A 57,671-nucleotide genomic window follows, 5' to 3' on the forward strand; every position below is an offset into this window, starting at 1 on the left:
GCTCGCCCTGCGTCGGCGCTCGCCCTGCGTCGGCGCTCGCCCTGCGTCGGCGCTCGCCCTGCGTCGGCGCTCGCCCTGCGTCGGCGCTCGCCCTGCGTCGGCGCTCGCCCTGCCGGCGCTCGCCCTGCGTCGGCGCTCGCCCTGCCTTCGTCTCTGCCCAGGTGCGGCACATGAACCACCGCCGGCCTGGCTGTCCGTCTGGCTGCTTGATCCACTCCAGATCGGCGATGTGGCGGTCTAGGAGCCGCCTCGATGCCGCCACATCGCCGATGCGGAGTGGATCTCGACCGGCGCTCCCCATGAAGTGGCGATGATCATGGGGTTGATGGCGGGCGGAGAGATCAAGAGCGACACCACATCCACTATTGCCAGTCCGGTCCGTGGTGCCGGGCGGGGCGGTCAGGGCTGGGACCAGCGCCAAGTTCTGACCAGGTGCAGGCTGGTCCATGGCCGGGGTCGAGTCCACGGTCAGGTCTGGGCCCAGGTGGGTCCCGCGCCAGGGGTGGGTCCACGGTCAGGTCCGGGGTCCAGGGTCGGGACCGGGGGCAGGGCCAGTCCCGGGACCGAATCCAGGGTCGGGCTGGGTCCAGCCCCAGGTCCAGGTCGAGTCGGGTCCAGGGCCGGGGTCAGGGTGGGGTTGGGATCAAGGGCAGGAGCGGGGCCGGGGTGGGGAGGGTCAGTGGCCGAGGAGGCGGGCGAAGGCGGCGGCGCGGCGGGACGGGCGGCCGGTGCGGCGTTCGGCCTCGTCGGCGGAGAACATCACCCGCAGGCCGGCGTTGACCGCGAGCCAGCGCAGCGGCTCCGGCTCCCAGCGTGGTGAGCGGTGCTGCACCCAGGGCAGCGCGGTCAGTTCGGTGTCCTCGCCCCGGATCAGGTCGGCGAGGGTACGACCGGCCAGGTTGCTCGTACCCACCCCGTCGCCGACGTAGCCGCCCGCCCAGCCCAGCCCGGACGACCGGTGCAACCCGACCGACGCGGACCAGTCCCGGGCCACCCCCAGCGGGCCGCCCCAGGTGTGGGTGACCGGCACCTCGGGCCCGAGCACCGGGAAGAGTTCGCCGAGCACCCGGCGCAGCGCGGCGAAGACCCGCGGCTCCCGGTCGTACCCGGGGGAGATCCGGGAGCCGAAGTGGTACGGGGCACCCCGCCCGCCGAAGGCCAGCCGCCCGTCGGCGGTGCGCTGGCCGTACACGATGACGTGCCGGTAGTCGGAGAAGGTCTCCCGGTCGGCCAGCCCGATCCGCGCCCAGGTCTGTTCGGACAGCGGCTCGGTGGCGACCATCAGCGAGTAGACCGGGGCGACCGTCCGCCGCTGGCCGGGCAGCGCCGGCGTGTACCCCTCGGTGGCCCGGACCACGACCGGGGCCCGTACGGTGCCGGCCGGGGTCACCGCCGCGCCGGCCCGGATCGCGGTCACCGGGGACCGCTCGTGGATCGTCACCCCGCGTCGCTCCACCACCCGGGCCAGGCCACGGACCAGCTTCGCCGGGTGCACGGCGGCGCAGTGCGGGGTGTACGTCCCGCCGCGTACCCCCTCGGCGGCGCACCGGGCGGCGGCCCCGGCGGCGTCGAGCAGCACCAGGTCCCCCGGGTCCAGGCCGTACTCGTGGGCCTCGGCCACCGCCGCCCGGGCCCGGCCGAGCTGGACCTCCGTGCGGGCCAGCAGCACCGTCCCGCCGTGCTGCCAGTCGCAGTCGATCTCCTCGGCGGAGACCACCCGGCCGACCTCGCGGACCGTGTCGTGCATGGCCCGCTGCATGGCCAGCGCCCGGTGCCGGCCGTACCGGCGGGCCAGCGCCGGCAGCGAGGTGGGGAAGAGCGCCGAGCACCAGCCGCCGTTGCGGCCGGACGCGCCGTACCCGGCGACCTCGGCCTCCAGCACGGTGATCCGTAGCGTCGGGTCGGCCACGGCGAGGTAGTACGCCGTCCAGAGACCGGTGTAGCCGGCACCGACGATCACCACGTCGGCGTCGGTGTCGCCGGGCAACGGCGGGCGCGGCGTCAACGACTCGTCCACGGTGGACAGCCAGTACGACAGCTCCTGGTAACGCATCACCACTCCGGTGGGGGCTGGTCGACGCGCAGCCGCGGATCGGGCTGCGGAATGCCGTACGTCTCGACGACCGGCACCACGCCGGCCCAGACCGGCCGGTCGAGGTCGTCCTCGGGGTCGTCGGGCGGGCCGGCGCTGATCTTCACCGAGCACTCGTCCAGCGGCAGGGCGAGCACCAGCGTGGCGGCCAACTCCTTCGCCGACGGCGGCCGGATCACCGCCCACCGGCCGGGCAACAGGTGCTCGGAGAGGCGGGCCAGGGCCGCCGGCTTCGCGTCGCCCGCCACCTCGGTGAGCCGGCCGAGCACCATCGCGCACCGGTAGTTCATCGAGGACTCGAAGGCGCTGCGGGCCAGTACCAGGCCATCGAGCAGGGTGACGGTCAGGCAGGCCGGGGCGCCGGCGGCCAGGTGCCGGAAGAGTCGACTGCCGGTCGAACCGTGCACCAGCACCCGACCGCCGTCGCGGGCGTACGCCACCGGCAGGGCGTACGGCTGGTCGCCGTCGGCGATGGCCAGGTGTCCGACCCGGCCGGCATCCAGGACGGCGTACAACACGGCCCGGTCGGGCACGGCCAGGTCGGGCAGGCGGCGTACCCGGGTCCGGTCGGTCCCGCCGACGGCGCGGGGCCGGTCCCCGGTGCTCCGGGAGCCGGCCCCGTCCGAGCCTGGTCCGCCGGTCAGAGCCGGGCCCATGCCTCGGTCAGTACGGCGCGCAGGATCTGCTCCATCTCGTCGAACTGCTCCTGCTCGGCGATCAGCGGCGGGGCGAGCTGGATCACCGGGTCGCCCCGGTCGTCGGCCCGGCAGTAGAGCCCGGCGGAGAAGAGCGCCGACGACAGGAAGCCGCGCAGCAGCCGCTCCGACTCGGCCTCGTCGAAGGTCGCCCTGGTCGCCTTGTCCTTGACCAGCTCGATGCCGTAGAAGTAGCCGTCGCCCCGGACGTCGCCGACGATCGGCAGGTCGGTGAGCTTCTCCAGGGTGGACCGGAAGGCGTCCTCGTTGGCCCGGACGTGCCCGACCAGGTCCTCCCGGGCGAACACCTCCAGGTTGGCCAGGGCCACCGCGCAGGAGACCGGGTGACCGCCGAAGGTCACCCCGTGGGCGAACATGCCGGTCTCGGTGAGGAACGGCTCCATCAGCCGGTCGCTGGCGATCATCGCGCCGAGCGGGGCGTACCCGGAGGTGATGCCCTTGGCGGTGGTGATGATGTCGGGCTGGTAGCCGTACCGGACGGCACCGAAGTACTCGCCGAGCCGACCCCAGGAGCAAATCACCTCGTCGGAGACGAGCAGCACGTCGTACGCGTCGCAGATCTCGCGGACCCGCGCGAAGTAGCCGGGCGGCGGCGGGAAGCAGCCGCCGGAGTTCTGCACCGGCTCCAGGAAGACGGCGGCGACGGTGTCCGGCCCCTCCCGCTCGATGGCGCGGCCGATCTCCTCGGCGGCCCAGCGGCCGAACGCCTCCGGGGAGTCGCCGTGCTCGGGGGCGCGGTAGAAGTTGGTGTTGGGCACCTTTATGCCGCCCGGCACCAGCGGCTCGAAGTCACTCTTGATGCCGGGCAGGCCGGTGATCGACAGCGCCCCCATCGACGTGCCGTGGTACGCGATGTACCGGCTGACCACCTTGTGCTTGTTCGGCTTGCCGGTGCGCTTGAAGTAGGCCCGGGCCAGCTTCCACGCCGCCTCGACGGCCTCCGAGCCGCCGGTGGTGAAGAAGACCCGGTTCAGGTCGCCCGGGGTCAGCGAGGCGATCTTCTCGGCCAGCTCGATCGCCTTCGGGTGGGCGTACGACCAGAGCGGGAAGTAGGCCAGCTCGCCGGCCTGCTTGGCGGCGGCCTCGGCCAGCTCGGTGCGCCCGTGACCGGCGTTGACGACGAAGAGCCCGGCGAGCCCGTCCAGGTAGCGGCGGCCCTGCGAGTCCCAGACGTACGTGCCCTCGCCGCGCACGATGGTGGGAACCTCGCCGGCGGAGTAGCTGGCCATCCGGGTGAAGTGCATCCAGAGGTGGTCGGTGGCGTTGGCCATGTCAGCCCCATCGGGTCTCGGGCCGGTCAGGGGTGACACCGGCCGCTCTGCCCACGGTTATCCCACAGCAACGCCGCGAAATGCAAGCGCCATTCGCGCTTTGCGCGACGGATTCAGCGCAGGTGTGAACAGCTCGCAACGGAATCCGCACGCCACGGAAGCTGGGCGTGCGCGGCGTCCGGCGAGGTGCGCGCGGGGCGGTGTGTGGGGCGGTGCGTGGGGCGGTGGGGCGGTGCGTGGGGCGGTGGGGCGGTGCGTGGGGCGGTGGGGCGGTGCGTGGGGCGGTGGGGCGGTGCGTGGGGCGGTGGGTCGTGCGCGGCGGTGTGTGGGGCGGTGGGTCGTCGTGCGCGGGGCGGTGTGGCCGGTGGGGCGGTGTGGCCGTGCGCGAGGCGGTGGGACCGTGCGCGGGCCGGTGTGGCCGTGAGCGGGCCGGTGTGGCCGTGCGCGGGACGGTGTGGCCGTGCGCGGGACGGTGGGGCCGTGCGTGAGGCGGTGGGGCGATGCGCGGGGCAGTGGGGTCGTGGACGGCGCGGTGGGACCGTGCGCGGGGCGGTTGGGCCCTGCGTGGGGCGGCGGGGCCCTGCGTGGGGCGGCGGGGCCCTGCGTGGGGCGGCGGGGCCTGTGCGGTGTGTGTTTCCGTGCGGTGGACCTGCGGGGCGGGCGTCGGGACGTGCGTGGGTCGCTGGAGTGTGCGTGAGGCGCGGCGCCGGGCGGCGCGAGGTGGAGCGTGAAGCGCGGCGCATGCCCTGCCCTGCCGCGCGGCGGGCGGGCGCCGTGCCGCGCGGCGAGCAGGCGGCGCGGGGTCGGACTGCCTGGCGGCGTCGCGAGTCCGCACATGATCGACTCCGTTCCCCCGATATGGCGGGATCCAGGGCAGCGGGACACCGCCAAATCGGGGACCTGGAGTGGATCAACCCAATGCGGACGGAGTCGGGGCGTTCCGGTGCGCCCCGGGGCTTCAGGGGGAGGACTTGCCGTAACACGCCCACCACGGGGGCATCGACACGCCGTCGCTGTCGTGCGCCGGGGCGTGAATGTCGGTACTGACAGCAAGGGCCGGGCCGGTGGCACGGTGAGCTTCACCCCGGAGTCCTGGCGCGCCCTCGTCGCCATCCGCGCCCGTCGACCAGACATCGCCGCCCGCGTCCGTCGACCAGACGTCGCCGTCCGCGCCCGTTGACCAGGCGTCGCCGTCCGCGCCCGTCGACCAGACGTCGCCGTCCGCGCCCTGTTCACCGGACGTCGGCCGACCGTGCCGGTTGATCAGGCCGTGCCCCAGCTGTAGGTCTGCTTGCGCAGCTTGAGGTAGACGAACGCCTCGGTGGCGAGCACCCCCTGCACCGAGCGCAGCCGTTGCAGGATCTCCAGCAGGTGGGCGTCGTTGCGGCAGACCACCTCGGCGAGCAGGTCGAACGAGCCCGCCGTGATCACCACGTAGTCGATCTCCTCGAACTCGGCCAGCCGGTCGGCGACCGTCTCCAGGTCCCCGTCGGTGCGCAGGCCGATCATGGCCTGGCGGGGGAAGCCGAGCTGGAGCGGGTCGGTCACCGCGACGATCTGCATCACCCCGGCGTCGAGCAGCCGCTGCACCCGCTGGCGTACCGCTGCCTCGGAGAGCCCGACCGCCTTGCCGATGGTGGCGTACGGCCGGCGGCCGTCCTCCTGCAACTGCTCGATGATCTGCTTCGCCACGTCGTCCAACAGCGCGTGACTGGCGCCGTCACGCACGGCGACGCGTCGCCCGCCGTTGCCGTTCTCCTGCTGCCGGATCGTCATCGACCGCTCCCCATGTCCGTTCCCCGGGCTGAGCCTAGTGCCACCGGCAGTCTGGCGTAATTCGTCGTCCAGAGCTATTCCTGCAACGGAATCCCTTGTGGGGCTGGTCACCTCATGTCAGGATCAGTCGTCCCAGGCACCTGACCCCTCCCGCCGGCGCCGCACCCCCGTCCCCGCCGCCGACGGACGACCCCCTAGGAGTCGTCACATGCGTACTCCCCTCCGGCCCCTCACCCGGCGTGGACTGCTCACCGGCACGCTCGGATCAGCCGCCCTGCTCGCCGCCGGCGGCACGCTCGCCGGATGCGGCACCAAGGCCGCGACCCAGACCGAGGCGGGCTGCAAGAGCGACGACCTCTCCGGCACCGAGAAGACGCTCGCCTTCTCCAACTGGCCGCAGTACATGGACGTGGACGAGAAGGACGAGTCGAAGCGCCCCAGCCTCGACGCGTTCGTCGCCCGGAGCGGCATCAAGGTCACCTACACCGAGGACATCAACGACAACAACGAGTTCTTCGGCAAGGTGCAGAACCAGCTCGCCGGCTGTCAGAGCACCGGGCGGGACGTCGTGGTCCTCACCGACTGGATGGCCGCCCGGATGATCCGGCTCGGCTGGATCCAGAAGCTCGACCCGGCCAGGATCCCGAACGTGGCGGCCAACCTGCTGCCGTCCCTGCGCAACCGTTCGTTCGACCCGGAGAACCGGATCTCCATCCCGTGGCAGTCCGGCCTCGCCGGCCTGGCCTACAACGGCAGCGTCACCGCCGAGATCCGTACCGTCGACGAACTGCTCACCCGCCCCGACCTCAAGGGCAAGGTCACCGCGCTGTCGGAGATGCGGGACACCATGGGCCTGCTGCTCCAGTCGAACGGCCACGACCCGGCGAACTTCACCGCCGCCCAGTTCGACGACGCGCTCAACAAGCTCCGCAAGGCCGTCGAATCCAAGCAGATCCGCAAGTTCACCGGTAACGACTACGCGCCCGACCTGGCCAAGGGCGACATCGCCGCGTGCGTCGGTTGGTCCGGCGACGTGATCCAGCTCGCCGGCGACAACCCCAAGGTCAAGTTCGTCGCCCCGGACTCGGGCGTGATGCTCTTCAGCGACAACATGTTGGTGCCGAACAAGGCCACCCACAGGGGCAACGCCGAAGAGCTGATCAACTACTACTACGAGCCGGCGGTGGCCGCGAAGCTCGCCGCGTACGTCAACTACATCTGCCCGGTCACCGGTGCCCAAGCCGAGATGGAGAAGATCGACCCGGAACTGGCGGCCAACCCGCTGATCTTCCCGGACGACGCCCTGCTGGCGAAGTCCAAGGTCTTCATGGCCCTGGACGAGAAGCAGGAGAAGGAGTACGAGTCCAAGTTCCAGCAGGTTATCGGGGCGTGATCGGGATGGCGAACGAGTCACCGGCCGGCGACCTGAGGCTGGCCAACCTGACCAAGCGGTTCGGTGTCTTCACCGCCGTCGACGACCTCAGCCTGACCGTTCCGCAGGGCTCCTTCTTCGCCCTGCTCGGAGCGTCCGGCTGCGGCAAGACGACCACGCTCCGGATGATCGCCGGCCTGGAGGAGCCCAGCGGCGGGCAGGTGCTGCTCGGCGACCGGGACATCGCCCGGCTGCGGCCGTACAAGCGGCCGGTCAACACGGTGTTCCAGAGCTACGCGCTCTTCCCGCACCTGGACATCGCGGAGAACGTGGCCTTCGGGCTGCGCCGGCGGGGCATCCGCAAGGTCGACGACCAGGTCCAGCGGATGCTGTCGCTGGTGCAGCTCGACGGCTACGGCGGCCGCCGCCCGGCCCAGCTCTCCGGCGGGCAGCAGCAGCGGGTCGCGCTGGCCCGCGCGCTGATCAACCACCCGCAGGTGCTGCTGCTCGACGAGCCGCTCGGCGCGCTCGACCTGAAGCTGCGCCGGCAGATGCAGATCGAGCTGAAGCGGATCCAGACCGAGGTCGGGATCACCTTCGTGCACGTCACCCACGACCAGGAGGAGGCCATGACGATGGCCGACACGGTCGCGGTGATGAACGCCGGGAAGATCGAGCAGCTCGGCGCTCCGGCCGAGCTCTACGAGTACCCGGCCACCGCGTTCGTGGCGAACTTCCTCGGCCAGTCCAACCTGCTCGCCGCGGAGGCCGCCGGCCCGGCCGGGTCCGAGGTCCCGGTCACCGCGCACGGCGCCCGCTTCTCGGTCCCCACCGACCGCGCCCGGTCCGACCGGGGCGCCGTCTACCTGGGGGTACGTCCGGAGAAGCTGCACCTGGTCGGCGGAGCCGACCAGGTGCCCAGCGGTCACCAGCACGTCGAGGGGCTGGTCACCGACGCGTCGTACGTGGGGGTGAGCACCCAGTACCTGGTCCGCACCGGCTGGGGCAGCGAACTCTCCGCGTTCGCGGCGAACAGCGGGCTCGGCGGGCAGCTCCCGGTCGGCGCGTCCGTGGTGGCCCACTGGGATCCCCGGCACGCCTTCCTGCTGCCCCGTGAGCCGGGCCAGGACGACCGCACCAGCCCGCTGCTCGACGAGCCGGTGGGGGCGTCGTCGTGACCGGGTGGAGCGGGGCGGCGTCGTGACGGCGCTGGCACCCGTACCCACCCCGGCGGGGCCGGCGGCGGCACCGCCGGCACCCCGGCGGGGGCGGCACCGGCTGCTGCCGTACCTGCTGCTCCTGCCCGGCGCGGCGTGGCTGTTCGTCTTCTTCGCCCTGCCGCTGCTCCAGCTCGCCGCCGCCAGCCTCTACGACCCGACCGGCTCGCTCTCCACCGGGTACGCGCTGACCTGGGCGTTCGGCAACTACCCGACGGCGTTGCAGGCGTACTGGCCGCAGTTCGCCCGATCCTTCGGCTACGCCGGGATCGCCCTGGTGCTGGGCCTGCTGATGGGTTACCCGCTGGCGTACGCGATCGCGCAGAAGGCCGGCCGGTGGAAGAACCTGCTGCTGGTCTGCGTGGTCGCGCCGATGTTCACCAGCTTCCTGGTGCGCACCCTGGCCTGGAAGACCATCCTGTCGGACAACGGCTGGCTCGTCGGGCTGCTGCGCGACGTGCACCTGCTCGGCCCGGACGGCCGGCTGCTGGCCACCCCGGTCGCGGTGATCCTCGGGCTGACGTACAACTTCCTGCCCTTCCTGGTGCTGCCGCTGTACGCGAGCCTGGAGCGGCTGGACTACCGCCTGCTGGAGGCGGCCAGCGACCTGTACGCCAGCCCGCTGCGCGCCTTCCGGAAGGTCACCCTGCCGCTGTCGATGCCCGGCCTGATCGCCGGCACGCTGCTGTTCTTCATCCCGGCGACCGGTGACTACATCAACGCGGAGCTGCTCGGCACCCCCAACGAGTACATGATCGGCAACGTCATCGACTCGGCCTTCCTGGTCCGGCTGGACTACCCGCAGGGCGCCGCCCTGTCGTTCCTGCTGATGGCGGCGATCCTCGCGGTGGTCTTCGTCTACCTGCGCCGGGCCGGTACGGAGGAGGTGCTGTGAGGCTTTCCCGTTGGCTGGCCGACCGGTGGGTGATGATCGTCGCCCTGCTGGTGCTCGGCTACCTCTCGCTACCGATCGTCGTCGTCGCCGGCCTGTCCTTCAACCGCCCGTCCAGCCGGCTGTCGTACGACTTCAACGAGTTCACCCTGGACAACTGGCGGCAGCCCTGCGCCACCTCGGACATGTGCGACGCGGTGGTGCACAGCGTGCAGATCGGTTTCATCGCCACCGTCGTCGCCACGGTGATCGGCACCCTGATGGCGTTCGCCCTGGTCCGCCACCGGTTCCGGGGCCGGGCCGGGATCAACGTGCTGATCTTCCTGCCGATGGCCACGCCGGAGCTGGTGATGGGCACCTCGCTGCTCGCCCTCTTCGTCTCCGCAGGGGTGCCGCAGGGCTTCTGGACCATCGTCATCGCGCACGTCATGTTCTGCGTGTCGTTCGTGGTGGTGACGGTCAAGGCCCGGCTCGCCGGGATGGACCGGCGGCTGGAGGAGGCCGCGATGGACCTCTACGCCAGCGAGTGGCAGACCTTCCGGCGGATCACCCTGCCGCTGGTGCTCCCCGGCATCGTCGCCGCCGCGCTGCTGGCCTTCTCGCTCAGCTTCGACGACTTCATCATCACGAACTTCAACGCCGGCACCACCGTCACCTTCCCGATGTACGTCTGGGGTGCCGCCCAGCGGGGCATCCCGCCGCAGGTCAACGTGATCGGCACGGCGATGTTCGGGATCGCGGTGCTGCTGGTCGGGCTCAGCTCGCTGCGCGGCCGGCGGTCCCGACGGGCCGGACTCCCGGCCGCCGGCGCGGCCGGCCGACGGGCGAAGAGCCCGTCATGATCCTCCCGCATACCGGCCGGGCGCTCGCCGACGCGGCGCCCGTCCCCTACTGGCTGGACCGCCCGGAACGCCCCGACCCGCTGCCGCCGCTGCACGGTACGCACACCGCCGACCTGCTGGTCGTCGGCGGCGGGTACAGCGGGCTGTGGGCCGCCTTGCTCGCCAAGCGGGCCGCCCCGCAGCGGGACGTGCTGCTGGTCGAGGCGGGCACCTGCGGCTGGGCGGCGTCCGGGCGCAACGGCGGTTTCTGCGCCGCCTCGCTGACCCACGGCCTGGCCAACGGCGTGGACCGGTTCCCCGAGGAGATCGCCGACCTGGAACGTCTCGGCCGGGAGAACCTGGACGCGATCGCCGCCACGGTCGCCGAGTACGACATCGACTGCGACTTCGCCCGTACCGGCGAGCTGGCGGTGGCGGTCGCGCCGTACCAGCTCGCCGGGCTCGCCGAGGACGCGGAACTGGGCCGCCGGTACGGCCACGACGTGCGGCTGCTCGACGCCGACGAGGTGCGCGCCGAGGTGGACTCGCCGACGTACCTCGGTGGGCTGTGGGACCGGGACCGGGTCGCCCTGCTCGACCCGGCGCGGCTGGCCTGGGGCCTGCGCCGCGCCTGCCTGGCCGAGGGGGTGCGGATCCACGAGCACACCCGGGTCACCGGCCTCCGGCGCGACGGGGCCGCCCTACGCGCCGACACCCTCGGGCACGCGGCGTCGCGCCCGGCCGGCAGCGGCCCCGGCGCCGGGCCGACGGATGGCGGCGCGGTGCGGGGCGACGGTCGCCAACCGGGCGGGCCGACGGGGGGCGGTGCGGTGCGGGGCGACGGTCGCCGGCCGGGCGGGACGCCCGGGGTGGTGCGGGCCCGGCAGGTCGTGCTCGCCACCAACGCGTTCCCGCCGCTGCTGCGCCGGCTGCGCGCCTGGACCGTGCCGGTCTACGACTACGCGCTGATGACCGAGCCGCTGACGGCGGCGCAGCGGGACGCGGTCGGCTGGCGCAACCGGCAGGGGCTGGCGGACACCGGCAACCAGTTCCACTACTACCGGATCACCGACGACGGCCGGATCCTCTTCGGCGGCTACGACGCGGTCTACCACTACGGCAACCGGGTCGCCCCGGAGCTGGCCCAGCGGCAGGCCACCTTCGCCGCCCTCGCCGACCACTTCTTCACCACGTTCCCCCAGTTGGAGGGCCTGCGGTTCAGCCACCGCTGGGGCGGGGTGATCGACACCTGCACCCGGTTCTGCCCGTTCTTCGGCACCGCCTACGACGGGCGGCTGGCGTACGCGGCCGGCTACACCGGTCTCGGCGTCGGGGCCACCCGGTTCGGCGCCCGGGTGATGCTCGACCTGCTAAGCGGGGAGCAGACCCCGCTGACCCGGCTCGACCTGGTCCGCCGTACCCCGCTGCCGTTCCCGCCGGAGCCCGTCCGGGCCGCCGGCATCCACCTCACCCGCTGGTCGCTGGCCCGCGCCGACGCGCGCGACGGCCGGCGCAACCTCTGGCTCCGTACGCTCGATCGTCTTGGTTTGGGGTTTGATTCCTGATGCGCATCCTGCTTGTCGGCGCCGGCGGGGTCGGCTCCGCCGCTGTCGCCATCGCCGCCCGTCGTTCCTTCTTCGAGACCGTCGTCGTCGCCGACTACGAGCTCACCCGCGCCGAGCGGGCCGTGGCCGGGCACGGTGCCCGGTTCGTCGCCGCGCGGGTCGACGCCTCCTCGGCGGACGCGGTCGCCGCGCTGTGCCGGGAACACCGGATCACCCACGTGCTCAACGCGGTCGACCCCCGATTCGTCATGCCGATCTTCGACGGCGCGTTCGCCGCCGGGGCCGACTACCTGGACATGGCGATGTCGCTGTCCCACCCGCACCCGTCGCGCGCCCACACGGAGACCGGGGTGAAGCTCGGCGACGAGCAGTTCGCCCTCGCCGACCGCTGGTCCGGTGCCGGCCGGTTGGCGCTGTGCGGCATCGGCATCGAGCCCGGCCTGTCCGACGTGTTCGCCCGGTACGCCGCCGACGAGCTCTTCGCCGACATCGACGAGATCGGGATCCGGGACGGCGCGAACCTGACCGTCGACGGGTATGACTTCGCCCCGTCGTTCTCCATCTGGACCACCATCGAGGAGTGCCTCAACCCGCCGGTGATCTGGGAGGAGGGCCGGGGCTGGTACACCACCGAGCCGTTCAGCGAGCCGGAGGTCTTCGACTTCCCAGCGGGCATCGGCCCGGTCGAGTGCGTCAACGTGGAGCACGAGGAGGTGCTGCTGATCCCGCGCTGGGTGAAGGCCAGGCGGGTCACCTTCAAGTACGGCCTCGGCAACGAGTTCATCGAGGTGCTGAAGTCGCTGCACAAGGTCGGCCTGGACTCCACCACGCCGGTGTCGGTGCGGGGCGTGCGGGTGTCGCCCCGCGACGTCGTCGCCGCGAGCCTGCCCGACCCGGCCACCCTCGGCGACCGGATGCGCGGCAAGACCTGCGCCGGCACGTACGTCACCGGCACCGGCGTCGACGGCCGGCCCCGCCGGGTCTACCTCTACCACGTGGTCGACAACGAGTGGTCCATGCGGGAGTACGGCCACCAGGCGGTGGTCTGGCAGACCGCCGTCAACCCGGTGGTGGCGCTGGAGCTGCTCGCCACCGGCGAGTGGTCCGGCACCGGCGTGCTCGGCCCGGAGGCGCTGCCCCCTCGGCCGTTCCTGGACCTGCTCACCGGCTACGGATCGCCCTGGGGGATGGAGGAGCGGTGACCCGCTACGGCCCGATGTACGGCCCCGACGTCACCTTCCTCGGCGTACCGCCCCGCACGCTCACCGAGCCGGCGACGTATGCGGACGCCGACGTGGTGATCGTCGGGGCGCCGTTCGACGGGGGCACCTCGCACCGGCCGGGCACCCGGTTCGGCCCGTCCGCCATCCGGCAGGCCTGCTACCTGCCGCACGACGGCTCCCGGCCTTCCCTGGCGCTGCGCGTCGACGCGCTGCGCGACCTGCGCGTCTACGACGCCGGCGACGTGGAGATGTTCGCCGGCGACATCGAACGCTCGCTGGCGTCGCTGGAATCCGCGGTGCACGCCGTGGCGCGGGCCGGGGCGATCCCGGTCGTCCTCGGCGGCGACCACTCCATCGCCCTGCCCGACGCCACCGGAGTGGCCCGCCAGCACGGCTTCGGCCGGGTGTCGCTGGTGCACTTCGACGCGCACGCCGACACCGGGGACGTCGAGTTCGGCTCCCTGCACGGGCACGGCCAGCCGATGCGCCGGCTCATCGAATCCGGCGCGGTACGCGGTGACCGGTTCCTCCAGATCGGCCTGCGCGGCTACTGGCCCGGCCCGGAGACCCTGGCGTGGATGGCCGACCAGCGGATGCGCTCGTACGAGATGACCGAGCTGGTCGCCCGGGGGCTGGACCCGTGCCTGTCGGAGGCGTTCGAGATCGCGGTCGACGAGTGCGCGGGCGTCTTCCTCTCCGTCGACGTGGACGTGGTCGACCCCGGCACCGGCACCCCCGAACCGGGTGGGCTCACCTCCCGCCAACTCCTCGACGCCGTCCGTCGGGTCTGCTACGAACTGCCCGTGGTCGGCGTCGACGTGGTCGAGGTGGCCCCGCCGTACGACCACGCCGACATCACCGCGTACCTGGGTAACCGCGTGGTGTTGGAGGCCCTGTCGGCGATCGCCCGCCGCCGCCGGGACGCCCAGGGCGGCCCGCCGTGGGACCCGAGGCAGCCCCTCCTGGACGCCCGCTGACGCCTCCCGGTGCGGTGCGAGGATCCGGGGAGCGGTAGCCCGGACGGCTCGACCAGTCCGGCGCACTGACGTTCCGGTACCACGGGATGCGCCACCGCCCCGGAACTTTCCTGCCCGTCCTGGGGGATGCGGTGCCCGTGGTGTGCCACGACCGGTGGGGCCGTCGGCGGTCAGCCGAAGGCCACGTCCAGGATGTCCATGCCCCGGGCCAGCTCGTCGTCGGAGATCACCAGCGGCGGCAGGAACCGCAGCACGTTGCCGTAGGTGCCACAGGTGAGGGTGAGCAGGCCGGCCGCGTGGCAGGCCGCCGAGACCGCCCCGGCGGCGGCCGGGTCGGGGGTCAGGGTGCCGGGCTGGACCAGTTCCACGGCGAGCATCGCGCCCCGGCCGCGTACCTCGGCGATCCGGGGGTCGCGGGCGGCGATGGCGCGGAGCCGGTCGCCCAGCGCCGACCCGATCCGGCGGGCGGCGGCGGCCAGCTCCAGCTCGTGCATGGTCTCGATGCTCGCCAGGGCCGCCGCGCAGGCGACCGGATTGCCGCCGTACGTGCCGCCGAGGCCGCCGACGTGCACCGCGTCCATCAGCTCCGCCCGGCCGGTCACCGCCGCCAGCGGCAGCCCGCCCGCGATGCCCTTGGCCAGGGTGACCAGGTCCGGCTCGACCCCCTCGTGCTGGCAGGCGAACCAGTCGCCGGTCCGGCAGAAGCCGGTCTGGATCTCGTCGGCGACGAAGACCACCCCGGCCGCCGTCGCCCACTCCCGCAGCGCCGGCAGGAAACCCGGAGCCGGTACGACGAAACCGCCCTCGCCCTGGATCGGCTCGATCAGCAGCGCGGCCACGTTCTCCGCGCCGACCTGCTTCTCCACCAGCTCGACCGCCCGCGCCGCCGCCTCCGCCCCGGACAGCCCGCCGTCCCGCAACGGGTACGACATCGGCACCCGGTAGACCTCCCCGGCGAACGGCCCGAACCGGTGCTTGTACGGCATGTTCTTCGCGGTCAGCGCCATGGTCAGGTTGGTCCGGCCGTGGTAGGCGTGGTCGAAGACCACCACCGCCGGCCGACCGGTGGCGTGCCGGGCGATCTTGACGGCGTTCTCCACCGCCTCGGCGCCCGAGTTGAACAGCGCCGAACGCTTCTCGAACGTGCCCGGGGTCAGCGCGTTGAGCTGCTCGCAGACCGCCACGTACGACTCGTACGGCGCGACCATGAAGCAGGTGTGGGTGAACCGTTCGACCTGCGCCCGGACCGCCTCGACCACCTTCGGCGCGGAGTTGCCGACGTTGGCCACCGCGATGCCGGCGGCGAAGTCGATCCACTGCCGGCCCTCGACGTCGGTGATGGTGCCGCCGCCGGCGTGGTCGACGTATGACGTGATCGTGCTGCCGACGCCCCGGGCCACGGCCGCGCCGCGCCGCTTGTGCAGTTCCTCGCTCGACGCCAAGGCTCAGCCCTCCCTCACCCGCGACCGCGGGCCTCGCCGGACGGGCACACTCCTGGTGCTCACCGCTCGGCTCCCTACCGTTCGTGACCGTGGGGCTCGCCGGGTCGGCGCACTCCTCGTACCCACCGCTCAGCCCTCGATGTGGTGCATGACGTGCTTGATCCGGGTGTAGTCCTCCAGGCTGTAGACCGAGAGGTCCTTGCCGTGCCCGGAGTGCTTGAAGCCGCCGTGCGGCATCTCCGAGACGAACGGGATGTGGGTGTTCACCCAGACGCAGCCGAAGTCGAGCCGGCGGGTCATCCGCATCGCCCGGCCGTGGTCGCGGGTCCAGACCGAGGCGGACAGCCCGTAGTCGACGCCGTTGGCCCAGCGCACCGCCTCGTCCTCGTCGGAGAAGCGCTGCACGGTGATGACCGGACCGAACACCTCCTGCTGGATGATCTCGTCGGCCTGACGGACGCCGGAGACCACGGTGGGGGAGTAGAAGTAGCCGCGCTCGCCGACCCGGGCACCGCCGCAGTGCAGGGCGGCGTGGTCGGGCAGCCGGTCGACGAAGCCGCTGACCCGGGCGAGCTGATTGGCGTTGTTCAGCGGGCCGTAGAGGATGTCCTCGTCGTCGGGGGCGCCGGTCCTGGTGTTGCGGGCCTGCTCGGCGAGGGCGGCCACGAAGTCGTCGTGGATGCCGGGGCCGGCGAGCACCCGGGTCGCGGCGGTGCAGTCCTGGCCGGCGTTGAAGTAGCCGCCCACCGCGATCGCCTCGGCCGCCGCCGCCACGTCGGCGTCGTCGAAGACCACCACCGGGGCCTTGCCACCCAGCTCCAGGTGGGTGCGCTTGAGGTCCGGCGCGGCGGCGGAGGCGACCTCCATGCCGGCCCGGGTCGAGCCGGTGATCGACACGAGCTGCGGGGTCGGGTGCGACACCAGCGCCCGGCCGGTGTCCCGGTCGCCGCAGACCACGTTGAACACGCCCGGCGGGAAGAACTCGGCGGCGATCTCGGCCAGCAGCAGCGTCGACACCGGCGTGGTGTCCGACGGCTTGAGCACCACCGTGTTGCCGGCCGCGAGGGCCGGGGCGATCTTCCAGACCGCCATCATCAGCGGGTAGTTCCACGGGGTGACCTGCGCACAGACGCCGATCGGCTCGCGCCGCACGTACGAGGTGTGCCCGGCCAGGTACTCGCCGGCCGAACGGCCCTCCAGGAGGCGGGCGGCACCGGCGAAGAAGCGGAACTGGTCCACCGCCGGCGGCAGTTCCTCCTCGGCGGTGAGCTGGCGCGGCTTGCCCGTGTTGCGGACCTCGGCGTCGACCAGTTCGGCCGCCCGGGCCTCCACCGCGTCGGCGAGCTTGAGCAGCGCCTTCTGCCGCTCGGCGGGCGTGGTGTCCCGCCAGGTCTCGAAGGCGGTGGCGGCGGCCCTCATCGCCGCGTCCACGTCCGCCGCCCCGGAGACGGGCGCCTGGGCGAAGACCTCACCGGTGCAGGGGTCGATCAGGTCGGCGTAGCCGCCGTCCACCGGGTCGACGTACGCGCCGTCGACGAAGTTGCGGAGCTGCTGGTCGCTCATGGGGATGTCTCCGAGGATGGCCGGGAGTCGGGTTAGCGGAGGTAATCGCAATCTGACTGCCATCTTGGCTACTGAATTCGCGGCAGACAAGGTTTCGGGCGACTGTTTCCGTGCGGGCCTGGGTCGTCTACGCTGCGGTGCGTGGAGCCGAGAGCCTTCTATGTCGCCGGTCGTGCGGTCCACGGCGACGGCGAGTTGACCGTCACCCACCCGTACGACGGCCGGGCGGTGGGGCGTACCACCTGGGCCACGCCCGACCAGATCGAGGCGGCGGTCGCGGCGGCGGCCGGGGTGGCCGCGACCGCCGCGACCCTGCCCGCGCACGCCCGGGCGGCGGCCCTGGACCACGTCTCCCGCCGGCTCGCCGAGCGGGCCGAGGAGGTCGCCGAGCTGATCACGGCGGAGAACGGCAAGCCGATCAAGTGGGCGCGGGCCGAGGTGGGACGGGCGGTGTCGACGTTCCGCTGGGCGGCCGAGGAGGCCCGGCGCTTCTCCGGCGAGCTGCAACGCCTCGACACCGACCCGGCCGCCACCGGACGGATCGCGTTGGTCCGGCGGGTGCCCAAGGGGCCGGTACTGGGCATCGCGCCGTTCAACTTCCCGCTGAACCTGGTGGCGCACAAGGTCGCCCCGGCGATCGCGGTGGGCGCGCCGATCATCGTGAAGCCGGCCCCGGCGACGCCGCTGTCCGCGCTGCTGCTCGGCGAGATCCTGGCCGAGACGGCCCTGCCGGCGGGGATGTTCTCGGTGCTGCCGCTGCCCAACGACCGGGCCGCCGAACTGGTCGCCGACCCCCGGCTGCCGGTGGTGTCGTTCACCGGCTCCGGGCCGGTCGGCGCGGCGATCCGCCGGCAGGTGCCGGAGAAACACGTCACGCTGGAACTCGGCGGCAACGCGGCGGTGGTGATCTGCGAGGACTGGGCCTCCGACGAGGACCTGACCTTCGCCGCGCACCGGATCGCCACCTTCTCCAACTACCAGGCCGGGCAGTCCTGCATCGCGGTGCAGCGGGTCCTCGTGCACGAGTGGCTGTACGACGGCTTCCTGCCCCGGCTGGTTGCCTCCGTCGAGGAGTTGCGGACCGGGGACCCCACCTCGGAGTTGACCGACGTCGGCCCGCTGGTCTCCGAGGACGCCGCCCGCCGGGTCGAGGCGTGGGTGGACGAGGCGGTCGCCGCCGGCGCCACCGTCGAGGTCGGCGGCCGACGCGACGGCGCCACCTACCCGCCGACCGTCCTGTCCGGGGTGCCGTCCACCGCCAGGGTCTGCGCCGAGGAGGTCTTCGGGCCGGTGCTGGTGGTCGCGAAGGTCGCGGACGACGCCGCCGCGTTCGCCGCCGTCAACGACTCGGCGTACGGGTTGCAGGCCGGCGTGTTCACCCACCGCCTGGACGTCGCCTTCGCCGCCGCGCGGACCCTGGAGGTCGGCGGGGTCATCGTCGGCGACGTGCCGTCGTACCGGGCCGACCAGATGCCGTACGGCGGGGTCAAGGGCAGCGGCGTGGGGCGGGAGGGGCTGCGCAGCGCGATGGATGACTACACCGAGCCCCGGGTGATGGTGCTCACCGGGATGCCGCTGTAGTCATCCCCCGTGCTGGTGAGCGCCTCCCGGCCCGCTCACCAGGTGCCGTCGTCGCGGATCCGGGCCGGGGCCAGGCCGAGCAGCAGGGTGGTCAGCGCGGCGTCGATGTCGTCGCCGAGGAACCACTCGCCGGCCTGGTCGAGTGCGAAGATCCGCCCGTGCTCGTCGACGGCGAGGATGCTGTCCTGGCGCTCCGAGCCGATCGGGAAGAGTCGTACGCCGAGCACGGCACCGAAGTCCGCGAGGGTGTCAGCGGTGTGCGCGGCCCGGAGGGGATTGGTGTCGAACAACCGGATCCATACGTCAACACCGGGCCGCCGACGAAAGGTGTTGATCGCCGGGAAGTCCAGGAATACCCGTTCCGCAGCGGCGAACCGCTCGTGTCGGTGGACGGCGCTTGTCACCTCGCACGTCTCGGTCATCGCGCCCTCCACCAGCGCCCAGTTGAGCGGGTTTTGGTCCCAGCCCGCGTCGGCCAGGGCCTGAGCCACGTCGGGCGGGAACCGACCGCCGACTGGTACGGGCCGCGTGATGGCGGTCGGCTCGGTCGTCGCTCCGAGCTCAGGCCACGGTAGTGCACCGAGGTGCACCAGTCCTCTCGTACACGACTCACACAGACTCTCCGTCCGTCCGCCCGCCGGATCGCCCACCTCCCGTACCCGGAACACGTCCAGCCGGCAGACCGACAGCAGGGCAGCCGCCTCAGCAGGACTGAGTGGAGGTTGGCCGGCTGTGGTGCGGCGGTGGTCGTACTCGTAGAGGACGTCGGAGACGACGATCAGTTCGGCGTGCCGGTCCCCGCCCCGGACCAGATGGCCCGGGGGTAGTTCGTCCAGGTAGGCCCGGACCAGTGGATGGTGGTGTAGTTCGACGTCGCCCTTGGCGCCGTGGCCGACGTACGTGCGGCCTTCGACGGTCAGGTGCGCGACGGTGGCCGGGGTGGGGAGCCGGCGAATCTCGCGGAGCAGCCGGCTCGCCGGGTCGACGGTCCGGGGTGCCGGCGGACCGGCGGGGCGGCTGCGGCGGTACATCTGCTGCACCACCGCCGCCGGCACGCGGGGCCAGGTGGTGACCTCGCCGGTCTCCTTGTCGACGACGGTGGTCGGCAGGTCGCCGGGGTTGGTGTCGACGGCGCGGGCCACCGATGACCTGATCACGTAGCCGAGGTCGAACTCGTCCAGCACCGGGCGGCACTCGTAGCCGAGGCGCTGCGAGTCGCGGCGGGCCCACACGGTGGCGAGCTGCTCGGCCTGCTGGCGATCGATCACGGCCCGAAACTACCGGACCCCACGGGATCGTGGCGCCCGGTATGGTTCGGCTGACTGACGGTGACCGGGGAGGGTGACGTTGGCCGAGAGTGTGGACCGGGATGCCAACCAGGCGCTCAGGGCGCGGTTCGACGAGGTCTACGGTCAGTACCGCCGGCTGCGGTCCGGTATGGACGAACTTCAGACCAAACTGGCCGAGTTGCGGGTCACCGAGCGGTCCGACGACGGTCAGGTGACCGCGACCGTGGGCCCGCGTGGTGAGCTGATCTCGGTGGAGCTGGACCCGGCCGTCTACCAGGACCGCGACCACCAAGCGCTGGGCCGGAAGATCACCACGACGGTGCACCGGGCGGCCGCCGCAGCCGCCGCGGCCACCCAGGCAATGGTCGCCACGCACCTGCCGGACGGTTCGGGAACGGTGGACTTCCTGCGTACGGGAGATTTCGGCGCGTTGCTCGGGCGGGCCGACGCGGTGCTCAGGAGCGAGGGGGAGCGGCATGGCTGAGGGGCAGCTCTGGCTCGACCCGGACCGGGCCCGCCGGGGAGGCATCGACCTGCACCTCGCCGGCGAGGCGATCAGCGCCCGTCGTGACCAGGTCGGCGGGGCGATCGCGGGGGCCAGCGGCGGCCGTCCGTGGGGCCGGGACGACATCGGCGCCGCCTTCGAGAAACGCTACCGGTCCTACGAGGAGACGTTGCTGCGTGCCTGGGCCGGCGTCGGGCGGTCGCTGGAGGGGCTCGGCGCCGACGTGGTCACCTCGGTCGACGCCAACGTGCAGACCGATGCCGCGAGCGGCCGCCGCCTCGACGGGGTGATCGACCCGCGCGCCGACCGGCGCTGAGCCGCGGGGGAGAAGTCCGTGAGTGTGCTGCCCAGCCCGATCCCGCATCCCCTCGACTACAGCCCCTGGGACCTGCCGGGCTGGGCCTACGAGGCGCTCGACTGGGTGGTCGGCGTCGAGTGGCCGGACGGCGACGAACGCGCCGTCTGGGACCTCGCCGACCAGTGGTACGCCGTGGCGGGAGCCCTGACCGGTCCACGCGACGACGCGATCACCGCCGCCGCGCAGGTGCGCAGCGGTTACGGCGGGATCGGCGCGGTGTCCGAGGCGTTCGACACCGCCTGGCGGCGGCTGTCCGACGGTGACGACGCGCCGCTGCCCGTCCTGCTCGCGGTCAGCACCGACCTGGGGCGACTGGTCGAGGAGTGCGGCTGCGACATCGAGGCCGCCAAGCTCGAGGTGTGGATCGAACTCGGCATCCTCGTCGTGGAACTGCTGGCTCTCGCCGTCGCCGCCGCGCTGACCGCCGGGGCCGCCTCACCGGCGGCCGGTGCGGCGGTCACCGCCAGCCGGCTGGTGATCCAACAGATCTTCCGGCGGTTGCTGGCGCAGATGGCCAGGAAGGCGCTCCGGCAGGGCCTCAAGGAAGCGGGCGAGCGGGCCGCCAAGGAGGTGGCCAAGGGCGGGATGCGCGGGCTCGGCCGGCGCGCGCTCAGGGGCGGCATGTTCGAGGCGGGCGAGGAGGCCGGTGTCAGCCTGGCGACCCAGGCGTACCAGAACTCCACCGGCCGCCGACACGGCCTCGACCTTGCCGATCTGGGTACGTCGGCACTCGGCGGCCTGGCCGGCGGCGCGGTGGCGCCGCTGGCGGGCCTGGGCCGCCACGCCACCGGGCGGGGCGCCCGGGTCGGCGAACACCTCGGCCGGGAGATGACCGGTGAGGTGCTCGCCGAGGGCGCGGCGGGCCTGGCCACCGGCCAGGGCATGGTGTCGCTGGAGGATGCCACCCGGGCCGCCGTCTCCGGGGTCAGCGGCTCGGCGACCAGCCAGGCGGACGCGGCACTGCATGCCCGGCTCGACGGTCGTCTGCACTCGCTGGCCGACGCGTCCCAGGTGGCCGCCGACTTCCCCGCGCCGCCGTCGTCACCGCTGGTGGCCGGCGGAGTTCCGGTGCCCGCCCCCGACGTTGTGCCAGGCCACGTAGGCCCGAGCCTGCCCGCGCCGGACGGCCTGGCCCCGGTCGTCGATTCGGCTGGGGCGGTCGATGCGGCGCGGGAGGCGCGAACCCCGCACGGCTCTGGGGTCGGCGCCGGTCCGGCATCGTCCTCCACCGTGGCAGGTGGGCAGACGAATTCGGTAGTACCCGTCTCCCCTGACCTGGGAGCCCCGAGCCTGTTGTCCACCGTGGTCGACCCTGCGATACCGGCCAAAGCCGATCCGGCGCCAGCAACTGCCACGCCCACCCTCTCGGCGGTAAGCCTCGATCATTCGTCGTCACCGGCTGCCGAGGCGCCGACCGCGTTGGTGCGGAGCAGCACGCCGACACACGGGGTAGCGACGATGGGAATCTCAGATGGAGGTGCGACGGCCGGGGGATCTCCCTCCTTTTCGATCGCCGCCCCGCCGTCTGTTGCCGGACCTTCGTCAGGACACGCCACGCCGACCACCGCCGGGCATGCGGCAACGACGCCACCCCAGCGAGTCCTGCCCGGGACAGTGAACGGGACGCTTCCGTACGACGGGGCGGGCGCGGCATCGAGGGACACCGGTGGCAGCCTGTCACCGCCTTACGCCAACCGGTTTCCCCTCCTGGATGCGTTGGCCCCTGGACCGGCCACCCCAACCGTCGACCACAGCTTGCCGCTGGCGTCCCCAGAGCCACGAGATGAGGACGACCCACCTCGTCCCAGGCCTTCCGTCTGGCCAACCGCCGAGCGGGAAGCACTTGACCGTAGCCGTTATCAGGGGCACCTTCAGGCACAACGGGTTTGGTACGAGGATCAACGTCGGCGTGATCTCGCAGCACATCTACGTGAGTCGGCGAATGACTTCATGGACAGGGCGCGCTGGTTCCGTGAGCAGGCCCGGCAGGCCGCTCGGTCCGGGTTTACGGTCCGCGCGGAACACCTGTCCAGAGCCAGCGCCGTGGCCGAACGCGACGCCCACGAACTCAACGATCAAGCCGAAGCCGCCTTGACCGGGGTCATCGCACCAGCCGAAGTCGTAGTCGACGATGCCGTTGATTTCTATCGGATCAACAATGATGTTGCCGATCTGGCGCTCGGTGCGATCGAGACGGCGGACCGGTCGGCCCTCACCGGGGACGACAACCCGCCGCCCATCGACCGGTCCCGGCGGTACGGGCAGTTCGGCGGCCTGCGACCACCGCTCGCCCTGCATCAGACCGACCTCGAACGGCAGATGCCCCGCAACCCGGACGGCAGCGTCGTCCGTACCGCAGATCCGCGTGCAGGCGGATGGTTCGCGTTGGCCAACGACGGTGGACCGCAGGCAGACCCCACCCGGGGCATCAACTGCCTGGACTGCACCCTGTCCCTCTACGAGACGTGGCTGCACGGCCGGCCCCGGGTCTCCGCCCCTCGCACCTTCGACGGTTACCTCGAAGGCGACATCCAGCGGCCCATCAACGGTGAGGCCGGTGGACCCGGCCGGGTCGAGGAGGTCACCGGTGGCCGGTTCCAGAAGCTCTTCGTGGTCAAGGAGGGAGAGACGCCCGGGCCGGTGCTGCTGCACCAATCCGTCGAACGGGGCTACCGGAATCTCCACGACCAGCTCATCCTGGGCCGTCATGGCAGCTATGCCTTCCTGATCACCGAGTGGGAGGACGGCGGCTCGCACATCTGGGTGGCGCTCAACCAGAACGGCGCGGTGCTCTACCTCGACCCGCAGAACGGAACGGTCCACGACCGCCCGCTGTACGCCCACAGTGGCCGTCCGCATCCCGAGAACGTGGTCAGCATCGATGTCCTGGTGCTCGGCGGGGACGGCCGGCCGATGCCGCTGGGTGGGCTGGCGCGGGGACGGTTCAGCGTCCATCCGGATCTGCCCCACCACCCTTCGGCGCCCGACGACCAGCACGGGTACGGCGACCCGTACGTCAACCGGATGTACCTGCTCGACGGCCCGGGCAGACCAGGACCGTCGCCCGATGCGTACGGCAATGCGCCAGCGCCGAGCGGTCCACCCGAGATGCCGTCCGAGCCAACGGCCGAACTCGCCGCTGACGAGCGCAGCGCGCTTGATCGGCTGCACGAGCGAGCGCGGACAGCGGCCGACAGGGTGGAAAGCGCGCTCAACCGCGTAGCCGAGCGGGTGACCGTGACGCTGGGGGCGAGCGGTGCTGTTGAGTTGCGCGACCAGGAGTTCCGGTTGAAGAGCCCGGAATCCCTCGCCCGTAAGTTCCTCGACGAGGCAGTGGCGCTCGGCGTCTCGGTGGAGGAATTCAGCAGCGAGGTCAACGATGTGCTCAGGTTCTGTCTCGTCGTACCGGAAGGGGAGCCGTATGAGCGGGCGGTGCGGGGGGTACTGGAAGAGCTGAGACGAGCAGGCTTCACGGTCGGGGATCGGTCCTGTAAGAACTTCTGGCGGGTGGGCAACCGTTTCTATGGCTTCAACTGCACCGTAAGCTCCCCGGAGGGTCAGTTGTTCGAGCTGCAACTGCACAGTCAGTCATCCAGAGCGGCATGGCTGGAGACGCATCACGCGTACGAGGTCCTACGCCGTACTGTGCAGTCTCCGGCTCGCCGGGTCCACGCGTTCCTGGAAATGTTGGCGATCAACCGTCGTAGTGGAATACCAGATGAAGTCCCCACTCGTCTTTCGGTCGTCTTCCCGGCCAAGGATGCCAGCTTCGCGAAGTGGGTCCACCTCAACGCAAGTATCTGGCGGTCCTATACCGAACTACTCCGGGCGGAGGGGCGGGACTTCGCGGATGTCGCGCTCAGGTTCGGGTTGACGGCGCAGGACTTCCCCATATCTCCCGAACTGGAACAACAACTGGAGCGTCTGAGTGTTGACCTACTACGTTCTGTACCGCATCTCTGACGAGGCTGAGCCGTCCGGTGTGTTCGTGGTCGACTCGACCGAGGGACACGCCCTGGTGTGGGATCACCGCCGCCGATCCTGGGAGTACAACCCAGAACTCGTCGCCCGATTCCTCGATGATCATCGAAACTTTGGGCGCTACCAGGAGGTCGACCGAGCCGCAGGGGAGCGCGCTGCGATCAGCGTGACCGGTGGGCAGTGTCTGCCGGACGTCGAGTCCATCCGACGCCGCTTCGCGCAAGCGCGTGGCCGCTAGTCTGCGTCCTCTGTCGAAGGCGGTCCGGCCTCGGGTGCTCGGCTTGCCCGAGGTGCACGGAAACCGATTGCGATCCGTTGGCACCTACGCGAGTGTCGCGGCATGACGGACCCCCGCTCCGACGCCCTCTCCGGCCTCCCCACCCGCTCCTTCGGCTGGTCGGACATGTTCCTCAGCCCCGAGGACGACCCCCGCTCCGACGGCGGCTTCGACGACGAGAAGGCCATCCTGGTCAACTATCTGCGCGACCATCGCCTGACCCTCGAACTGAAGTGTGCCGACCTCGATGCCGAGGCGCTGGCCCGGCGCAGCATTCCCCCGTCGACGATGTCGCTGCTCGGGCTGGTGCGGCACCTGGCGGAGGTGGAGCGGGGCTGGTTCCGGCGCACCATGGCCGGCGAGGAAGCGCCGCGCATCTGGTGTACCGAGGACGAGCCGGACGGTGACTTCGACGGCGCGATCGCCGACCCGGCGGTGGTCGAGCAGGCGTGGGCGGCCTGGCGGGACGAGGTGGCGTACGCGGAGCGGTTCGTCGCCGAGGCGATGGACCTGGGGGTCAAGGGGCATCGGGGTGAGCTGACGATCTCACTGCGCGAACTGTTGGTGCACATGATCGAGGAGTACGCCCGGCACAACGGCCACGCCGACCTGCTGCGGGAACGGATCGACGGCCGGGTCGGCCAGTGAACGACGCCATCTCGGTGTCGTGATCAGCCCGAGCGCGTCCAGGATCCCCCTCGCCACCGGCTCGGATCGAGGTGGTCACGTTGACGACCACCCCGCCACCGACGGCAAGTATCCCCGCAAGCGGGGACGGCAAGGGCGGGCAGCCGCCGAGGACGCATCATGGTCGACTCCGATTCGGCGATGTGGTGGCATCCGGTCCATGTGGACACCGCCAGATCGCCGAAATGGAGTCGATCAACCCGTCCGGGCCGAGGGCGACCCACGACGGCGGCCGGGTTCGACTCGGGGCGGGGTGCCGTCGTTGTGCTGGCCGAATAGCATCGCGTGATGACGGAATCCACAGGCACGAAGCGTCGATCCAGCGCCTGGGTGGTGGGTCTGCTCGTCGGCGTCGTCATCGGCTGGCTGATGTTCGAGGACGCGATCGGGATCGCCTTCGGGATAGCCATCGGCACTGCCTTCGCCATCGCCTTCGGTGCCTTCGACCGGAAGAAGGACGGCGACCGGAAGAAGGACGTAGGGAGCCGGCGGGACGATGATCCGAGCTGAACAGACCGGTGACCGATTGGGCGGCCCCGCGCAGGAAACCGTGGGTCGGTCCGGCCCCGGCGATCCGCCCGCCCGGACCGCCGCAGGATGGAATTCGGCGGACTGCCCCGCCCGGACCGCCGCATGACAAAGTCCGGCGGGACCCTCCGCCCGGACTACCACGTCATGGAACCCGACGGGTCGCCCCGCCGGGGTCGTCCCGGGATGGAGGTCGATGCTTCGCCCCGCCCGGGCCGTCCCGGGATGGAGGTCGGCGAGTCGCCCTGCCTGGGCCGTCCCGGGATGGAGGTCGGCAGGTCGCCCCGGCCGGGCCGTCCCGGAGTGAAGGCCGACGGTTCGCCCCGTCCGGATCGCCCCGGGATGGAGGCCGGATCGCCCCGTTCGGGCCACGGCAGGGCGGACGCCGGGCAGGAACGCCGTGCCCACGAGGCGGCCCCGGCGACGGTTGCCGAGGCGGTGGCCGTACAGGAGCGGTTGCGACCGCTCGCGGACCTGGTCGGGCCGGGTCCCGGCCGGCCCGCGACGGTGGCTGGCCTCGATGTCGCGTACGCGCAGGACGGTGCCCTGCTCGCGGCGGCCGTGACGGTGCTCGACGCCGCGACCCTGGAGGTGGTCGACCGGGCGGTCAGCGTCGGCCGGCCCGCCTTCGACTACGTGCCGGGGCTGTTCGCCTTCCGTGAGCTGCCGGCGCTGCTGGCCGCCCTGGACCGGCTGACCACCCGACCGGAGTTGCTGGTCTGCGACGGGCACGGGCTGGCCCACCCGCGCCGGTTCGGGCTGGCCTGCCACCTGGGCGTGGTGACCGGGCTGCCGGCGATCGGGGTGGGCAAGACGCCGTTGGTGGGCGGGTGGACCGGGCCGGGGCCGCGCCGGGGGGACAGCGCGCCGTTGGTCGACGGCGGTGAGGTGGTCGGCCGGGTACTGCGCACCCGGGACGGGGTGAAGCCGGTCTTCGTCAGTGTCGGGCACCGGATGGGCCTGGACAACGCGGTCGACCAGGTGCTCGCGTTGACCCCGCGCTACCGGCTGCCGGAGACCACCCGCACCGCCGACCGGCTCTGCCGCGACGCTCTCGCCGCCGCCGGCTGAGCCCGCCGTCGGCACTCGACCGGGCCGCCGTCGGCACTCGACCGGGCCGCCGTCGGCCGGGCGCCGGTTGGCTCGGGCGACCGGCGTCGCCGTACAGGCGGTCACTGCCGCCGGATCGGTGCCGAACCGGCAGCGGGGAGGGTAATACGGCACACCTGCCGAGCGCTCTGTGACCAGGGGGGTCCCTGGCCCGGTAGTAGCCTGACCGGCGGACCCCGCCAGGGGCGGGAGAGGTGAGGTGGGGCATGTCCGTGTGTCGGCAGGTGGCGTGGGTGGCGACGGCCGGCGCGTTGCTCGGTGGTCTGGTGGTTGGCGGCGCGGCTCCGGCGTCCGCCGACGCCGACCGGGTGAACGTCCGTGCCGCCGGCAGCTTCGAAGCCGGTGGCTCTCCGGACGGCGTCTCGGTCGAGGTGCGTAAGCGCACCGACGGTTGTGTCCTGCTGCGTACCGGGTTGGGGTTGCACCTGGAGGGGCTTACCGCGGAGCAGGTCCGGGTAGAGGTGAACGTCGGGGGGCACTGGTTCGCCGCGCCGGTCTCCGGTGGTGGGGGCACTGTGCTCGTCTCCCGTACCTCCCCGGCGGATCCGACGTTGTGCAAGGGAAAGAGCAGCACCGTCCGCTACCGGGTGGCGTTCCTCGCCGGGACGCCGGCGGGTCGGCTGGAGGTGGTCGGTGAGGCGACGACCGCGGCCGGTCGGCTGATCGGCCGGGGTGCCGACAGGTCCAAGGTCGGTGGCCGGGAGGCCGGCACCGCCTCGCCGACCCCGACCCCGACCCCGACCCCGACCCCGACCCCGACCCCGAAGCCCACGCCCACCCCCACCCCCAGCGCGGCCACCACCGCGCCCGCGACGGACCCGGCGGCCACGGAGGCTGCCCTCGCCCTGCCGGACGCCGGTCAGGGCACCGCCGCCCCCGCCGAGTCCACCGGAGGATCCATGATCATGTACGTCGGCATCGCCCTGGTGGTCCTGGGTGCCGGGCTCATCGCCCTGCTGATCTTCCGGTCCCGTTCCGACAAGACCCGCGCCACCGACCAGGGCAGTTTCCCGGCCGTGCCGCTGCCGCGCAATCCCGGGCCGACCACCTACCGCGCCGGGGGCGGGGCGCCGGCCGGCCAGGTGTACGGGGGCCAGCAGCCGCCGGCCGCCCCCACCCGCCCCGGCGGGCTGTACGGGGCGCCCGGCACCTATCCGACCGTCGCGCCCGCCCCGCGTCCCACCGGTGGGGTGTACGGTGCCCGGCCGACCTCGGCCCCGCCGGCCGCCGGCCCACCCGCCCAGGCCCGGCCGACCTCGGCGCCCCCGGCCAGCCCCTCGGCGCCCCCGACCGGCGGCGACGGTACGACGATCATGCCCCAGCTCCCCGGCTAGGACGGGGCGGACGCCGCCGCTCCGATACGCTCAGGGTCGTTGACGACCTGCGTTCGAGGAGCTGAAACCGGTGTCTGACCTGTCCCAGATCGTGAAGGCGTACGACGTCCGGGGGACGGTGCCCGACCAGTGGGACGAGCGCGCCGCCGAGGCCCTCGGCGTCGCCTTCACCCAGGTGCTCAACGACACCGGCGAGCCGGGCGAGACCGTGCTGATCGCGCACGACATGCGGGCCACCGGCCCGGGTCTGGTCGCCGCGTTCGCCACCGGCGTCCGCGCCGCCGGGCGGGCCGTGATCGAGCTGGGCCTGGCGTCCACCGACATGCTCTACTACGCCTCCGGCGCGCTGGGCCTGCCCGGGGCGATGTTCACCGCCAGCCACAACCCGGCGCAGTACAACGGCATCAAGATGTGCCGCTCCGGCGCCCGCCCGATCGGGCAGGACAGCGGCCTGGCCGACATCCGGGACCGGGCCCAGGCACTGCTAAACGGCGGCGCGCGCCCGGCCGGACCGTCGCGGGCCCCGCTGACCGACCGGCGGGACCTGCTCCCCGACTACGCGGCCCACCTGCGCAAGCTGGTCGACCTGTCGACCATCCGCCCGCTGAAGGTGGTGGTCGACGCCGGCAACGGGATGGGCGGCTACACCGTGCCCAGCGTGCTGGGCGACGCCGCCCTGCCGGCGCTGCCGCTGGAGATCGTCCCGCTCTACTTCGAGCTGGACGGCACCTTCCCGCACCACGAGGCCAACCCCCTCGACCCGAAGAACCTGGTCGACCTCCAGCGCGCCGTGGTGGCGCACTCCGCCGACCTGGGTCTGGCCTTCGACGGCGACGCGGACCGCTGCTTCGTGATCGACGAGCGCGGCGAGCCGGTCTCCCCGTCCGCGATCACCGCCCTGGTCGCCGCCCGCGAGCTGGCCAAGCACCCGGGCTCCACGGTGATCCACAACCTGATCACCTCCCGCGCGGTGCCGGAGATCATCCGCGAGCACGGCGGCGAGCCGGTGGTGGCCCGGGTCGGCCACTCCTTCATCAAGGCCGAGATGGCCCGGACCAACGCGATCTTCGGCGGCGAGCACTCCGCGCACTACTACTTCCGCGACTTCTGGTTCGCCGACACCGGCATGCTCGCCGCCATGCACACCCTGGCCGCGCTGGGCGAGCAGTCCCAGCCGCTGTCGATCCTGGCCAGCGGCTACGAGCGGTACGTCGCCTCCGGCGAGATCAACTCCACGGTGGCGGACCAGGCCGCCAGGGTCGCCGAGGTGCGCGTCGCGTACCCGGAGGCGGAGGCCGACGAGCTGGACGGGCTCACCCTGCGGTTCCCCGACGGTGCCTGGTTCAACCTGCGCGCGTCCAACACCGAGCCGTTGCTGCGGCTCAACGTGGAGGGGCCGACCGAGGAGCGGATGACGTCGCTGCGCGACGAGGTGCTGGAGCGGGTTCGCCGATAAGATCCCCTGCGCCGGTCGGCACCGCCGTCCGACGGAGACCGCACACGTGGAAGGAGCCGCGCCGTGGCCCTGGACCCGCAGTTGCTCGAGATCCTCGCCTGCCCGGACACACACCACGCCCCGCTGGACTACGACCCGCAGGGGCAGACCCTGACCTGCACGGAGTGCGGTCGCATCTTCGAGGTGCGCGACGACGTGCCGGTGCTGCTGCTGGACGAGGCGCGCGGCGGGCCGGAGGCGCAGCGGTGATGGACGGTACGGCCGGGCTGAGCGGCCGGCGGGTGGTCGACGAGTCGGTGCTGGACGACCCGGATGCGGTGGCCGCCCACGACCCGGGCGGCATGCTGCGCTTCATCGCCTCCGCCGGTGCCCAGGTGCGGGAGTCCGCCGCGCTGACCGCCGAGGCCAACCTGTCGCTGCTGGAGGACGAGGGCCGCCCCCGGGCGGTCGTCATCGCCGGCATCGGCACCGCCGGGCGTACCGGTGACGTGCTGGCCACGGTCGCCGGGCCGCGCTGCCCGGTGCCGGTGATCCCGCACCGCAGCGCGGGCGTGCCCGGCTGGGTCGGCGCGGCCGACGTGGTGATCGCGGTCAGCGCGTCCGGCCGCAGCCCGGAGGCGTTGGGGGCCGCCGAGGCCGCGCACCGCCGCGGTGCCCGGCTGGTGGCGGTCGGCGCGCCCGACTCGCAGCTCCAGTCGGTGGCCGAGCGGGCCCGGGCACCGTTCATCCCGGTGCCCCGCCGCGCCCCGGCCCGGGCCAGCCTCTGGGCGCTCACCGTGCCGGTTCTGCTCGCCGCCCGTACGCTCGGCCTGGTGAAGGTCAACGAGGCGGATCTGGCCGAGACGGCGGCCCGGCTCGACGCCGACGCCGACCGGTGCCGGCCGACCGCCGAGTCGTTCGTCAACCCGGCGAAGTCGCTGGCCCTCGGGCTGGCCGGGTCGATCCCGATCGTGTGGGGCTCGTCCCCGCTGGCCACCGTGGCGGCCCGCCGCTTCGGTGACACCCTGTCGGCCAACGCCCGCTACCCGGTGGTCACCGGGGCGCTGGGCGAGGCCGGTCGGGGCCGGGTCGGCCTGCTCGACGGGGTCTTCGGCGGTCTGGTGGAGTCGGCGCGGGACATCTTCGCCGACCCCGACGCGGCCGAGGACGACCCGACCCGGCTGCGGCTGGTGCTGCTCCGCGACGGTGGCCTCAACGCCGACGACGACACCGACGAGCCGCTCGCCGTGGAGGAGCGCCGCGCGGACGCGGTGCAGACCCTCGCCGAGCGGCGCGGCGTGCGCTGCGACGTGGTGACCGCCGAGGGCGGTTCCGCGCTGGAACGGCTCGCCTCGCTCATCGCGGTGCCGGATTTCGCCTCGATCTACCTTGCCCTGGCCCACGGGCTGGACCCCATGGCCGTACCGGCCGTCACGGAGATGAAGGAGCTGTCGAACCAGTGAACGAACGGCAGGGAGCGGGGCCTCCGGCTCAGCGGGGCGTCCCACGCCGCCGGGTGGCGGAGTGGAACGGCGACGTGAGCGCGCGTGCCGAGCGGGTCGTTCGGCCCAGTGGTGTGGCGTCCTGCGCCGCCGCGTGGCGGAGCGGGGCAGCGGCGTGAGCGCGAACGGCGGGACGAGGGCGATCGTCGCCGCCCTGCTGGCCAACGTCGGCATCGCCGTCACCAAGTTCATCGCGTTCCTGCTGACGAGCTCCTCGTCGATGCTGGCGGAGTCGATCCACTCGGTGGCGGACTCCGGCAACCAGGGGCTGTTGCTGCTCGGCGGCAAGCGGGCCAAGCGGGAGGCCACCCCGCAGCACCCCTTCGGGTACGGCCGGGAGCGCTACATCTACGCGTTCATCGTGTCGATCGTGCTGTTCAGCGTCGGTGGTCTCTTCGCGCTCTACGAGGCGTACCACAAGGCGGCCGACCCGCACCCGATCACGGCGTGGCAGTGGGTGCCGGTGGTGGTGCTGGTCGCCGCGATCGTGATGGAGAGCTTCTCCTTCCGTACCGCGATCCAGGAGTCCAACCACACCCGGGGCAACCAGTCCTGGGTCAACTTCATCCGCCGGGCCAAGGCGCCCGAGTTGCCGGTGGTGCTGCTGGAGGACTTCGGCGCGCTGATCGGTCTGGTCCTCGCCCTGGTCGGCGTGGGGATGACGCTGATCACCGGCAACGGCATGTGGGACGCCGCCGGCACCGCCATGATCGGTGTGCTGCTGGTGATCATCGCGATCGTGCTGGCGATCGAGACCAAGAGCCTGCTGCTCGGTGAGGGTGCCGACCCGAAGGACCTGGCCGCGATCGAGCGGGCGGTCACCGCCGGCCCGGAGGTCGAACGGATCATCCACATGAAGACGCTCTACCTCGGCCCGGAGGAGCTGATGGTGGCCGCGAAGGTCGGCGTACCGGCCTGCGAGAGCGCCGAGGAGCTGGCCCGGGGCATCAACGCCGTCGAGGCGCGGATCCGCGCCGCGGTGCCGATCGCCCGGGTCATCTACCTGGAGCCGGACATCTGGAGCGCCGCCGCCGACCGGGCCGGCACCGGTGCCGCCGCGCCCACCGCCGTGACCGGGCCGGAGACCGAGCCGGGTGAGGTGGCCGGGCGGGCCGGGGGCTGAGCGTGGAGTTGCTGTACGGGCCGATCCGCGACTACGCCTGGGGGTCCCGCTCGGCGATCGCCGAGTTGCAGGGACGCCCGGTGCCCAGCGCTGGCCCGGAGGCCGAGCTGTGGCTGGGCGCCCATCCGGGTGGCCCGGCCACGGTCGACCGGGACGGCGACCGGGTGAGCCTGACCGACCTGTTGGTCGCCGAGCCGGACGGCTGGCTCGGCGACCGGTTGGTGGCGCGGTTCGGCCCCCGGCTGCCGTTCCTGCTCAAGGTGCTCGCCGCGGACGCCCCGCTCAGCCTCCAGGCGCACCCGGACGCCGGGCAGGCGAGGGCCGGGTACGCGGTCGACGCGGCCCGCACCGGCGGGCCGCGCAACTACGTCGACCCGTACCACAAGCCGGAGCTGCTGGTGGCGTTGACGTCGTTCGACGCGCTCTGCGGGTTCCGTGACCCCGTGGTGTCGGCGGCGGCGCTGGCCGGGCTCGGCGTACCCGCGCTGGAGCCGGTGGTGGCCGCGCTGCGTACCGGGCCGGCGGGGCTGCGTACGGCGGTGAAGACGCTGTTGAGCTGGCCGGACGCGGACCGCGTCGGGCTGGTCGACGCGGTGCGTGCGGCGGGCGTCGCCGGGCCGGACGCCGAGCTGGCGCGGGCGCTGGCCGTCAGCTACCCGGGCGATCCGGGAGTGTTGGTGGCGTTGCTGCTCCACCACGTCCGGCTGGCGCCGGGGGAGGCGATCTGGATGCCCGCCGGCAACCTGCACGCCTACCTGCGGGGCACCGGCGTGGAGATCATGGCGGCCAGTGACAACGTGCTGCGTGGTGGCCTGACCCCGAAGCACGTGGACGTCGACGAGCTGCTCCGGGTGCTCCGCTTCGAGGTGCTGGTCGATCCGGTCGTCGCGGCCCGTCCGGTGGCTCCCGGGGTGCGCTGCTGGCCGGTCCCGGTGGACGACTTCGCGCTGCACCGGGTGACGGTGGACGCGACCGTGCCGGTGGTCCGGCTGTCGCTGCCCGGCCCCCGGGTGGTGCTCTGCACCGGCGGCAGGGTCTCGGTGGACGACGGGACCGGGCTGGTGCCCCTCGACCGGGGGCAGGCGGCGGTGGGTGCCGCCGTCGTGGCGCCGCTGACCTTCTCCGGCGCGGGCGAGGCGTTCGTGGCGACCGTCGGCGCCTGACGGAGCGTACGGACGATCTCGGAAAGTGCGGAGTCGTCGCCGCCACAAGTCCGACTTTCCCGAATTGGCTTGACGATCCGGTCGCGCAATGTGACTCTGTGGGTACGCAGCGTTGTCGTGACGAAGGTCCGGTAGCGCGCGGGGAACCAAACCGGGGGGATGCACGGGGGTGGCCGGCAGGTGGGCGGAAAGTCCGTCCAGCTCCGACCGCCCCCGTGCGCTGTCACCGGCCGCCCCGGTGCGCCGTCCGGGTGCGGGCGTAAGGTTGATGGTCGCGCAGCCATCGTTCGACAGGAGCTTCCATGACCAGCACCCTCCCCACGTCGCAGAGCGGCGCACGGCCGAGCACCCTCGCCGGGGGCGACTACAAGGTGGCGGATCTGTCGCTCGCCGAGTTCGGGCGCAAGGAGATCCGACTCGCCGAGCACGAGATGCCCGGCCTGATGGCGATCCGCCGCGAATTCGCCGACGCCCAGCCGCTCGCCGGCGCCCGTATCACCGGCTCGCTGCACATGACCATCCAGACCGCCGTCCTGATCGAAACGCTGGTCGCCCTCGGCGCCGAGGTCCGGTGGGCCTCCTGCAACATCTTCTCCACCCAGGACCACGCCGCCGCGGCGATCGTGGTCGGCCCGGAGGGCACCCCGGCGGCGCCGGCCGGCGTTCCGGTCTACGCCTGGAAGGGGGAGAGCCTGGAGGAGTACTGGTGGTGCACCGAGCAGGTGCTCGCCTGGCCGGACGGGCAGGGCCCGAACATGATCCTCGACGACGGCGGCGACGCCACCCTGCTGGTCCACAAGGGTGTCGAGTTCGAGAAGGCCGGGGTCGTCCCGGCGGTCGAGTCCGCCGACTCCGAGGAGTACGCGGTGATCCTCCAGGTGCTGCACCGCAGCCTCGCCGAGGACGCTCAGCGCTGGACCCGGATCGCCTCGGGCATCAAGGGCGTGACCGAGGAGACCACCACCGGCGTGCACCGGCTCTACGAGATGCACCGGGCCGGCTCCCTGCTCTTCCCGGCCATCAACGTCAACGACTCGGTGACCAAGAGCAAGTTCGACAACAAGTACGGCTGCCGCCACTCGCTCATCGACGGCATCAACCGGGCCACCGACGTGCTGATCGGCGGCAAGATGGCCGTCGTGCTCGGCTACGGCGACGTGGGCAAGGGCTGCGCCGAGTCGCTGCGCGGCCAGGGTGCCCGGGTCGTGGTGACCGAGGTCGACCCGATCTGCGCCCTCCAGGCGGCGATGGACGGCTACCAGGTGGCCACCCTGGAGGACGTGGTCGAGCAGGCCGACATCTTCATCACCGCGACCGGCTGCTTCGACGTCATCACGAACGAGCACATGGCCCGGATGAAGCACCAGGCCATCGTGGGCAACATCGGCCACTTCGACAACGAGATCGACATGGCCGGCCTGATGAAGCGCTCGGACGTCACCCGGGAGAACATCAAGCCGCAGGTCGACGTGTGGCGCTTCGAGGACGGTCACGCCATCATCGTGCTCTCCGAGGGTCGCCTGCTGAACCTGGGCAACGCCACCGGTCACCCGAGCTTCGTGATGTCGAACTCGTTCGCCAACCAGACGATCGCCCAGATCGAGCTGTACACCAAGACCGACGAGTACCCGGTCGGCGTCTACGTGCTGCCCAAGCACCTGGACGAGAAGGTCGCCCGGCTGCACCTGGGTGCCCTCGGCGCCCGGCTGACCGAGCTGACCAAGGAGCAGGCCGCCTACCTCGGCGTCGCCGTGGAGGGCCCGTTCAAGCCGGAGCACTACCGGTACTGAGCACCACCTGACGAAGGACCCGGGTCGGCCGCCGCGCGGCCGGCCCGGGTCCTTCTCGGTACGCCGTCCGCGCGCCGACCCCGGCGCCGCGCGCCGGCTCCCGGGACCGCCCGGGGGTCAGCGCGGCCCGGGACGGCGGCTCGGCCGGATCCAGGTCCACACGCACCAGGCGAGCCAGGCGAGCGAGACCACCACGGCCAGCGGGCGCAGGCGCAGCGCGTTGAGGATGATCACCAGCGCGAGCACGGCCAGCCACGGACCGAACCCCTTCACCGGTGCCGTCCCGGACGACGGTGGCGAAGCGCACAGCGGTCGGCGGTCGCCGGTGGGGCGGGGGCGGTCGGGCGGGCGATGGGGGTGTGGAGCGTGTCAGGCACGGGCCGTCCTGTCCTGGGAGTTCGTCGGATCCTCCCACCTGGGGCGGGTGCCGGGCGTCCGTCGGTCGGTCGGTCCGGCCGGCACTCCCGACCAGGGTGAACCTGTCATGAACGACTTGACGGCACCCCGGATCAGGAGGAAGGTATGGCTGCCCTAAGTTAACTGAGGCAAGCCTGACCACGACACGGAGCATCGATGTTCGCCACATACCTGATCGGCCTGCGGGAGGGCCTGGAGGCGACGCTGGTCGTCAGCATCCTGGTCGCCTTCCTGGTGAAGTCGCAGCGCCGGGACCGGTTGCCCCAGGTCTGGGTCGGCGTCGGGCTGGCCGTGGCGCTCTCGGTGCTCTTCGGCTGGCTGATCGAGTACACCTCGGCCTCGCTGCTCGCCCGGTCCGAGGACCGGGAGCTGTTCGAGGCGGTGACGTCGGTCGCCGCCGTGGTCTTCGTGACCTGGATGATCTTCTGGATGCGCCGGGCGGCCCGGACCATCGCCGGTGAGCTGCGCGGCAAGCTCACCGAGGCGCTCGCGGTCGGCTCCCTGGCGGTGGCCGGGATGAGCTTCCTGGCGGTGATCCGGGAGGGCCTGGAGACCGCGCTGATCTTCTACTCGGCGGCGCAGAGCGCGGCCGGTGGCACCGGCTCGGGTCCGCTGCTGGCACTGGCCGGCGGCATCGCCACCGCCGTGGTGCTCGGCTTCCTGCTCTACCGCAGCGCGCTGAGGATCAACCTGTCGAAGTTCTTCACCTGGACCGGCGCGCTGCTGATCCTGGTCGCCGCCGGCATCCTCAAGTACGGCGTGCACGACTTCCAGGAGGCCGGCGTGCTGCCCGGCCTCAACAACCTGGCCTTCGACGTCTCCTCGGTGCTCGACCCGAGCACCTGGTACGCCACCCTGCTCGCCGGCATGTTCAACATCACCCCCGCGCCCAGCGTGCTGGAGATGATCGCCTGGGTCGCCTACGCCGTCCCGGTGATGGTCCTCTTCCTCCGCAAGCCGGCGGCGCCCGCGAAGCCCGTCACCCCGGCGAAGCCCGCCCCGGCGGTGTCGACCGACGCCCCGGCGGTGTCGACCGACGCCTCAGCCGCGTCGACGGCCGCCCCGGTCGCGTCGACCGCCAGCCCGGTCGCGTCGACCGTTCCCCCGGAGCAGACCGCCGCCCCGCAGCGCGCCTGACCCACCATCCCCGCGAGGAGACAAGCAACGATGCGAACCACCCGCTTCCTGGTGCTCGCCGCCGTCGGCGCGCTGGCCGTCACCGGCGTCACCGCCTGCGCCGGCACGGACGAGCAGGGGGCCGCGAAGGTCGACAACGCGGTCAAGGTCAAGGCCACCGACACCGCGTGCGAGGTGGACCTCACCGACCTGACCGCCGGCCAGGCCACCTTCACGGTGATTAACTCCGGCAGCAAGGTCAACGAGTTCTACGTCTACGCCGCGGGCGACCGGGTGATGGGCGAGGTGGAGAACATCGCCCCGGGGCTCAGCCGTGAGCTGCGCGTCGAACTGCCCGCCGGGACGTACGAGACGGCCTGCAAGCCCGGGATGAGCGGACGCGGCATCCGGGGCGCGCTGAAGGTCACCGGCACCGTCGCCACCGTCGCCCCGGACGCCGCGCTGGCCGAGGCCACCACCAGCTACCAGCGGTACGTGACCAGCCAGACCGCCGCCCTGCTCACCAAGACCGAGGAGTTCACCGCCGCGGTCAAGGCCGGTGACGTGGCGAAGGCCAAGGCGCTCTACCCGGTCGCCCGCACCTACTGGGAGCGGATCGAGCCGGTGGCGGCGAGCTTCGGCGACCTCGACCCGAAGATCGACGGTCGGGAGGAGGTCGTCGAGGAGGGCATGGAGTTCACCGGCTTCCACCGGATCGAGAAGGACCTCTGGACCACCGGCGACATCAGCAAGGACGGCCCGATCGCCGACCGGCTGCTCGCCGACGTCAAGGAGATCGTGGCGCGGGCCAACGCCGAGAAGCTGACCCCGCTCCAGCTCGCCAACGGTGCCAAGGCCCTCCTCGACGAGGTCGCCAGCGGAAAGATCACCGGCGAGGAGGAGCGGTACTCGCACACCGACCTCTGGGACTTCAACGCCAACCTGGAGGGCTCGAAGGCGGCGATCGCGGCGCTCCGCCCGGCGCTGGAGCAGCGCTCCCCGGAGCTGGTGGCCCAGCTCGACAAGGAGTTCGCCACCGTGGAGGCGACGCTCGGCAAGCACCGCGACGGCGACGGCTGGAAGCTGCACACCGCGCTGAGCAAGGCCGAACTCAAGGAGCTGTCGGACAGCATCAACGCCCTCGCCGAGCCGATCAGCAAGGTCGCCGCCGTCGTCGCCCGATGACGGCCGATCCCGCCCAGGAGAGTCGATGAGCGAGCAGCACAGCAGCGGCCGGCTGTCCCGGCGACGGGCCATCACCCTCGCCGGGGTCGGGGTGGCCGGCGTGGCCGGGGTCGGCGTGGGGGCCGGCGCGCTGTTCCGCGACGCCGACCAGGCCGCCGCGAACGACTCCGCAGCCGGGGCGGAGCCGTTCCACGGCGAGCACCAGTCCGGCATCACCACCCCCGCCCAGGACCGGCTGCACTTCGTCGCGTTCGACGTGGTCACCAAGGACCGGGACCGGTTGGTCGGCATGCTCCAGGAGTGGACGGCCGCCGCGGCCCGGCTGACCGCCGGGAAGGACGCCGGGGTCATCGGCGCCGTCGGCGGCGTGCCTGAGGCCCCGCCGGACGACACCGGCGAGGCGCTGGGCCTGCCCCCGTCGCAGCTCACCCTGACCGTCGGCTTCGGGCCGACGCTGTTCCGCGACGCGCAGGGCCGGGACCGGTTCGGGATCGCCGACCGGCGTCCCGCCGCGCTCGCCGACCTGCCGCACTTCGCCGGGGACGCGCTGCGTCCGGAGATCTCCGGCGGGGACCTCTGCGTGCAGGCGTGCGCGAACGACCCGCAGGTGGCGGTGCACGCCATCCGCAACCTGGCCCGGATCGGGATGGGCGTGGTCAGCGTCCGCTGGTCCCAGCTCGGCTTCGGACGTACCTCGTCGACCTCGCGGGACCAGGCCACCCCGCGCAACCTGTTCGGCTTCAAGGACGGCACGGCCAACCTCAAGGCCGAGGACGCCGACCTGCTGCGGGACCAGCTCTGGGCCCAGCCGGGCGACGGCGCGGACTGGATGACCGGCGGCTCGTACCTGGTCACCCGCAAGATCCGGATGCAGATCGAGACCTGGGACCGCAGCTCACTGGCCGAGCAGGAGCAGATCGTCGGCCGGACCAAGGGCAGCGGCGCGCCGCTGGGCCGCAAGGACGAGTTCGACGAGCCGGACTTCGCCGCGAAGGGCGACGACGGGCAGCCCGTGATCGCCGAGGACGCGCACGTACGGCTCGCCCACCCCAGCCGGAACAACGGCGCGCACCTGCTGCGCCGGGGCTACAACTTCGTGGACGGCTCGGACGGGCTGGGCCGGCTCGACGCCGGGCTCTTCTTCATGGCGTACCAGCGCGACCCGCGCCGGCAGTTCGTGCCGATCCAGACCCAGCTCGCCCGGCGCGACCTGATGAACGAGTACCTGCGGCACGTCTCCAGCGCGGTGTTCGCCTGCCCGCCCGGTGTCCGCGACGCCGCCGACTGGTGGGGCCGGACCCTCTTCACCTGACCCGGGTTCCGTCCCGTCCCGGCTCGCCGGTCGGCTCCGGGGCAGGAGCGGTGGGCGTGCGGCCCGCCCGGCGGTGGCAGCAGGCTCGGCGACGGCCGGCTACCGGTCGGGCCGGAGCGGGGCGGTGAGCGCCCGGGTGCGGCGCAGCCGCAGCGCGCCGCGCCGGTTCCGCTCGGCCAGCACCGCCGCCAGCAGCAACGGCTCCGGTACGCCCGGCGGCGGAACCGGCGACGTCACGGCCGCCACCTCGCGCCACAACCCCCGGGCCAGCCCCGACCGGTACGGCTCGACGATCTGCTCGCCCCGAGTCAGGTACTGCCGGACCGCCAGGGCCAGCGGGTCGTCGAGCCGGGTCAGGTCCAGGGTGACCGCCCAGCCGGCCAGCGGCGGGATGATCATCGGTGCCGGCCGCCACGGATGGGTCGTCCGGGTGTGCACCACCATCGTGCCGGCCACCAGGTCACCCAGCCGCCGACCCCGCGGATCGGTCAGCATCACCGTCGCCCCGGCCACCCAGCTCAACAGCGGCAGCACCAGGCCCGGCCACTCCACGGCCGCCCCCACCAGCGCCCGGGTCAGCGACTGGCGCAGCCCCACCGGGCCGCCGTCGGCGCTGACCACCCGCAGCCCCACCGCCAGCTTGCCGGGCGTACGGCCGTGGTTGAGGCGTTCCCAGGCGACCGGGTAGCCGACCACCACCAGCACCAGCCCGAGCGTCTCCAGGGCCCCGGCCAGGGCCTGGTCCACCAGCGGGTCGAGCAGGATCAGCGCCAGCGGGGTCAGCATCAGGGCCAGCAGCGCCGCGCAGAGCACCTGCCCGAGGATGTCGATCAGCAGCGCCAGCACCCGGGAGCCGAGCCGGGCCGCCCGGACGTCCAACTCGACGGCCTCGCCGCTGACCAGCCCGGCGTCCGCCCACCCGGCGGCCGGGCCGGTGGCGACGGGCACCGGTGGTTGCGCTGTCACCCGCACAGTGAACACTATGGGCGCCGGACGGGGGAGGACGAGTGGATCTCGACGCGTACGTCGCCGAGCACGGCCACGAGTGGCGGCGGCTGGAGCTGTTCTGCGACCGCCGCCGGCTGACCGCCGACGAGATCGACGAGATGGTCGCCCTCTACCAGCGCACCGCCACCCACCTGTCGGCGCTGCGCAGCCGCGCGCCCGACCCGGCACTGGTCAGCCGCCTCTCCCAGCTCGTGCTGCGGGCCCGGGCCCGGATCACCGGCCGGCGTCGGCCGTCCTGGGCGGCGGTGGGCCGGTTCCTCACCGTCGGCTTCCCCGCCGCCGTCTACCGCGCCTGGCCGTGGTGGTGTGCGGTGGCGACCGGGTTCAGCCTGCTCAGCGGCTTCCTCATCTGGTACGTCGCGGGCAACCCGGCGACCGCGTCGGCCCTGATCGGCCCGGAGGCCGCCGCCGAGCTGGTCGACTCCGGCTTCGCCGGCTACTACACCGAGTTCTCCGCGCCGACCTTCGCCTTCCACCTGTGGACGCACAACGCCTGGGTGGCCGCCCAGTGCCTGGCCTCCGGGGTGCTGGTGGTGCCGGTGTGCTACCTGCTCTGGCAGAACGCGCTCAACGTGGGCGTGGTCGGCGGGGTGATGGTCTCCTACGGGCGGGCCGACGTCTTCTTCGGGCTGATCACCCCGCACGGGCTGCTGGAGCTGACCGGGGTCTTCGTGGCCGCCGGGGTGGGGCTGCGGACGGCCTGGGCGTGGATCTCACCCCCGGCGCACCTGGGCCGGGGCCAGGCGGTCGCGGAGGCGGGCCGCTCGGCGATCCTGGTCGCCGTCGGCCTGGTCGGGCTCTTCGGGGTCTCCGCACTGCTGGAGGCGTTCGTCACCCCGTCGCCGATGCCGACGGCGTTGCGGATCGGCGTCGGCGCGGTGGTGTGGTGGGGATTCCTCGGCTACGTCGTCGTGCTGGGCCGCCGGGCGGTCGCGGCCGGGTCGGCGCCCGCCGAGCGGACCGATCCGTGGCTGGCCGAACTCTGGCCCTCCACCGATCCCACCCGGGCCTGGCACCTCACCCGCCCCGCCCCCTGACCTGGCCGGGGAAGCGGCGGGTCAGAGCTGGCCGAGGGCCTTGAGGCGCAGGTAGGTGTCGGCCACGGCGGGGGCGAGCCGGTCCGCCGGGGCGTCCACCACGGTCACCCCGTACCGGCCGAGGGCGGTCCGGACCCGGTCCCGTTCGGCCAGCGCCCGCCAGCCGGCCGCGGCGGCGTACGCGTCCTCCGGGCGGTGCGGCGCGGTGGTGGTCAGCGCGGTCAACACCGGGTCGTGCACGGCGGCCACCACCACCCGGTGCCGGGCGGCCAGCCGGGGCAGCACCGGCAGCAGCCCGTCGGCGAGCGGACCGGCCTCCAGCGCGGTGAACAGCACCACCAGGCTGCGTCGGCGTTCCCGCCGGAGGATCTCCGCGACGACCAGCTCGAAGTCGGTCTCCACCAGCGCCGGGTGCAGCGGCGCGAGCGTGGTCACCAACCGGTTCAGCAGGGCCGGCCGGCCACTGCCGGTCACCGTGGCCCGGATCTCGGCGTCGGCCGCGATCAGGTCGACCCGGTCGCCGGCCCGGAAGGCCAGCGCGGTCAGCAGCAGCGCCGCGTCGATGGCGGTGTCCAGCCGGGGCTCGTCGCCCACCCGCACCGCCGAGGTGCGGCCGGTGTCCAGCACACAGACCAGCCGCCGGTCCCGCTCCGGCCGCCAGGTGCGGACCAGCACGTCGGACCGGCGGGCGCTGGCCCGCCAGTCGATCGAGCGGACGTCGTCGCCGACCACGTACTCGCGCAGGGTGTCGAACTCGGTGCCCTGGCCGCGCCCCCGGGTGACCTGGGTGCCGTCGATGACCCGCAGCCGGGACAGCTTCTCCGGCAGGTGCCGGCGGGAGTCGAAGCGGGGCAGCACGCGCAGCGTCCAGCCCGGGGCGGCCGGCCGGCCGGACCGCTGCCGGAACGCCAGCCCGAGCGGACCGAACGACCGCACCGCCACCGCCACCGCCGGCCGGTCGCCCCGCCGGGTGGGGGTGAGCCGGCTGGGCAGCACCACCACCCCGCCGGGTCCGACCCGGGACACCCGCCCCGGCGGTACGTCCGGCCGGGCCCCCGCCGACGGCACCCAGACGTCGCGCACCTGGGCGCGCAGCGTACGGCCGGAGGTGTGGGACAGCCGCAGCGCGACCGTCGCGGTGTGGCCGAGCCGGACGGTCCGCTCGCCCTCCCGGTCCAGCGTGACGGCGTGCAGCGGCGCGGCGAGCGTCCAGTCCACGGCGGTCAGCAGCAGCACCGCGCCGGTCATCGCGGCCACCCCGAGGAACGGGTCCGGCCAGGCCGGCAGGGTCAGCGCGCCGACCAGCAGCAGGACGGCCGCCCGCCAGGTCATCGCGGCGTCGGCACGGTGGCCAGCACCGTGTCCAGCACCGCGTCCACCCCGACGCCCTCCAACTCCACCTCGGGGCGCAGCCGCAGCCGGTGCCGCAGGGTCGGCCGGGCGGTGGCCTTGACGTCGTCGGGGGTGACGTGGTCCCGGCCGGCCAGCCAGGCCCACGCCTTCGCGGTGCTCAGCAGCCCGGTCGCGCCCCGGGGCGAGGCGCCCAGTTCCAGCGCCGGGGTGACCCGGGTGGCCCGGCACAGGTCCACGATGTAGCCGAGCACCGGCTCGCCGACGTACACCCGCCCGACCGCCTCCCGGGCGGCGGCCAGGTCGGCCGCGCCGGCCACCGGCCGTACGCCGGCCGCGCCCAGGTCACGCGGGTCGAAGCCGGCGTGGTGGGCGCGCAGCACGCCCAGCTCCTCCTCCCGGTTGGGCAGCGGCACGGTCAGCTTGAGCAGGAACCGGTCGAGCTGCGCCTCCGGGAGGGGATAGGTGCCCTCGTACTCGACGGGGTTCTGGGTGGCGGCCACGATGAACGGGTCCGGCAGCGGCCGGCGGGCGCCCTCGACCGACACCTGGCGCTCCTCCATCACCTCCAGCAGCGCCGACTGGGTCTTCGGCGGCGTCCGGTTGATCTCGTCGGCGAGCAGCAGGTTGGTGAAGACCGGCCCCTCCCGGAAGGTGAACGCGGCGGTGCGCGGGTCGAAGATCAGCGAGCCGGTGACGTCGCCGGGCATCAGGTCGGGGGTGAACTGGATCCGCTTCGAGTCCAGGTCGAGCGCGGTGGCGACGGTCCGGATCAGCAGCGTCTTCGCCACCCCCGGGACCCCCTCCAGCAGGACGTGGCCGCGGCAGAGCAGCGCGATCACCAGGCCGGTGACCACGGCGTCCTGCCCGACGACCGCCTTGGCCACCTCGGTGCGCAGCCGGTGCAGGGCGGCCCGGGCGTCGTCCGGGCCGGCCGTCGGGTCGGCGGTGGTGGCGGGTCGGGTCACCGGTGGTCTCCTTCGGTCGGACGGTCGGGGGGCGCCGCCACGGTACGGGTCATCCGGTCCAGCGACCGGGCCAGCTCCAGCAGTTCGGCGTCGGATTCCGGCTCCGCGCCGTACAGCAGCTCGCGGACCTGCTCCGGGGTGCCGCCGGCCTGCTCGGCGACCCGGGCGGCCACCTCGCCGTGCGGGGTGTCGGCCGGCAGGTTCAGCCGGTTGCGCAGCCGGTCGAGGGTGGCCGCGCGCAGGGTCGCGGCGGCCGGGCCCCGGGCGCGGGCCCGCTGGTAGAGCCGGCCCCGGCCGAGGACGGTCTCGGCGGCGCGGACCTGGACCGGCAGCGGTTCGGCCACCGGCGGGCCGAGCCGGCGACCCCGCCAGAGCGCGACCAGCAGCGCGGCGAGGGCGAGCTGCGCCAGCAGCGCCCAGAACCAGGGCGGGAACGCGTCGAGCAGCGGGTGGTCCTGCTCCGGCGGCGCGGCCGGGTCCTGCTCGGCGTCCTGGCCGCTGTCGCTCTCGCCGGAGCCGCCGGAGGTCGGGTCGGAACCGTCGTCGTACTCGGTGGATCCGCCGGGGGTGGGCGACCAGCCCGGTTCGCCGCTGCTGCCGGTGCCGAAGGACGGGGCCGGGGCGGGGCCGTCCAGGTCCAGCCAGACCACCCGGCCGTGCACCCCGAGCAGGCCGGTGGCCAGCGCCTCGTTGCCGTGCTCGCCGATCCGGTCGTTGCGGAACGGGTCGCTGGCGCCGATCACCACCACCTCGGCGGGCCCGCCGAGCCGGACCAGCCCGGCGGAGTAGCAGCGGTCGACGGCGACCGGGCGGCCGGGCGCGGCGGCGTACCGCTGGCGCTGGGCGGCGGCGGTGCCGGCCCGGGCCGCCTCCGGCAGCGGGCACGGCCGCCCGTCGGTGCCCGGGGCGACCGCCCGGGTGGCCCACCGACGGTCGGTCGGCACCAGCGGCAGCTCGGCCGCCTCCAGCAGCCGGCGGGACGGGTCGACCAGGACCAGCCGGCGGCCGGCGGGCAGCTCGCCCAGGGCGATGACGGTGTCCGGGTGCAGCAGCTCCGGTGCCGGGACGAAGAGGGTGGCCGGGCCGCTGTCGAGGGCGAGCAGCGCCGGCAGCAGGTCCGTCTCCCGCTGGACGGTGACGCCCCGGCCGCGCAGCGCCCCGGCGAGCCGGCTGCCGCCGTCGTCGTCGGTCGCCGTCGGGGACAGGAAGCCCCGGTCGGTCGGGTCCGGCTGGTCCCGGGCGTGGGCGACCAGCGTGCCGGCGATCAGCGCGGCGGCCAGCGCCAGCGGGACGATCACCCGGTGCCGGCGGCGGCGCCGGGGCGGTGCGGCGGGGGTCGCCGGGGTGGTGGCCGGTGGTGCGGCGGTCCGCGTCACGGTGTCCCCCCGTCCGCCGGCGGGCCGGCGAGCACCCGGTCCAGCTCGTCGGCCAGCTCGCGCATCCGCCGGTCGTGCCGGGCGGCGGCGGGGCGCTGGGCGTACCACAGCTCGGAGAAGATCGCTCCGGCCGCGCGGAGCGGCGGGTCGACCGGGGGGCGGGTGCGGGCCGCCGCGTCGGCCAGCTCGGTGACGGTCATTCCCGGGCGGGGCTCGACCGCGCCGGCCGTGACCAGCCGCCGGACCATGCCGCGCAGCCGTTCCCGGACGGCTTCGGCGTACCGGCCCTCGGCGGCCAGCCGGTCGGCGAGGGACAGCCCCGCACCGGTGGGCGTGGTGTCGTCACCGGCCCGGGGCAGGGGCACCACCAGGGTCTTCGTCGCCTTGGCCGGGCGGTCCGTCCGGCGACGACGCCAGCGGGGCAGGCGCAGCCGGGGAAACCGGAGCCGGGGCAGGCGGGGCAGGCGCAGCCGGGGCAGTCGGCGCGGCACCCAGGCCGGGAAGTGGTACCAGGCCAGGGCGACCAGCCCGGCGACCAGCACGAGCAGCAGCGCCACCAGCGGCAGCGGCAGGACGTCGCCGAGCGCCGCGACGGCCTCCGTCCACCACCGGCTCACCGGCCGGCCACCGACAGGGCGTGCGCGGCGAGGCCGGCGGGGGTGCGGGCGAGGCGGATGTCCAGGCCCTCGGTACGCATCCGGGTGTCCAGGTGGATCACCGCGTCCAGGCAGGCCAGGGCGGGGTAGGCGACGCTGTTCACCGCACCCCAGACGAGCATCGCGGCGCCCACCCGGACGGTCGGGTCGGCGAGGTCGACCAGCCCGAGCGACTCGACGCCGAAGAAGACCCCGAGGGCCAGGCCGACCCGGAGGACCCACCAGCCGAGATAGCCCAGCACCCGGACGGCGCCGGCCCGACCGCGAAGTGCGAGCCGTGCCGCGCGGCCCACCGCCGCCGGCCCGGACACCCGGTCCAGCACCAGTGCCGCGGCCACCGAGCCGAGCAGGCCGTAGCCGACCAGCCAGACCGGGCCGAGCAGCGCCGCGAGCAGCATCAGCAGGCCGACCACCGGGGCGAGCAGCAGGGTGGCGCCCCACCGGGCCCCGGCCGGTCGGAGCAGCTCGCGTACGCCGGCCCGGCGGCCGAGCAGCGCGGTGCCGGCGGCCCGGGCGGCCGGGTTGCCGAGCAGGAGGACGATCACCGCCTCGGTGGCGGCCCCCACCGCCAGCAGCAGCCACCAGGCGGGGACCGACCCGTTGTCGTCCCACCAGATCGGGGGTACCGCGTCGGCCAGCCGCCGCAGCGGGAGCAGCAGCAGTTGCTCGCCCGTGGCGAGCAGGACGGCCGGCGGGAGCAGCAGCCGGCCCTGGGCGCGGAGCAGCAGCACGGCGGAGTCGAGCAACTCGCCGACGGTGAGCGGGCGGCGGGGGAGCACGGTGGTCGGGCCGACGTCGGGCACGCGTACTCCTGCGGGTGATGGCTGGCGGGCGGCGGCTCGCCCGGGGATCATGGTGACACGGTCCGACCGGCCGGGTGGACCCGCCGTGTGGCCCCCCGACGGCGGCCGTGCGGGGTGACCTCGCGCGTGGGACGTGCGGTGACGCCTCCCCCCGCAGTACCGTGCTCTTCCAGACGCCGATCCCACCGAAACTGAACGGGGATGGAACCATAAACCCCATGAGAGCCCGGGTACTGGTGGTCGACGACGACCCCGCGCTCGCCGAGATGCTCGGCATCGTCCTGCGCAGCGAGGGCTTCCTGCCCTCCTTCGTCGCCGACGGGGAACGGGCACTGGCCGCGTTCCGGGACAGTCGACCCGACATCGTCCTGCTCGACCTGATGCTGCCCGGAATGAGCGGTATCGACGTGGCGCGGGCCATCCGGGGCGAGTCGGGCGTGCCGATCGTCATGCTCACCGCCAAGAGCGACACCGTGGACGTGGTGCTCGGGCTGGAGTCCGGCGCCGACGACTACGTGGTCAAGCCGTTCAAGCCCAAGGAACTGGTGGCCCGGATGCGGGCCCGGCTGCGGCGGGGCGAGGACGTCGCCCCGGAGATGCTGACCATCGGGCCGCCCGGCAACCAGATCACCATCGACGTGCCGGCGCACACCGTGAGCCGGGACGGCGAGGAGGTGAAGCTCACGCCGTTGGAGTTCGACCTGCTGGTGGCGCTGGCCCGTAAACCGCGCCAGGTCTTCACCCGCGAGGTCCTGCTGGAACAGGTCTGGGGCTACCGGCACGCGGCGGACACCCGGCTGGTCAACGTGCACGTGCAGCGGCTGCGCGCCAAGATCGAGCCGGATCCGGAGCGGCCGGAAATCATCCTCACCGTTCGGGGCGTGGGCTACAAGGCGGGTACCGGATAGCCTGGTCGCACCGTGACCAGCTCACCGAACCCCCACCCCGAGCGCACCGCCGGTCGGCTCTCCGCCGTGCGGGCGCTGCGGCGCGTGCTGGCCGGCCGGTCCCTGCGGGCGGTGGCCGGCCTGCACCAGACGTGGCGGCGGTCGTTGCAGGTCCGGGTGGTGACCATCACCCTGGTCGTCTCCAGCCTGCTGGTCGGTGGGTTCGCCTACCTGATCGCCGACAAGATCACCAGCATCCTGCTGGAGAACGCCAAGACCGACGTGCTGCTGCGGCTGCACAGCGGCAGCGACTACTCGGCCAAGCAGTTCAACCTCTACAGCCAGCCGCAGGAGGCCCAGCTCCAGGACACCATCGAGGGCACGGTCAACTACCTGGCCGGGGGTGACCCGCAGCAGACCAGCGGGGTGGTGGTGGCGATCACCGCGGACAACTACGCCGGCATCATCGAGACCCGCACCTCCCCGGCGATGGACGTCCGGCCGCTGATCAGCCGGGAGCTGCGGGCCGCCGTCGCGGACGGCAAGATCGCCCACCAGATCCGTACCGGGCGGCTCACCGGCGACCGGACCAAGTACCTGGTCTACGGCTCGCCGGTGCCGACCCGGTTCGGCCAGGTGGAGCTCTACTACCTCGTCCCGCTCAACCGGCAGGACGCCACCGCCGCCGACGCCCGGGCCACCGTGCTGGCCACCGGGGTGGCCCTGGTGCTGCTGCTCGGCCTGCTCGCCGCCCTGGTGACCCGGCTGGTGGTGACCCCGGTACGGGTGGCCGCCCGGACGGCCCAGCGGCTCTCCGCCGGCCTGCTCGACCAGCGGATGGTGGTCAACGGCGAGGACGACCTCGCGCTGCTCGCTGCCTCCTTCAACCAGATGGCGACCAACCTGCAACGGCAGATCCTCCGGCTGGAGGAGATGTCCCGGCTCCAGCGCCGGTTCACCTCCGACGTGTCGCACGAGCTGCGTACCCCGCTCACCACCGTCCGGATGGCCGCCGACCTGATCTTCGCGGAACGCGACGAGTTCGATCCGGCGGTGGCGCGCAGCGCCGAGCTGCTCCAGGCGGAGCTGGACCGGTTCGAGGAGCTGCTCACCGACCTGCTGGAGATCAGCCGCTTCGACGCCGGCTTCGCCATGCTGGACGCCGAGCCGACCGACCTGGTCCCGGTGGTGCACCGGGTCGCCGACCGCCTCGCCGGCCTGGCCGAACGGGTCGGTGTCACCATCGAGCTGGACGTGCCGACCGCCCCGGTGATCGCCGAGGTGGACCCGCGCCGGGTCGAACGGGTGCTGCGCAACCTGGTCGGCAACGCCGTCGAGCACGGCGAGGCGAAGCCGGTGCTGATCACCCTGGCCGTCGACCAGACCGCCGTCGCGATGACCGTGCGTGACCACGGGGTCGGGCTCAAGCCGGGTGAGGAGAAACTGGTCTTCAACCGGTTCTGGCGGGCGGACCCGTCCCGGGCCCGGCAGACCGGCGGGACCGGGCTGGGCCTGTCGATCAGCCTGGAGGACGCCCGGCTGCACGGCGGCTGGCTGGAGGCGTGGGGCGCGCCGGGCCAGGGCGCCCAGTTCCGGCTCACCCTGCCGGCCCGGGCCGGCGACCGGCTCACCACCTCACCGTTGCGGCTGGTGCCGGCCGACGCCACCCTGCCGTTCGGCGGCCCCCGCGACGGCGACCTGCTGGCCATCGGCCCCGGTGGCGGCGGCGTGCTGGCCATCGGCCCGGGGTCGGTCGCCGCCGACGAGCGGGCGGAGGCGCGGTCGTGAGCCGCCGTCCGGGGCGGCGGACGGTGACCGGGGTGCTCTGCGCCGCGCTGCTGGCGCTCGTCCCGGCCGGCTGCGGCATTCCCGACAACACCGATGTGCAGGTGGACGGCTCGGGGCCGGCCGTCTCGGCCGGCGCGTCCAGCTTCGGGCTGGGCGAGCCACCCACCCGGACGGCCAGCGGCACCGACCGGGAGGCGTTCGTCCACAACTTCCTGTCCGCCGCGGCCGGCGAGCCGGAGCGGGCGTACACGCGGGTGAAGGAGTTCATCGCCCGGGAGGACCGCAGCCGGCTCCCGGAGAAGCAGGGCAGCGAGGTCGCGATCAACGTGGTCCGGCTGACCGAGAAGCCGGTGATCACCGAGAACGCCAGCGGGCTGTTCACCGTCCGGGTGCCGGTGCAGCAGGTCGGGGTGCTGCGGGCCAACGGCGTGCTGGGCCCGCCGGTGCTGAACGAGACGGAGTACCGGTTCTCGCTGCGCAGCGCCGCCCCGCTGGGTCAGGAGGGGCCCGAGGAGGCCGGCTTCTTCGTCACCGACCCGCCCAACGTGCTGCTGCTGGCCACCGAGGCGTTGCGGTACTACCGGTCCCGCACGGTCTACTTCTGGAACTCCGACTCCAGCCGGCTGGTCGCCGACCAGCGGTACCTGCCGGTCGCGGTGCCGGCCGAGCGGCTGGTCAGTGAGGTGGTGAAGTGGCTGATCGCCGGCCCGTCGGACTGGCTGCGGCAGGGGGTGAGTGGCCTGCCGGACCGGACCGCCCTGATCAACAACGCGGTCAAGACCGACGGCCGCTGGGAGGTCAACCTCGAACTGCCCGGCGACGACCGCCGCAAGCTGGAGAAGCTCGGCATCCAGCTCGCCTGGTCGCTGTGGGACCTGGACGGGCCACTTCAGCTCACCACCCGCAACCAGTCCCGGGTGACCATCGACGACCTGAACGACCACCGGGTCGCCAACAAGGTCTATCCGCTCACCGAGGGGCCGCAGCGGTTCGCCGTCTACGAGGGGGCGATCCACCCGCTGTCCTTCCTGTCCGAGGACACCGGCACCGTCCCGATCCGCGCCGAGGACAACCACGACATCGTCTCGGCCTCGATGCGGCGGGCCGAGGAGAAGACGCTCGCCGCCGTGGTCACCACCGCCCCGGGCGGGCGGCAGCGCCTGGTGGCCGGCTCCGGCGTCGCCCCGGTGCAGGTGATGACCCCGGGTGCGCAGCTCTTCAAGGCGATCGGTCGGCCGGTCTGGCTGCGCCCGCTCGGCGCGGGCCAGCCGTACGGGCTGGTGGTGGCCGACGGGGGGCTCTACCGGTTCGACGACCAGGCCCGGATGGTCCCGGTGCCGGTGGGCGCCGCCGGCAGGGTCAGCGCGGTGGCCGCCTCGCTGGACGGGCACCGGATCGCCCTGATCGTCGGCGGCCGGCTCTACGTCTCCGCCGCCAGTCTCGACGGCGGCGGGGTCTCGCTCGGCCCGGTGCGGCAGGTGGCCACCACGCTGACCGACCTGTCGGCGGTGGACTGGGCGGGGGAGAACACCCTCGCGGTGGCCGGCTCGACCAACCGTTCGGCGGTGTACGAGGTGAGCGTCGACGGGGCGCAGCAGTCCGAACTGGTCGCCGACGTGGGGGCCCGGGTGACGCACCTGGCGGTGTACCCGGCCAACCCCACGTACGTGCTGCCCGCCGTCATGATCATGTACGAGGCCAACGGCGTCGCCTACCGGCACCGGTCCCCCTCGGCGGAGACCATCCGGCGGGACCAGGTGCTCGACGTGTCGCCCCCGCCCGCCGGCGTCCGGGCGGGCAGCCCGACCGCTCCCTTCTTCCTGTTCTGAGCGGGCCGGTGCGGGACGTCGGCGGACTCTGGTCGGACCTCACCGACCTGGTCTTCCCGGCCGGCTGTGCGGGCTGCGGGCGGCGGGACGTGACCCTGCGGCAGGGCTTCTGCCCGGCCTGCGCGGGGTCGCTCGGCGCGCTACGGCCCGCCCCGGCCCGCCCCACCCCCGCCCCGGCCGACCTGCCGCCCTGCCACGCCCTCGGCCCGTACGCGGGTCCGCTGCGCGAGGCGCTGCTGGCGTACAAGGAACGGGGCCGGCACGGGCTGGCCCGGCCGCTGGGCGGGTTGCTGGCCGAGGTGGTGGCCGGGTCGGTCGGGTCGGCCCGGCCGGTGCTGCTGGTGCCGGTGCCGGACCGGGCGGCGGCGGCCCGGGCCCGTTACGGCGACCACCTGGCCCGGCTGGCGCGGCACGCGGCGGCCCGGTTGCGGCGGGCCGGCTGGGACGTGCGGACGGCCGGGCCGCTGCGGGCGCTGCCCCGGGCGGACTCGGTGGAGCTGGACCGCGCCGGGCGGGCCGAGGCGGCGGTGTCGGCGTTCCGGCTGCGGTCCGGGTGGACCGGGCGCGGGGCGGGTGGCCGGACGGTGGTGGTGCTGGACGACATCCTGACCACCGGGGCCACCCTGGCGGCGGTGAGTCGGACTTTGCACGCGGCGGGAATGACGCCAAAGGCCGCGGCCGTGCTTGGTGCAACGCAAAAGTGGCGGCACCCGTGACGCTTCGTGTTTCCGTTTCACCCCATGGTGTAGGTAGCTGTTAATTCCCTGAGGGTTCTCCGCAACCGGGGGTGACTGCCGACCGAACAGGAGTTAGCGTTTTCGTGTCGGGGGTAGGAAGGGTTCCCCACCCATCCCCGGCGGTGGAAGGAGGCGTAGCCGTACCTGACCGGTCGACGCCCCGGGCGCTCCCGCGGCTGCTCGACCGGAGTTCGAAGATCAGACGACCATCCGGAAGAGGGAGGTCACGTGGACATCGTGGTCAAGGGTCGAAACGTCGAAGTGCCGGACCATTACCGGGTGCACGTAGCGGAGAAACTCGCGAAGATCGAACGCTACGATCACAAGCTCATCCGGGTCGATGTGGAGCTGTTCCACGAACGCAATCCCCGCCAGTCCGACACCTGTCAGCGAGTGGAGATCACCTGTGTCTCCCGGGGCCCGGTGATCCGGGCGGAGGCCTGCACGAACGACTTCTACAGCGCCCTCGACGCCGCCATCGCCAAGCTGGACACCCGACTACGCCGGGCGGCCGACCGCCGCCGCGTACACCGGGGCCGGCACGCGCCGCTCTCCGTCGCCGCCGCCACCGCCGACCTGCCGGTGGCCGGGCTCGGCGCGCTCGCCCCCTCCGGCGGCACGGCCACCGCCACCGCCGTCGAGGAGCGACCGGACGAGTACGAGGACCAGCCCTGGCACATCGCCCGGGCCAAGGTGCACCCCGCGGAACCGATGACCGTCGACGACGCCCTGTTCCAGATGGAGCTCGTCGGCCACGACTTCTACCTGTTCCACGACAAGGAGACCGGCCGACCCAGCGTCGTCTACCGCCGGCACGCCTACGACTACGGCATCATCTGCCTCGACACCTGACCGTCCGAACCCCGACGACCGGCGGTAACCGGCCGCCAGCGGTGATCAAGAGGTTTGCGTCTGTCCGATCTCCATGGATGACGCAAACCTCTTGATCGTTGTCGGGGGCCAGCCGTGGTGCGGCGTGGTGGGTGGGGGTTGGGGTGGGGGTCAGGGTTGGTCGGTGGCGAGGCGGGCCCAGAGGATGGTGTCGGGGCGGGTGCTGTCGTGGTGGGCGGGGAGCCGGCCTCGCATCAGGCCCTCCCGTCGGAAGCCGGCCCGCTCCAGGACCCGCTGGGAGGCGGCGTTCTGCGGGGCGGTGCCGGCCCAGAGCCGGGCCAGCCCCGCCGTCCCGAACGCCCAGCCGGCCAGCAGCCGGACCGCGCGGGTGGTCAGCCCCCGGCCGCGCGCCTCGGGCAGCAGGCTGTAGCCGAGCATGGCCTGGCCGGTGGCCGGTTCGTCGTACACCAGGGCGCAGCCGCCGGCCAGCGCGCCGGTCGCCGCGTCGAGCAGCGCGAAGTCGGCCGAGCCGCCGGCCAGCCAGTCGCTCTCCGCGACGGCGCAGCGCCGGGCGATCGCCGCCCGGGTCGGCGGGACGGGACGGGCCCGCACCGCCACCACCTCGGGCAGCGTGTGCAGCCGGTAGAGCGGGTCGGTGTCCTCGGGAGCGAGCCGGCGCAGCGTCACCACCCCGTCGGTGAGCCGGCCGTCCGGCAGGTCGGGCAGCGGGCGTGCGGCCGGCCCGTCCGGGTCGCCGGCGAGGCGTGCCCAGGCGATCAGGTCCTCCCGGCGGCCGTCGCGGGCCCGGCCGACGGCCCGGCGTACCCCCTCGCGCCGGAAGCCGGCGGCGAGCGCGACCCGTTGGCTGGCCGGGTTCTCGGCATGGGTGAGCAGTTCCAGGCGGTCCAGCCCGGCCCGGAACGCGGCGGCGGCCAGCGCGCGGGTGGCGGCGGTGGCGACACCGCGCCGGCGGGCCCGGGGAGCCACCCAGTAGCCGACCTCCGCCTGGCCGCGGGCCGGCACCACCTGGCTGAGGCCGATGCCGCCGACCAGCCGGTCGGTGGCCACGTCGGCGATGGCGTACGCGGCCCCGCCGGCCAGCCGTGCCGCCGGGGCGCCCTCGCTGATCCAGCGGTGGGCGTCGGCGGTCGTGTAGGGCTCGGGCAGCACCGGGTTGAACCGCAGGGTGACCGGGTCGGCGCAGCCGGCGGCGAGGTCGTCCACGTCGTCGGGACGGAAGGGCCGCAGCCGCACCCCGTCGGCCTCGACGACCGCCGGGATCACGTCAGGTCCTCGGCGAGCAGGGCGGCGACCCAGACGTCGGCCCGTTCGCCACGGTGCGGCACCCCGCCCCGGGCGGTGCCCTCGACGGTGAAGCCGGCCTTCTCGGCGACCCGGCGGGAGGCGGTGTTGCCGACGTTGGCCCGCCACTCGACGCGGGCCAGGCCGAGGCTGGTGACGCCCCACGCGGTGAGCGCCCCGAGCGCGGCCGGCATCCAACCCCGGCCCCGGGCGTACGGGGCGGTCATGAAGCCGACGTCGGCCAGCAGCGGGTCGGTCGGGCTCAGCCGCAGGTCGATCGTGCCGGCGTAGGCGTCGTCGGGGCCGGCCACCACGAAGCAGGCGCTGCTGCCCCGCGCCCAGCTCAGTCGACCGTAGGCCAGGTAACCGTCGGCGTCGGCCCGCTGGTACGGGTGCGGCACGCTGGTCCACCGGACGGTCTCCTGGTCCCGGCAGGTCGTCACGATCCCGTCGAGGTCGCGCCCCTCCATCGGGCGCAGCCGCAGCTCGATGCCGCCGGCGGTGGCGAAGAGGACGGGCTGCGGCCGGCTGAGGACGGCCGCCCGCCGGGCGTCCAGGGTGCCCGGCCCGGCGGCGCCGGGTGTACCGGCGGCCGGCACCTCGCCGGGGAGCAGCGAGCCGATCCAGCCCTCCGCCCGGCCACCCTCGGCGGGATGGGCCAGCCGCAGCTCGCCGGAGACCTGGAACCCGGCCCGCAGCGCGACCAGCCGGGAGCGGTGGTTGCCGACCTCGGCCTGCCAGACCAGCCGGCGCAGCGCCAGCGCGTCGAAGGCCCAGCGGGCGACCGCCCGGACGGCCCGGACGGTGACCCCCCGACCCCGCGCCCAGGGGGCGGTCCAGTAGCCGATCTCGCCGGAGCCGAGGGTCCGGTCGATCGAGACCAGGCCGCAGGAGCCGAGCAGTTCGCCGGTGGTCGCGTCGCAGACCGCGAACGGCGCGGCGGTCCCGTCGGCCCAGGACCGGGAGGTGAGTTCGGTGACGAAGCCGTGGGCGTGTTCCGGCAGGTATGGACGCGGTACGGTGGTCCAGCGCTGGATGTCCGGGTCCTGGCAAGCCCGGTGCACGTCGTCCGCGTCCGAGGCGAGCCACGGACGCAGCAGCAGGCCGTCCTCGATGATCTCCACAGGCTCCATCCGAGTCATCGTGCCGGATCGTTCGCGGTGGGCGTAACCGGATAACCACCGGGTGGCGGGCTGAGCCGAGTGTTATGTCGGTTTCGTCGGGCGGGACCGCCGCCACCAGTGACCATTGCGCCGATGGAGCGCCTACGATGGTTCGAGACTGTCTAGGGGAGCGTTGATCCGTGTCGATTCTGGAAAAGGTCCTCCGCGCGGGCGAGGGCCGCATGGTGCGCCGGCTGAAGGCCATCGCCGCCGCCGTCAACTCGATCGAGGACGACTACGTCAACCTCACCGACGAGGAACTGCGGTCACTGACCGATCAGTACCGGGAACGGCTCGCCGACGGGGAGACCCTCGACGACCTGCTGCCGGAGGCGTTCGCCACGGTGCGCGAGGCGGCTGCCCGGGTGCTCGGCCAGCGGCCGTACGACGTGCAGGTGATGGGTGGCGCGGCGCTGCACTTCGGCAACATCGCCGAGATGAAGACCGGTGAGGGCAAGACGCTGACCTCGGTCATGGCCGTCTACCTCAACGCGCTCTCCGGCAAGGGCGTGCACGTGGTCACGGTCAACGACTACCTGGCCCAGCGGGACGCCGCCTGGATGGGTCGGGTGCACGAGTTCCTCGGCCTGACCGTCGGGGTGGTGCTGCCCAACCGGCCGGCCGCCGACCACCGCGCCGCGTACGAGTGCGACATCACCTACGGCACCAACAACGAGTTCGGCTTCGACTACCTGCGCGACAACATGGCCTGGTCGCACGACGAACTGGTCCAGCGCGGGCACAACTTCGCCGTGGTCGACGAGGTCGACTCGATCCTCATCGACGAGGCCCGGACCCCACTGATCATCTCCGGCCCGGCCGAGCACTCCGCCCGCTGGTACGGCGAGTTCGCCGGCGTGGTGGCCCGGCTCCAGCCCGGCACCGACGGCGAGGGCGACTACGAGGTCGACTACGCCAAGCGCACCATCGCGGTCACCGAGCGCGGCGTGGCCAAGGTCGAGGACCGGCTCGGCATCGACAACCTGTACGAGTCGGTGAACACGCCGCTGGTCGGCTACCTCAACAACGCGATCAAGGCCAAGGAGCTCTACAAGCGCGACAAGGACTACATCGTCAGCGACGGCGAGGTCCTGATCGTCGACGAGTTCACCGGTCGCATCCTGCACGGCCGCCGCTACAACGAGGGCATGCACCAGGCGATCGAGGCCAAGGAGGGGGTGGAGATCAAGCAGGAGAACCAGACCCTGGCCACCATCACCCTCCAGAACTACTTCCGCCTCTACGAGAAGCTGTCCGGCATGACCGGTACCGCCCAGACCGAGGCGGGCGAGTTCAACAAGGTCTACAAGGTCGGCGTGGTGACCATCCCGACCCACCGGCCGATGGTCCGCCAGGACCGCCCCGACGTCATCTACAAGACCGAGAAGGCCAAGTTCAACGCGGTCATCGAGGACATCGCCGAGCGGCACCAGGCCGGCCAGCCGGTGCTGGTCGGCACGGTCTCGGTCGAGAACTCCGAGATCCTGTCCCAGCTACTGCGCCGGCGGGGCATCCCGCACTCGGTGCTGAACGCGAAGTTCCACGCCCGCGAGGCGGAGATCGTCGCCCAGGCCGGTCGCAAGGGCGCGGTCACCGTCGCCACCAACATGGCCGGCCGAGGCACCGACATCCTGCTCGGCGGCAACGCCGAGTTCCTCGCCGCCAACGAGCTGCGCCAGCGCGGCCTCGACCCGGTCGAGAACGAGGAGGAGTACGCCAAGGCGCTGGAGGAGGTCATCCCCACCTGGAAGCAGGCGTGCGAGACCGAGGCCGAGGAGGTCGCCGCCGCCGGCGGCCTCTACGTGTTGGGCACCGAGCGGCACGAGTCCCGCCGGATCGACAACCAGCTCCGCGGTCGTGCCGGCCGGCAGGGTGACCCGGGCGAGTCCCGCTTCTACCTGTCCCTGCAGGACGAGCTGATGAAGCGGTTCCGGGCCGGCGCGGTCGAGGCGGTGATGGAGCGCTTCAACATCCCGGAGGACGTGCCCATCGAGTCGAAGATGGTCACCCGCCAGATCAAGAGCGCGCAGGCGCAGATCGAGGGCCAGAACGCCGAGATCCGCAAGAACGTCCTCAAGTACGACGAGGTGCTCAACAAGCAGCGCCAGGTCATCTACGCCGAGCGGCTGCGCGTGCTCAACGGCGAGGACCTCTCCGACCAGGTCCGCAACATGATCGACGACACCACCACCGCGTACGTCGTCGGCGCCACCAGCGACGGCTACGCCGAGGACTGGGACCTCGACCAGCTCTGGGCCAGCCTCAAGCAGCTCTACCCGGTGGGCGTGACCATCGAGGAGTTGGAGGAGGAGGTCG

At 73.1% G+C, this 57,671-nt stretch carries 49 protein-coding genes (1 of these 49 only partly in view); 33 read left to right on the forward strand and 16 right to left on the reverse strand.

What is annotated here, in order from left to right:
- Window positions 1–676: 676 nt before the first annotated feature.
- From ACIQG9_RS04120 to ACIQG9_RS04130, 3 genes are read right to left on the reverse strand one after another with little or no spacing between them, the layout of a single operon-like run.
- Window positions 677–2,053: an NAD(P)/FAD-dependent oxidoreductase gene (locus ACIQG9_RS04120; RefSeq protein WP_400398225.1), complete on the reverse strand. Its 1,377-nt coding sequence runs from the start codon at window positions 2,051–2,053 to the stop codon at window positions 677–679.
- On the reverse strand, window positions 2,053–2,748 hold the full coding sequence (locus tag ACIQG9_RS04125; protein WP_400398227.1) for a pyridoxamine 5'-phosphate oxidase family protein: 696 nt from the start codon (window positions 2,746–2,748) through the stop codon (window positions 2,053–2,055). Before ACIQG9_RS04125 ends, ACIQG9_RS04120 begins: the two co-directional genes overlap by 1 nt.
- Window positions 2,733–4,079, reverse strand: a complete 1,347-nt coding sequence (locus tag ACIQG9_RS04130; RefSeq protein WP_400398229.1) for an aspartate aminotransferase family protein — start codon at window positions 4,077–4,079, stop codon at window positions 2,733–2,735. Before ACIQG9_RS04130 ends, ACIQG9_RS04125 begins: the two co-directional genes overlap by 16 nt.
- Window positions 4,080–5,109: 1,030 nt before the next feature.
- Here ACIQG9_RS04130 and ACIQG9_RS04135 point away from each other — a divergent pair.
- Entirely contained in the window at window positions 5,110–5,259 is a 150-nt protein-coding gene (locus tag ACIQG9_RS04135; protein ID WP_400398231.1) for a hypothetical protein, read from the forward strand.
- A gap of 83 nt (window positions 5,260–5,342) precedes the next feature.
- On the opposite strand, the gene ACIQG9_RS04140 is transcribed toward ACIQG9_RS04135, so the two are convergent.
- Window positions 5,343–5,855: an Lrp/AsnC family transcriptional regulator gene (locus ACIQG9_RS04140; RefSeq protein WP_400398233.1), complete on the reverse strand. Its 513-nt coding sequence runs from the start codon at window positions 5,853–5,855 to the stop codon at window positions 5,343–5,345.
- Between the two features lie 208 nt (window positions 5,856–6,063).
- Here ACIQG9_RS04140 and ACIQG9_RS04145 point away from each other — a divergent pair, with 208 nt between their 5' ends.
- The 7 genes from ACIQG9_RS04145 to speB are packed head-to-tail and all read left to right on the forward strand — an operon-like array spanning window position 6,064 to window position 13,922.
- Complete coding sequence (locus ACIQG9_RS04145) at window positions 6,064–7,248, forward strand: extracellular solute-binding protein (protein WP_400398235.1); 1,185 nt, start codon at window positions 6,064–6,066, stop codon at window positions 7,246–7,248.
- Window positions 7,249–7,253: 5 nt separating this feature from the next.
- Window positions 7,254–8,405, forward strand: a complete 1,152-nt coding sequence (locus tag ACIQG9_RS04150; protein ID WP_400398237.1) for an ABC transporter ATP-binding protein — start codon at window positions 7,254–7,256, stop codon at window positions 8,403–8,405.
- Window positions 8,406–8,427: 22 nt separating this feature from the next.
- Window positions 8,428–9,339, forward strand: a complete 912-nt coding sequence (locus ACIQG9_RS04155) for an ABC transporter permease (protein WP_400398239.1) — start codon at window positions 8,428–8,430, stop codon at window positions 9,337–9,339.
- A complete protein-coding gene (locus ACIQG9_RS04160; RefSeq protein WP_400398241.1) occupies window positions 9,336–10,178 on the forward strand; it encodes an ABC transporter permease in 843 nt (280 codons plus the stop codon). Before ACIQG9_RS04155 ends, ACIQG9_RS04160 begins: the two co-directional genes overlap by 4 nt.
- Window positions 10,175–11,722 (forward strand): NAD(P)/FAD-dependent oxidoreductase, encoded by a 1,548-nt coding sequence (locus ACIQG9_RS04165; protein WP_400398243.1) that lies wholly within the window; start codon window positions 10,175–10,177, stop codon window positions 11,720–11,722. Before ACIQG9_RS04160 ends, ACIQG9_RS04165 begins: the two co-directional genes overlap by 4 nt.
- The gene (locus tag ACIQG9_RS04170) at window positions 11,722–12,924 is read left to right on the forward strand and encodes a saccharopine dehydrogenase family protein (RefSeq protein ID WP_400398245.1); all 1,203 of its coding nucleotides are present in this window, start codon (window positions 11,722–11,724) and stop codon (window positions 12,922–12,924) included. The genes ACIQG9_RS04165 and ACIQG9_RS04170 overlap by 1 nt, the downstream gene beginning before the upstream one ends.
- Window positions 12,921–13,922, forward strand: a complete 1,002-nt coding sequence (gene speB, locus ACIQG9_RS04175; protein WP_400398247.1) for an agmatinase — start codon at window positions 12,921–12,923, stop codon at window positions 13,920–13,922. The genes ACIQG9_RS04170 and speB overlap by 4 nt, the downstream gene beginning before the upstream one ends.
- Before the next feature lie 170 nt (window positions 13,923–14,092).
- Here speB and gabT read toward each other — a convergent pair whose 3' ends face one another.
- The gene (gabT, locus tag ACIQG9_RS04180) at window positions 14,093–15,364 is read right to left on the reverse strand and encodes a 4-aminobutyrate--2-oxoglutarate transaminase (RefSeq protein ID WP_400398249.1); all 1,272 of its coding nucleotides are present in this window, start codon (window positions 15,362–15,364) and stop codon (window positions 14,093–14,095) included.
- Between the two features lie 129 nt (window positions 15,365–15,493).
- Window positions 15,494–16,927 carry a gamma-aminobutyraldehyde dehydrogenase gene (locus ACIQG9_RS04185; protein WP_400398251.1) on the reverse strand — a complete coding sequence of 478 codons (1,434 nt, stop codon included), beginning with the start codon at window positions 16,925–16,927 and terminating at the stop codon, window positions 15,494–15,496.
- 141 nt (window positions 16,928–17,068) lie between these two features.
- On the opposite strand from ACIQG9_RS04185, the gene ACIQG9_RS04190 reads away from it, so the two are divergent.
- The gene (locus ACIQG9_RS04190; protein ID WP_400398253.1) at window positions 17,069–18,508 is read left to right on the forward strand and encodes an aldehyde dehydrogenase family protein; all 1,440 of its coding nucleotides are present in this window, start codon (window positions 17,069–17,071) and stop codon (window positions 18,506–18,508) included.
- Between the two features lie 35 nt (window positions 18,509–18,543).
- Here ACIQG9_RS04190 and ACIQG9_RS04195 read toward each other — a convergent pair whose 3' ends face one another.
- Complete coding sequence (locus ACIQG9_RS04195; protein WP_400398255.1) at window positions 18,544–19,776, reverse strand: SUKH-3 domain-containing protein; 1,233 nt, start codon at window positions 19,774–19,776, stop codon at window positions 18,544–18,546.
- Between the two features lie 73 nt (window positions 19,777–19,849).
- Here ACIQG9_RS04195 and ACIQG9_RS04200 point away from each other — a divergent pair, with 73 nt between their 5' ends.
- The 14 genes from ACIQG9_RS04200 to ahcY all read left to right on the forward strand — a co-directional run bounded on the left by ACIQG9_RS04200 (window position 19,850) and on the right by ahcY (window position 35,590).
- Complete coding sequence (locus tag ACIQG9_RS04200) at window positions 19,850–20,281, forward strand: YbaB/EbfC family nucleoid-associated protein (protein WP_400398257.1); 432 nt, start codon at window positions 19,850–19,852, stop codon at window positions 20,279–20,281.
- Window positions 20,274–20,618: a hypothetical protein gene (locus ACIQG9_RS04205; protein WP_400398259.1), complete on the forward strand. Its 345-nt coding sequence runs from the start codon at window positions 20,274–20,276 to the stop codon at window positions 20,616–20,618. Before ACIQG9_RS04200 ends, ACIQG9_RS04205 begins: the two co-directional genes overlap by 8 nt.
- Before the next feature lie 18 nt (window positions 20,619–20,636).
- Window positions 20,637–24,623: a toxin glutamine deamidase domain-containing protein gene (locus ACIQG9_RS04210; RefSeq protein ID WP_400398261.1), complete on the forward strand. Its 3,987-nt coding sequence runs from the start codon at window positions 20,637–20,639 to the stop codon at window positions 24,621–24,623.
- Window positions 24,592–24,879, forward strand: coding sequence for a hypothetical protein (locus tag ACIQG9_RS04215; RefSeq protein ID WP_400398263.1), 288 nt, complete (start codon window positions 24,592–24,594; stop codon window positions 24,877–24,879). Before ACIQG9_RS04210 ends, ACIQG9_RS04215 begins: the two co-directional genes overlap by 32 nt.
- 102 nt (window positions 24,880–24,981) lie before the next feature.
- The gene (locus ACIQG9_RS04220; RefSeq protein ID WP_400398265.1) at window positions 24,982–25,566 is read left to right on the forward strand and encodes a DinB family protein; all 585 of its coding nucleotides are present in this window, start codon (window positions 24,982–24,984) and stop codon (window positions 25,564–25,566) included.
- Window positions 25,567–25,893: 327 nt separating this feature from the next.
- Window positions 25,894–26,115 (forward strand): hypothetical protein, encoded by a 222-nt coding sequence (locus tag ACIQG9_RS04225; RefSeq protein WP_400398267.1) that lies wholly within the window; start codon window positions 25,894–25,896, stop codon window positions 26,113–26,115.
- Between the two features lie 360 nt (window positions 26,116–26,475).
- A complete protein-coding gene (gene nfi, locus ACIQG9_RS04230; protein WP_400398269.1) occupies window positions 26,476–27,204 on the forward strand; it encodes a deoxyribonuclease V in 729 nt (242 codons plus the stop codon).
- 245 nt (window positions 27,205–27,449) lie between these two features.
- Entirely contained in the window at window positions 27,450–28,577 is a 1,128-nt protein-coding gene (locus ACIQG9_RS04235) for a hypothetical protein (protein ID WP_400398271.1), read from the forward strand.
- Between the two features lie 70 nt (window positions 28,578–28,647).
- Window positions 28,648–30,033, forward strand: a complete 1,386-nt coding sequence (locus tag ACIQG9_RS04240) for a phosphomannomutase/phosphoglucomutase (protein ID WP_400398273.1) — start codon at window positions 28,648–28,650, stop codon at window positions 30,031–30,033.
- Between the two features lie 63 nt (window positions 30,034–30,096).
- Window positions 30,097–30,282, forward strand: coding sequence for a Trm112 family protein (locus ACIQG9_RS04245; RefSeq protein WP_400398275.1), 186 nt, complete (start codon window positions 30,097–30,099; stop codon window positions 30,280–30,282).
- Window positions 30,279–31,475, forward strand: coding sequence for an SIS domain-containing protein (locus tag ACIQG9_RS04250; protein ID WP_400398277.1), 1,197 nt, complete (start codon window positions 30,279–30,281; stop codon window positions 31,473–31,475). The genes ACIQG9_RS04245 and ACIQG9_RS04250 overlap by 4 nt, the downstream gene beginning before the upstream one ends.
- Before the next feature lie 154 nt (window positions 31,476–31,629).
- Window positions 31,630–32,637, forward strand: coding sequence for a cation diffusion facilitator family transporter (locus ACIQG9_RS04255; RefSeq protein WP_400398279.1), 1,008 nt, complete (start codon window positions 31,630–31,632; stop codon window positions 32,635–32,637).
- 2 nt (window positions 32,638–32,639) lie between these two features.
- Complete coding sequence (gene manA / locus ACIQG9_RS04260; RefSeq protein ID WP_400398281.1) at window positions 32,640–33,800, forward strand: mannose-6-phosphate isomerase, class I; 1,161 nt, start codon at window positions 32,640–32,642, stop codon at window positions 33,798–33,800.
- Window positions 33,801–34,102: 302 nt separating this feature from the next.
- The gene (ahcY, locus tag ACIQG9_RS04265) at window positions 34,103–35,590 is read left to right on the forward strand and encodes an adenosylhomocysteinase (protein ID WP_400398283.1); all 1,488 of its coding nucleotides are present in this window, start codon (window positions 34,103–34,105) and stop codon (window positions 35,588–35,590) included.
- A 117-nt stretch (window positions 35,591–35,707) separates the two neighbouring features.
- Here the strand turns inward: ahcY and ACIQG9_RS04270 are convergent, their stop codons facing one another.
- The gene (locus tag ACIQG9_RS04270; protein ID WP_400398285.1) at window positions 35,708–35,863 is read right to left on the reverse strand and encodes a hypothetical protein; all 156 of its coding nucleotides are present in this window, start codon (window positions 35,861–35,863) and stop codon (window positions 35,708–35,710) included.
- Window positions 35,864–36,163: 300 nt separating this feature from the next.
- Here ACIQG9_RS04270 and efeU point away from each other — a divergent pair, with 300 nt between their 5' ends.
- The 3 genes from efeU to efeB are packed head-to-tail and all read left to right on the forward strand — an operon-like array spanning window position 36,164 to window position 39,620.
- Window positions 36,164–37,144 carry an iron uptake transporter permease EfeU gene (gene efeU / locus ACIQG9_RS04275; RefSeq protein WP_400398287.1) on the forward strand — a complete coding sequence of 327 codons (981 nt, stop codon included), beginning with the start codon at window positions 36,164–36,166 and terminating at the stop codon, window positions 37,142–37,144.
- 30 nt (window positions 37,145–37,174) lie between these two features.
- The gene (gene efeO / locus ACIQG9_RS04280; protein WP_400398289.1) at window positions 37,175–38,308 is read left to right on the forward strand and encodes an iron uptake system protein EfeO; all 1,134 of its coding nucleotides are present in this window, start codon (window positions 37,175–37,177) and stop codon (window positions 38,306–38,308) included.
- 25 nt (window positions 38,309–38,333) lie between these two features.
- Window positions 38,334–39,620 carry an iron uptake transporter deferrochelatase/peroxidase subunit gene (efeB, locus tag ACIQG9_RS04285; RefSeq protein ID WP_400398291.1) on the forward strand — a complete coding sequence of 429 codons (1,287 nt, stop codon included), beginning with the start codon at window positions 38,334–38,336 and terminating at the stop codon, window positions 39,618–39,620.
- Between the two features lie 99 nt (window positions 39,621–39,719).
- On the opposite strand, the gene ACIQG9_RS04290 is transcribed toward efeB, so the two are convergent.
- Window positions 39,720–40,586, reverse strand: a complete 867-nt coding sequence (locus ACIQG9_RS04290) for an RDD family protein (protein ID WP_400398293.1) — start codon at window positions 40,584–40,586, stop codon at window positions 39,720–39,722.
- Between the two features lie 41 nt (window positions 40,587–40,627).
- Here ACIQG9_RS04290 and ACIQG9_RS04295 point away from each other — a divergent pair, with 41 nt between their 5' ends.
- On the forward strand, window positions 40,628–41,665 hold the full coding sequence (locus tag ACIQG9_RS04295; RefSeq protein WP_400398295.1) for a stage II sporulation protein M: 1,038 nt from the start codon (window positions 40,628–40,630) through the stop codon (window positions 41,663–41,665).
- Between the two features lie 21 nt (window positions 41,666–41,686).
- Here ACIQG9_RS04295 and ACIQG9_RS04300 read toward each other — a convergent pair whose 3' ends face one another.
- The 5 genes from ACIQG9_RS04300 to ACIQG9_RS04320 are packed head-to-tail and all read right to left on the reverse strand — an operon-like array spanning window position 41,687 to window position 46,818.
- Window positions 41,687–42,997, reverse strand: a complete 1,311-nt coding sequence (locus ACIQG9_RS04300; protein WP_400398297.1) for a DUF58 domain-containing protein — start codon at window positions 42,995–42,997, stop codon at window positions 41,687–41,689.
- A complete protein-coding gene (locus ACIQG9_RS04305) occupies window positions 42,994–43,983 on the reverse strand; it encodes an AAA family ATPase (RefSeq protein WP_400398299.1) in 990 nt (329 codons plus the stop codon). Before ACIQG9_RS04305 ends, ACIQG9_RS04300 begins: the two co-directional genes overlap by 4 nt.
- Window positions 43,980–45,359 carry a DUF4350 domain-containing protein gene (locus ACIQG9_RS04310; RefSeq protein WP_400398301.1) on the reverse strand — a complete coding sequence of 460 codons (1,380 nt, stop codon included), beginning with the start codon at window positions 45,357–45,359 and terminating at the stop codon, window positions 43,980–43,982. Before ACIQG9_RS04310 ends, ACIQG9_RS04305 begins: the two co-directional genes overlap by 4 nt.
- Entirely contained in the window at window positions 45,356–45,976 is a 621-nt protein-coding gene (locus ACIQG9_RS04315) for a DUF4129 domain-containing protein (protein WP_400398303.1), read from the reverse strand. Before ACIQG9_RS04315 ends, ACIQG9_RS04310 begins: the two co-directional genes overlap by 4 nt.
- Entirely contained in the window at window positions 45,973–46,818 is an 846-nt protein-coding gene (locus tag ACIQG9_RS04320; protein WP_400398305.1) for a hypothetical protein, read from the reverse strand. The genes ACIQG9_RS04315 and ACIQG9_RS04320 overlap by 4 nt, the downstream gene beginning before the upstream one ends.
- 218 nt (window positions 46,819–47,036) lie before the next feature.
- Here ACIQG9_RS04320 and mtrA point away from each other — a divergent pair, with 218 nt between their 5' ends.
- From mtrA to hpf, 5 genes are all read left to right on the forward strand, one after another.
- A complete protein-coding gene (gene mtrA / locus ACIQG9_RS04325) occupies window positions 47,037–47,726 on the forward strand; it encodes an MtrAB system response regulator MtrA (protein WP_067306208.1) in 690 nt (229 codons plus the stop codon).
- Window positions 47,727–47,792: 66 nt separating this feature from the next.
- Complete coding sequence (gene mtrB / locus ACIQG9_RS04330) at window positions 47,793–49,493, forward strand: MtrAB system histidine kinase MtrB (protein WP_400398791.1); 1,701 nt, start codon at window positions 47,793–47,795, stop codon at window positions 49,491–49,493.
- Window positions 49,490–51,322, forward strand: coding sequence for an LpqB family beta-propeller domain-containing protein (locus ACIQG9_RS04335; protein ID WP_400398307.1), 1,833 nt, complete (start codon window positions 49,490–49,492; stop codon window positions 51,320–51,322). The genes mtrB and ACIQG9_RS04335 overlap by 4 nt, the downstream gene beginning before the upstream one ends.
- An 8-nt stretch (window positions 51,323–51,330) precedes the next feature.
- The gene (locus ACIQG9_RS04340) at window positions 51,331–52,038 is read left to right on the forward strand and encodes a ComF family protein (RefSeq protein WP_400398309.1); all 708 of its coding nucleotides are present in this window, start codon (window positions 51,331–51,333) and stop codon (window positions 52,036–52,038) included.
- Window positions 52,039–52,287: 249 nt separating this feature from the next.
- The gene (gene hpf / locus ACIQG9_RS04345; RefSeq protein WP_400398311.1) at window positions 52,288–52,911 is read left to right on the forward strand and encodes a ribosome hibernation-promoting factor, HPF/YfiA family; all 624 of its coding nucleotides are present in this window, start codon (window positions 52,288–52,290) and stop codon (window positions 52,909–52,911) included.
- Window positions 52,912–53,061: 150 nt separating this feature from the next.
- Here the strand turns inward: hpf and ACIQG9_RS04350 are convergent, their stop codons facing one another.
- Both ACIQG9_RS04350 and ACIQG9_RS04355 read right to left on the reverse strand, forming a co-directional pair.
- Complete coding sequence (locus tag ACIQG9_RS04350) at window positions 53,062–54,174, reverse strand: GNAT family N-acetyltransferase (protein ID WP_400398313.1); 1,113 nt, start codon at window positions 54,172–54,174, stop codon at window positions 53,062–53,064.
- Window positions 54,171–55,325 (reverse strand): GNAT family N-acetyltransferase, encoded by a 1,155-nt coding sequence (locus ACIQG9_RS04355; RefSeq protein ID WP_400398315.1) that lies wholly within the window; start codon window positions 55,323–55,325, stop codon window positions 54,171–54,173. Before ACIQG9_RS04355 ends, ACIQG9_RS04350 begins: the two co-directional genes overlap by 4 nt.
- Before the next feature lie 170 nt (window positions 55,326–55,495).
- Between ACIQG9_RS04355 and secA the strand changes: the two genes are divergently transcribed.
- Window positions 55,496–57,671: the 5' portion of a preprotein translocase subunit SecA gene (gene secA, locus ACIQG9_RS04360; RefSeq protein ID WP_400398317.1), read on the forward strand. It continues 725 nt past the right edge of the window; 2,176 of the gene's 2,901 nt are visible here — the first part of the coding sequence; its start codon is at window positions 55,496–55,498; the stop codon falls past the right edge of the window.

Source organism: Micromonospora sp. NPDC092111 (assembly GCF_044755745.1).
In the GTDB taxonomy this organism is placed as follows: Bacteria; Actinomycetota; Actinomycetes; order Mycobacteriales; family Micromonosporaceae; genus Micromonospora.

What these genes read in the sequence shown, in the direction of transcription:
- ACIQG9_RS04120 (WP_400398225.1), bottom strand. Translation starts at nt 2,053, where the DNA reads ATGCGTTACCAGGAGCTGTCGTACTGGCTGTCCACCGTGGACGAGTCG.
- ACIQG9_RS04125 (WP_400398227.1), bottom strand. Translation starts at nt 2,748, where the DNA reads ATGGGCCCGGCTCTGACCGGCGGACCAGGCTCGGACGGGGCCGGCTCC.
- ACIQG9_RS04130 (WP_400398229.1), bottom strand. Translation starts at nt 4,079, where the DNA reads ATGGCCAACGCCACCGACCACCTCTGGATGCACTTCACCCGGATGGCC.
- ACIQG9_RS04140 (WP_400398233.1), bottom strand. Translation starts at nt 5,855, where the DNA reads ATGACGATCCGGCAGCAGGAGAACGGCAACGGCGGGCGACGCGTCGCC.
- ACIQG9_RS04145 (WP_400398235.1), top strand. Translation starts at nt 6,064, where the DNA reads ATGCGTACTCCCCTCCGGCCCCTCACCCGGCGTGGACTGCTCACCGGC.
- ACIQG9_RS04150 (WP_400398237.1), top strand. Translation starts at nt 7,254, where the DNA reads ATGGCGAACGAGTCACCGGCCGGCGACCTGAGGCTGGCCAACCTGACC.
- ACIQG9_RS04165 (WP_400398243.1), top strand. Translation starts at nt 10,175, where the DNA reads ATGATCCTCCCGCATACCGGCCGGGCGCTCGCCGACGCGGCGCCCGTC.
- ACIQG9_RS04170 (WP_400398245.1), top strand. Translation starts at nt 11,722, where the DNA reads ATGCGCATCCTGCTTGTCGGCGCCGGCGGGGTCGGCTCCGCCGCTGTC.
- ACIQG9_RS04185 (WP_400398251.1), bottom strand. Translation starts at nt 16,927, where the DNA reads ATGAGCGACCAGCAGCTCCGCAACTTCGTCGACGGCGCGTACGTCGAC.
- ACIQG9_RS04205 (WP_400398259.1), top strand. Translation starts at nt 20,274, where the DNA reads ATGGCTGAGGGGCAGCTCTGGCTCGACCCGGACCGGGCCCGCCGGGGA.
- ACIQG9_RS04220 (WP_400398265.1), top strand. Translation starts at nt 24,982, where the DNA reads ATGACGGACCCCCGCTCCGACGCCCTCTCCGGCCTCCCCACCCGCTCC.
- ACIQG9_RS04225 (WP_400398267.1), top strand. Translation starts at nt 25,894, where the DNA reads ATGACGGAATCCACAGGCACGAAGCGTCGATCCAGCGCCTGGGTGGTG.
- nfi (WP_400398269.1), top strand. Translation starts at nt 26,476, where the DNA reads ATGGAGGCCGGATCGCCCCGTTCGGGCCACGGCAGGGCGGACGCCGGG.
- ACIQG9_RS04235 (WP_400398271.1), top strand. Translation starts at nt 27,450, where the DNA reads ATGTCCGTGTGTCGGCAGGTGGCGTGGGTGGCGACGGCCGGCGCGTTG.
- ahcY (WP_400398283.1), top strand. Translation starts at nt 34,103, where the DNA reads ATGACCAGCACCCTCCCCACGTCGCAGAGCGGCGCACGGCCGAGCACC.
- efeU (WP_400398287.1), top strand. Translation starts at nt 36,164, where the DNA reads ATGTTCGCCACATACCTGATCGGCCTGCGGGAGGGCCTGGAGGCGACG.
- efeO (WP_400398289.1), top strand. Translation starts at nt 37,175, where the DNA reads ATGCGAACCACCCGCTTCCTGGTGCTCGCCGCCGTCGGCGCGCTGGCC.
- efeB (WP_400398291.1), top strand. Translation starts at nt 38,334, where the DNA reads ATGAGCGAGCAGCACAGCAGCGGCCGGCTGTCCCGGCGACGGGCCATC.
- ACIQG9_RS04300 (WP_400398297.1), bottom strand. Translation starts at nt 42,997, where the DNA reads ATGACCTGGCGGGCGGCCGTCCTGCTGCTGGTCGGCGCGCTGACCCTG.
- mtrA (WP_067306208.1), top strand. Translation starts at nt 47,037, where the DNA reads ATGAGAGCCCGGGTACTGGTGGTCGACGACGACCCCGCGCTCGCCGAG.
- ACIQG9_RS04355 (WP_400398315.1), bottom strand. Translation starts at nt 55,325, where the DNA reads ATGGAGCCTGTGGAGATCATCGAGGACGGCCTGCTGCTGCGTCCGTGG.